This is a genomic window from Actinoallomurus sp. CA-150999 (assembly GCF_050942425.1).
Lineage (GTDB): Bacteria > Actinomycetota > Actinomycetes > Streptosporangiales > Streptosporangiaceae > Actinoallomurus.
In genome coordinates, this window is the sequence record NZ_CP192063.1 from 11,800,930 (window position 1) to 11,854,869 (window position 53,940).

A 53,940-nucleotide genomic window follows, 5' to 3' on the forward strand; every position below is an offset into this window, starting at 1 on the left:
CGGTGCGAGATCACGCCTCGATGATACAAGCCGCAGATAGTCGGCAAGTGTAGATCATTGAAAGTCTTCAACGATCTGCTACCCTCCATGCTCCATATGTTCCAATCATCGGGAGCCCCGCAATGTTCGTCGCCTATGCCATCGTCGGCCTGCTGCTGACGGTCGCGCTGCTGTTCTCCGCGTTCGCCAAGCTGACCCGCCAAAAGATGATCGTCGAGGGCATGACCGCCGTCGGCGTGCCGCTCGGCATGTTCCCGTTCCTGGCCGCCTGCGAGATCGCCGGCGCGGCGGGCCTGGTCATCGGCCTGTGGTACGGCCCGCTGGGGCTCGCCGCCGCGATCGGCGTCGTCCTCTACTTCATCGGCGCGGTGGGCGCCCACCTGCGCAAGAGCGACTTCAAGGGCCTGCCCAACGCGCTGGTGATGTTGATCATCGCCGCCGTCGTCCTCACCCTGCGGGCGCTGTCTCTTTGACGCGGCGTTCGGTGCACCACGCGAGGAGGGCCAGGACGGGCAGGGCGGCGCCGAAGACGGCGAGGGCGGTCCAGCCGCCCTCGTGGTAGGCGACCGACCCGAACTGTGACCCGACCGCGCCGCCCAGGAACAGGGTCGCGATGTACGCGCTGTTCAGCCTCGCGCGGGCGGTGGGGTCCAGGGCGTAGACGGTGTGCTGGCCGAGGACGAGGGTGGTCTGTACGGCCATGTCGATGAGGATCGCCGCGACGGCGAGCAGGATCACGCTGTGCCGACCCACCCCGGCGACGCCGAAGGAGAGGGCGGCGACGACGAAGGCGACGGCCGTCATCGGGCGGGTCAGTCCCCGGTCGGCCCAGCGTCCCGCCCAGGGGGCGATCAGCGCGCCACCCGCGCCGACCAGCGCGAACAGTCCGACGCCGAGCTGGGAGTAGTGGAACGGCGGGCCGGTGAGGACGAAGGAGATCGTCGTCCAGAAGGCGCTGAACATCCCGAACATCGCGGCCTGGTAGAGCGCCCGCCGCCGCAGCGGCGCGTGCACGCGCACGAGGTGGACGGTCGTGCGCAGCAGCCGACCGTACGAGAGACCGGTGCTGGGGGCGCGGGCCGGCAGCGTCGAGCGGAGCACGAGCGCCAGCACCGCCATGAGAACGGCCGACGTGAAGTAGATGACACGCCAGCCCGCGAGGTCGGCCAGCAGGCTGCTCAGCGTGCGGGAGAGCAGGATGCCGGTGAGCAGGCCGCTCACCACCCGGCCGACGATGCGGCCGCGGGTGTGGTCCGGGGCGAGGTCGGCGGCGAACGGGACGAGGATCTGCACGACGACGGAGGTCGCTCCGCTGACGAGCGAGGCGGCCAGGAGCACGGGGAACACCGGCGCGGTCGCGGAGACGAGCAGCGCCGCGCAGGTCAGCAGGAGCAGGGTGGAGACGAGGCGCCGGTTCTCGATGCGGTCGCCGAGGGGGACGAGGAACACCATGCCCGCCGCGTATCCGACCTGCGTCACGGTGATCAGGCCGCCCGCGGCGAGGCCGCTGATGCCGAAGGAACGGGTGAGCTCGGCCAGGAGCGGCTGCGCGTAGTACAGGTTCGCGACGGTCAGGCCGCAGGAGACCGCGAGCAGCAGCACCAGCCAGCCCGGCGGCCCGGATTCGGGAATGGATCGGGCGGATTGCGATGCCTCGGTGGGGGGAGAGGGTCGGGGGGACACGGCACCTCACAAACAGAACCTGTTTAACTGGTTCTCCAGACGGTACCAGTTAAACCGGTTCCGGAGTTAAGGTGGGGCATGGCCACGACGAGCGACACCGTGCGGTTCCGGGAGGGAGCAGGCCGACTGTGCCTGGACTTCATCCGCACCCTGCGGTACCGGGGGATGCCCTCAGAGGCGGAGGAGCTGCCCGACGGCGCCGCACTGGCCGCCTGGATCCGACAGTGCGGCTCGTACCGGCTCGACGAGACCGTCGCGCCGGGCCCGGACCAGGTCACCCGCGCCCGTGAGCTCCGGGAGGCGGTCCACGCCCTAGTCATCGCGGCCCTCCGTACCGGAGAGCCGGCGTCCTGCGGCGACGCCGCCCGAGATCACCTCAACCGGGCCGCCGCCGCCCCCGTACCGGTGCCGAGCCTCGACGCGTCCGGGCAGGTCCGGTGGCGGGCGGACGACCCCGTCACGGCGACGCTCGCCCTGATCGCGCGGGACGCCCTCGACCTCGTCACCTCGGCCGCCATCGCCCGCGTCCGCGAATGCGCGGGCCCGCGGTGCGGGGCCCTCTTCCTCGACGGTTCACGGCCGGGCACCCGGCGCTGGTGCTCGATGGGGACCTGCGGCAACCGCGCCAAGAAGACCACCCTCCGCGACAAGGCGAGAGCCGTCTCACCCGAGGTTTGATCTTCGTCCTGTGGGAGATCTCTTGGGCGTCTCGGGGGACGCGGATCTACCTCAGGAGGCAACGATGTTCGTCTTGCTCGCGGCGGTCTGCTTCGCCATCGCCCTGCTCGCGGACTGGCTCGGCAAGGGCTCGGACTTCTTCAACTATCCGACCCTCGACACGCTCGGACTGCTGTTCATCGCGCTGCACCTCGCCGGGTTCGGCACCCGATACGACTGGCGGGCGCGTGGCCGGGCCTGGCGGACGAGGCGCCGATGAGGTCGCACCCGCATTAAACTGCATGGCGTGATCTTCAAGGCAGTAGGCGAGGGCCGCCCTTACCCGGAGCACAAACTCAGCTCCCGGGACTGGGCGAGCGTTCCCCCACGCCAGGTCCGCCTCGACCAGTTGATCACGACGAAGGCCGGGCTGGACCTCAACTCCCTGCTGGCCGAGGACTCCACCTTCTACGGCGACCTGTTCCCGCACGTCGTTCAGTGGCGCGGCCAGTTGTACCTGGAGGACGGCCTGCACCGGGCACTCCGGGCGGCCCTCCACCAGCGCCTCGTGCTCCACGCCCGCGTCCTCGACCTGGACGAAGGCGCGCGCTAGTCAGCACTTAAGACCGGGACCCGGCGGGCAGGGAGTGGCGCTCCACAGCCGTGGCGTCGCCCACTCGAACATCTTGGGGAACGCCTCCCGCCACGCACCGTAGTTGTGCTGGCCACCCTTGATGATCAGGAACGGTACGTCCGGCTGGAACCGCTTCACCAGGTCGACGAACGCCTGCGCCTGTACCAGGTCGACCTGGACGCCGCTGCCGGTCATCACCCAGAACTTCGGCATCCGGCCGTTCAGGCGCGGCTGCGCCAGCACCTTCAGCGGGGAGTTCGCGTCGCGCAGCGCCTTGTTGCGCGCGAACGGGTCGACCGGCTGCGGCAGCCGGTTGTGCCGCAACGGCTCGTAGTAGCCGCTCAGTGAGGCCGCGATCCCGTACCGGTCCGGGTGCCGCAGCGCCAGGTTGGCCGCGCAGTAGCCGCCCTCGGAGAACCCGGCGATCTCCCACGCGGGACCGGGCGGCTCCACGCGCAGCCGCGAGGCGACGAGGTCCGGCACGTCATAGGCCACGTACGTCTCGTCCTGCTCGCCGCCGACCGTGTTCAGGCACTGCGTGGTCCGGTCCGGTCCGCCGCCGACGTCCGGGATGACGAGCACCGCCGGCTTGGCCTTGTGCGCGGCGATCAGCTTGCGGAACATCCCGGAGATCTTCAGCCGGCCCTCGTAGTCGCCCGGGTTCCCCGGCGCGCCGTGGATGAGCTCGATGACGGGGAGCCGCTGCGCCGCGTACGGGCGCTGGAAGTACTGGGGCGGCAGGTAGATCATGCCCTGACGGGTGATGTTGCTCTTCACCCCGGTCAGCACGGTCTCGAGGGCGAACCCGTTCTTACGCGCATTCCGTTTCTTCACCGCCTCGTTCAGCACCTGGTCGAGGCGGTCTCCGAGGTCGGGCACGCGCGCGACGCTCGCCGGTGCCTGGTTGGTCAGGTCGCGCCAGGCGTCGTCCCAGCTCTGGTAGTAGCCGTAGAACTTGTTCACCAGCGCGACGCCGAACAGCATCGCCGGGGCGAAGGCGACCACCCCGGCGACCATCTTCAGCGCCAGCATTCGCGTTCTGACCAGCCAGTACAGCGCGCTCATGAAACCGATCACGAGCACGGTGAAGGTAAAGAAGCCCTGTGGACCGAACACGACCCTCCCTACCCCGCCTGGCGCTCGGCCGGACGACTCCGGTCAGTAAGCATGACGTCCGTGGCGACGTGTTAGTTCGCGATGCGGCCGACGAGAGCGCCAAGTTTCCTTTACCTTCCGGACAGGTGGTCAGCACCGCCAGTCGACCGCGAACGCCCGCGCCGGGTTCGCCACGAAGATCTTTTCGGCGACGTCCTCGCCCAGATCACGAACGATCCGCGGCCGCATCACCCGCAGCAGGTACGGCATGCCGGGACCGCCGCCGGTCGACGCCCGGGCGGCCGCCGTCGTCGTGTCACCGCCCAGCAGCAGCCGGTCCGCGTGCCCCGCCTCGACGAGCGCGGCGAGCAGGTCGAACAGCCGCCAGTCGGTCGCGTGGTTGGCCCTCGACGGGCCGTCGAACGCCAGGAACGCACCGGCCTCGCCCGCCTCCGCGTGCACACGCGGGTCCGGGAAGCGGTTCAGGTGCCCGAGGATCACCCGCTCCGGAGGCACGCCGTGCCGGCCGCACAGCAGATCGAGGACGTCGAGCGACGCGGTCCCGAGCTCATGGTGCACGCCGATGAGCGTGCCGGTCGCCTGATGGGCCCGTGCCGCCGCGCCCAGCACGGACCGGGCATGCCCGTCCAGCCCGTGAAAGCCGCCCGCCACCTTGATCATCCCGGCCCGGCCACCCCCGTGCATGCCCTCGGTCAGCTCCGTGACGAACAACGCGTCCAGCCGGCCACGAACCTCCCGGAGGACCTCCGGCTCGTAGTGCGCCGCCTGGTGCAGCCCGGTCGCGGCGATCACGTGCACGTCCCCGGCCCGCGAGACCTCCGCGAGCGCGTCCGCGCGCCGGCCCAGCCCGTACGGCGTCCACTGCACGACCGTACGGCCGCCCAGCGCGTGAAACGCCCGCGCCTCATCGATCGCCGCGGGGACGTCGTCGAGCTCCTGCCCCGGCAGCCGCGCACTCCGGAAGAACAGATGGTCGTGAGCGTCGCAGATCCCGAGGTCCTCCGCCGGAACGTCGCCGAGAACGGTACGAGCGGCCCTCACTCCTCGTCCTCCAGCACGGCCGCGGCGACCCTCAGCCCGGCCAGTGCCTTCGGCACCCCGATGTAGGGCGCCAGGTGAACGAAGACCTCCACGATCTCCTCCGCAGTGAGCCCCACCCGCAGACTCGTGCGGACGTGGCCGGTCAACTGCGGGTCCACCCCGCCGAGCGTGGTGAGGGCCGCGAGGTTCACCAGCTGCCGGTCGCGGAGCGACAGGCCGTCGCGCTGGTACGTGCCGCCGAAGAGCGCGGTCACGATCCAGTCGGGGAATCCGGGCGCGAGCTCCTCCAACCATGGAAGCGTGCCCTGCCGGGTCCGCTCGTCCTGGAGGATCTCGAGCAGGCGGTGCCCGGCCTCCCGATCCAGCCGTGCCTCTCGCAGATCGTGGTTCACCACTGCCGCCCTCTCGGAAGATCGTCCAGGCCCGGCGCGGAAAGGTGCAGCACCTCGTAGCGGTCGCCGTCCGCCGCGGCGGGCGAGTCCGCCCAGAGCGTGAAGTGCACGAGCTCCCACCGCCCGGGGTCGACGGCCAGCGCCGTCGTGTGCACGCCGTCCGTACGGGCGTGGCGCCCCAGCTCCTCCAGTGCCGACTCGACCACGCCCGCCGGGTCCACTCCCGCCCCGATCGGCTCCGTACGGCGGGTCGCCGTACGCGGCGTCGCACCGTACGCCGGCCCGCGCTCGAACCCGGCACCCGTCCAGTGCCGCACCCCCGGCCGCCCGAAGTCGTCCACGATCCCGCGGAACCCGCCGCCGCCCCACAGGAAGCGGTTCATGCCGTCCACGGAGTCCCAGAGGTAGAAGGGCGCGTACTGGTTCACCGGCGATCCGCCGACCCCGCGCTCCCGCATCAGGAACGCCTTCAACCCCAGTCCCCCGAAGTCGTCCATGGCCCGCCCCCGCGTCGCCACCCGCTCCCGGATGATCTTCATGTCGTAGTCGGCGGGGAGCGTGATCTCGTACTGCATCGCGTACACGCGTGTGCTCCCCCTCGTCAGACGGCGGTGGTCGTCTGGGCGGCGAGCAGGCCCAACACACCCTTGATCGCGTGCTCGAACGGCTCGACCGACTGAGCGGCCCGGGCCAGCACGTAGCCGCCCTGCAGCGTCGCCACGATCGTCGCCGCCGTGGCGACCGGGTCGAGACCGCCCGGCAACTCTCCGCGCTCCTGCCCCTCCACCAGAACCTCCGCCAGGCGTCCCCGCAGCCAGTCGAACGTCTCCTCCAGGGGCCGCCGGAGCGCCGCGTCCGCGATGACATCCGGATCCTGGGTCAGCCGCCCGACCGGGCATCCGCGCAGGATCTCCCGCTCGCGGAGCAGGTACGTCTCGATGCGCTGGTACGCCGTGCCCGGCCCGGAGAGCTCACGCTCGGCCTTGGCCCGCATCTCCTCGGCACTGCGCCGCACCGCTGCCAACGCGAGATCCGGCTTGCCGGTGAAGTGGTGGTACATGCTGCCCTGACCGGCACCGGCCCGCTGCTGAATCGCCTTGGGACTCGTCCCCACGTACCCCCGCTCCCACAGCAACTCCCGCGTGCTCTCGATCAGCCGCTCCCTGGTATCCATGGAAACGAGCGTACATACCAGTAGGTACAGAAGCAATCGCAAGCCGGTCGAACCCGGGCCGCAGCGACGGTCACGCGCTACGGCGCGTAGACCTGCTGCAGGGAGGTGATCCGCCCGTCCGCGCCGACCCGGACCTCGAAGCCGATGTTCGGGAGAAGCCTCCGATTCTTGGCCAGCGCCCCGACGAAGGCGGCCGCGGTGACCCGGTGCGGGTTGGGTTCCATCCCGTACAGCGGCACCATGAGCACGATCCGAACGTCGGGACTCAACTCGAGCGTCGCGCGCGGACCGGCGACGATGACCTTGTTGTACTCGGTGTACTTGTCCACAACGTGCTTGATCGTGGCCGGCCGGTACGTCACCTCCGTACGCCCGCCCGCACTGTGCGCGCTCACCATGACCGCACTGAGACGACGCGGGGTCGCAGAGGCCCGTACCGTGGGCGAGGTGCCGGCGGCAGACGGCCTCACCGAGGAGTGGTGGCCGGGCGGATCGTTCTTACAGCCGCCGCACAGGGCGGCGGCGAGCGCGGCAAGCGCCGCGAACCGCAGACGGACGGTAGCCACCGGTCCTCCTTGAGTCTTTCACTGACCGATGGTTGAGATCACGTGACGGACGACCCGGTTCACAACAGCTGGTCACGACCTGATCACATCGCGCGCGCCGGCCCCTCCCCAGCGGCCCGCGACGACCATGAATCACTGCACCTCATCGAGGCGTCCGCCACGGGGGCGGCGCACCAGGGCGTCATCTGGCCGTCGGTTGACCTAGAGCCGACTCTAGGCTGAATACTCCCGCCGAACGCCCGACATGGACGGGCCGCAGGAGAGGGATTTGGCGTGAAATACCGCACGATTGGCAGCGGTCCGAAGACTCGCCGTGAAGTCAGCGTGCTGAGCCTTGGCGCGATGCTGTTCGGCACCGCCACGGACGAGGCGACGTCGTACGCCATCCTCGACCGATTCGTCGAGGCCGGCGGCACCTTCATCGACACCGCCAATAACTACGCCTACTGGGTCAACGGCACTCAAGGAGGGGAAAGCGAAGCGCTGCTCGGCCGCTGGCGACGCAGCCGCAACGTCACCGATGAGATCGTCATCGCCACCAAGCTCGGAGGGCGGCCCAACGCTCCGGCGACCGGCCTCACCCACGATCTTGAGGGCCTGTCCGCCCATGTGATCAAGGAATCCTCGGAACGGAGCAGGGAACGGCTCGGGGTGGACAAGCTGGACCTGCTGTACGCACACGCGTATCTCGAGGGTTCCACAGTGCCGCTGGAGGAGACCGTCGAGGCTTTCGCGGGCTTGGTCGAGGATGGCACCGTGGGTCTCCTCGGCGCGAGCAACCACTGGGCGTGGCGACTCGAGCGGGCCAGGAACCTGGCGGCCGCGGCCGGGCTCCCCGGCTATGAGGTATTGCAGTATCACCACTCCTACCTGCGACCGCGCACCGATCTACCGACGCTGCGGTCCAAGGACGGCAACCTCGGCGTGGTCGACGGAAACCTGCTGAGCTACCTGCGAGCCGAGCCCGAGCTCACGCTGGTCGCCTACTCGCCCTTGCTGGGCGGCGGCTACGTACGTGACGACAAGCCGCTCGACGCCGCGTTCGACCACCCGGGCACCCCTCGCCGCCACACGGCGCTCCAGGAAGTGGCCAAGGAGACAGGAGCGACCGTCAACCAGGTGGTACTCGCCTGGCTGCTGGGCGGCGATATCCCGATGATCCCGCTGATCGGCGCCTCCTCCGTCGAACAGCTAGACGAGAGTCTGGCCGCAGTCGACCTGGAACTCACAACGGACCAGCAAGCAACACTCAACGCCGCGTACTAACCCCCACCCGACGCAACCACATCCCAGAACACCTCCGGAAAAGCCAAAGGAGCGCACCGGGGTCGCCCCCGGGCGGAGTCCGGGAAGTCGGGGAAGGCGCCCCCGAAAGAGCACCGAACACGCGGAGGCACGACGCAGCCGCACGGGAGGTCCCGAAGGGTCGCCCCCGGATGGAATCCGGCAGAGGCGAAGGTGCCCGAAGGGCACCGAGCACGGGGGGCGGAGGCGCGGCGCAGCCGCGCACCGGGGGGTCCGGGGGGTCGTCCCCCCGGAAGGAAGCGGAAAAACGGGAAGGTGCCCCCCGAAGGGGGGCACCGAACACGGCGGTGGAGGTGGGATTTGAACCCACGGATGAGTTGCCCCATCACACGCTTTCGAGGCGTGCGCCCTCGGCCACTAGGCGACTCCACCAAGAGGGGAGCCTACCGGAAGTCGGACGGTCCTCGGTCCCGTCGGCCGGCGAAGAATTCGGTGAGCAGGGCGGCGCACTCGTCGGCGAGGACGCCGGCGATGACTTCGGGGCGGTGGTTGAGCCGGCGGTCGCGTACGACGTCCCAGAGGGAGCCGACGGCCCCGGCCTTGGGGTCGAAGGCGCCGAAGACGATGCGGTCGAGCCGGGCGAGGACGGCGGCTCCGGCGCACATGGTGCAGGGCTCGAGGGTGACGACGAGGGTGCAGCCGGTCAGTCGCCATTCGCCGTGGTAGGCGGCGGCCTGGCGGATGGCGAGGATCTCGGCGTGCGCGGTCGGGTCGCCGGTGCGTTCGCGTTCGTTGTGGCCCGCGCCGATGACCTGGCCGGTGGGGGCGAGCACGATCGCGCCGACGGGCACGTCGGCGGCGGCTCGCCGCGCCTCCTTGAGGGCGAGCCGCATCGCCTCGTCGGTCGTCGGCGCTCCGGTGTCCATCACGGCCCCGGCTATCGGAGCCGGTCGTACTCCTCGGCGAACCCGGCTCCTTCGGCGACGACCGAGAGTGCGTCGCCGGGGAGGGTTCGCTCGCCGAGGGCGGTCAGGGCGTCCGGGGTGGTTCCGAGGTCGCCGAGGAGCTCGGCGTCGCCGACCGGGTCGTCGGTGGACGCGTCTTCGGTGTCGAGTTGCGCGCTGAGCATGTCGGCCAGTTCGCTGCCGACGGGGGCTCGGCCGTCGGAGAGGAAGACGCGGGGGTCTTCGCCGTCGTCCAGGCGGACGACGGCGAACCATTCGTCCTCCTGTTCGACGAGGAGCACGACGGTGTCGGCCGCCGTCTCGACGGCGGCCTCTCGCATGATGTCTGCGATGTCGTCGAGACCGGTGACCTCGCTGAAGTCGGGCTCGGTCCCGATCCATCCGGCGTCGCCATGTGCGAACACCGCGGAGAAGTACGGCACGGTTCTATTCTCTCCCGAACCCGGGGTCACTCGATCGCACGCTCGAAGGCGGCGCCGAATCCGAGTCGTTTGGCGATGCTCGCCAGCATCTCGTCGGGGTAGAGGTCGAGGTCGCCGGACAGCGCACCGAGCTCCATCTCGTCGAGGCCGAGGTCGGCGAAGATCGACATGTCTCCGGCGGGAAGCACCTGATCGAGCTCCTCGTCGTCGGGGATGTCGAGTTCGAGGTACTCCACGATCTGCCGGGCCAGCACCCAGTCGACGGACGCGGTGACGTCCGAGAGGAAGACCAGGACTTCGTCGGCCAGCATCCGGAGGGCCACGAAGAAGTCGTCGCCGACCGCGACCAACCCGATCGTGCCCCCGATGCTGGGCTGCTGCCGTAGGGCGTGGACCAGCCCTTCGAGGTCTTCTGTCAGTGCGATGGGAAGCTGCTCTACTTCCCACGCGTTGTCTTCGCGATAGACGACGACAGCGAAGTCCGCCGTGTCCAGTTCAGTCATCTTCACCCCAGCCGCGCGCGTCCTGCTCGGGCATCTTGGCAGATGCCGAGCCCAAAGATTCGCGGCACGGGAAAACCCGGGTTCGGTCAGTTGGCTCGGAAGGTGCGCATGCGGACTGCCTCACGGACCCGTTCTCGGCGTGATCGCCGGGGGGACACGCGTTTCCGGAGCTCCCGCGCCTCGGCCAACTCCCGGAGGAAGACCGCTCTGCGACGCAGTCGCTCGCGGACCTCCTCGGGGCTCATCCCTTCGCTCATGGCCGGTACGTTCCCCATGCTCAGGCATCCATTCGGATACCGTTCGGGATATGAAGACCCTCGTCGTCGACCACCCCCTCGTCGCGCACAAGCTCACGACGCTCCGCGACGCGACCACCGACTCGCCCACGTTCCGCCGCCTCGCCGACGAGCTGGTGACCCTGCTCGCGTACGAGGCGACCCGTGACGTTCGTGTCGCTCCTGTGACGGTCGACACACCCGTCGCGGCGGCCGAAGGCGTACGGCTGACGCGGCCGCAACCCCTGGTGGTGCCGATCCTGCGCGCGGGGCTCGGGATGCTCGACGGGATGACCCGGCTGCTGCCGACGGCCGAGGTCGGCTTCCTCGGCATGGTCCGGGACGAGGGCACCCTGAAGGCGACGACGTACGCGACGCGGCTGCCGGACGACCTGTCGGGTCGCCAGTGCTACGTCCTGGACCCGATGCTGGCCACGGGCGGCACGCTCGCCGCGGCGATCCAGCTGCTCATGGACCGGGGCGCCGACGACGTCACCGCCATCTGCCTGCTCGCCGCGCCCGAGGGCCTCGCCCACATGGAGGAGAAGCTCGCGGACTGCCCGGTGCCGGTCCGGATCGTCACCGCCGCGGTCGACTCGCACCTGAATGAGAACGGCTTCATCGTCCCCGGCCTCGGCGACGCGGGCGACCGCCTGTACGGCGTCGTCTAGCGCGGGCGCCCGTACCCGGACGCGAACCGGTGCGGTCGGCGCATCCGTTCGCGCGGCTCTTTGCGGCTGGATCGCCGCCTGGTGTACAAATTAAATGGGTCAGTGGGTCGGCCTTCGGGAGGCGGGGTTTCCTTGAAGAAGTACCTCACTCGGGCGGACGGGGCCTTGACGCCCGTGTCGTTGGGGAAGTCCCCCGGCACGAGACCCATCGCCCGTCACGCGTCCGACGGCCTGGCTCCGGCGAGCGATTCGCCCTCTGAATTCGTGACCGCGCTATGAGGCTGGTCACGCCCGGCGATTCGGCGCCGGCATCGATCCACCGATACCTCCTGCCGCACGAGCACCAGGTGATCACCGTCCGGCGTCATCCGGCGGTGCTCATGACCCCGATCGGCTTCGTGCTCGGCGGCCTCATCGTCGCCGGGGTGCTGAGCAACCTGCTGGCCAAGCAGGGCGGATCGGTCGTCAGCTGGATCTGGTGGGCCTGGCTGATCCTGCTCGCGTGGTTCGTATGGAAGGTCGCGGAGTGGTCCGTTGACTACTTCGTCATAACGAACCAGCGCATGCTCCTGACCACGGGCCTGCTGACCCGTAAGGTGGCGATGATGCCGCTGTCGAAGGTCACGGACATGAGCTTCCAGCGGTCCATCACCGGGCGGATGCTCGGCTACGGAGAGTTCGTTCTCGAGTCCGCAGGTCAGGACCAGGCGTTCCGCGTCGTCAGCTTCCTCCCCTACCCCGAACAGCTCTACCTCGAGGTCTGCAGCATGATCTTTCCGAGCAAGGACGACGCTGACGACTGATTCGACCCACGTCTTGACCAAAACTTCTCCACGTTGTCCGTGTCGTTTGGGTTACTCTCCATGTGTGAGGTAGTGCACCCTACGAACAAGACGTAACCCATTCCGGGTGAAACCCTTCGGTAAGTGAGTCGAGATGCCGGGTCAAGGAAGCGTCGGTGAGCGAGTCCGTAACCTACGTCTGAGTAAACATCTGTCTCAGGCGCAGCTGGCGGGGACGGAGCTGTCCGACAGTTACATCTCATTGATCGAGTCGGGGAAGCGAACCCCGACGCCCGCAGTTGTCCGGCTACTCGCGAGCCGACTGGGCTGCCTGCCGGAGTACCTGTCCGAAGGCATCGAGCCGGAAGAGCGCCTGCATCTCCAGGTTCGCGTCCGCCACGCGGAGCTCGCTCTGCTGGCCGGCGACGCCGATCAGGCGCTCAGGATGTTCGGCGACATCCTCTCCGCGGTCGACAACGACCCCGAGCTGGCCAAGCGGGCTCGGTGGGGGCAGGCCCGCGCGCTGGAGGCCCGCGGCGACGGCGAAGAGGCCATCAGGGCGCTCGAGGAGCTCCGTGAGGAGGCCGGGAGGGACCGCGGCCGGGCGGGATGGCTGCCCGTCATCGTCGTCCTCGCCCGCTGTTACCGCGCCGCCGGCGACCTCGGCCGTACGATCGCGCTCGGCGAGTCCGCGCTGGAGCGCCTGGCCGAGCTCGGTCTGCTCGGCGGCGAGGAGGCCGCGGAGGTCGGACGTACCCTCATCAGCACCTACCTCGACCGTGGCGACGCCGCGCAGGCACGGACGCTCTCCGAGCGCCTCCTCGCCGCGTCCGAGCTGGACCCGGCCGTCATGATCACGGCCTACCGGAAGGCCAGCCGGCGGGCGCTCGAGGAAGGCGCGGGCGGGGAGTCCCTCTACCTCGCCGACCAGGCGCTCGCGCTGCACGCGGGTGACACGCTGACGACCGCGCAGGCACGCCTCCGCGTCGCGTCGGCGCGCAGCCTGCTGCCCGGCGACGCGTCGGCGGAGGCCGCGAACAAGGCCCTGGAGCTCCTGCACGCGGCGGAGCAGGCGCTGAGCGGCGCCGACGCGGCCGAGTGCCTCATCGAGACGGCGCGTTCGAAGATGGTGCTCGGGGAGCCCGATGCCGCGGTGACGATCGCCCAGCGGGTCTTGACCGAGCTCGCCTCCCACCCCGGCGGCTCGGTCACCGTCATCCGGGCCCGGCTCATGCTCGCCCAGGCGCTCGTGGCCACCAGTAAGCACGAGGAGGCGCTGACGGCGCTCCGCGCGACCGGCGACGAACTCGACGCGCTCCCCCCGTCGCGGGCGACCGCGCGGGTCTGGCGGGAGCTGGGCGACCTGTTCGGCGCCGCGGGAGACAGCGAGGCGATGATGGAGGCCTACCGGAAGGCCCTGGAGTCCGCCGGCCTCCGGTCGACCCCCCAGCACTCGAGCGCCGTCGCCAACCTCAGCAGCCACTGACCCGTACCCGTCGGGCCGGTCCCGATGGTCGTACGCCGAAGACGGTCGGGCCGACGCTCATCCGCGTCGCCCGGCCGTCTCGTTCGGTCATGGGGTCAACGGCGGCGTACGCTCCGGCCCGCCTCGGTGATCACCGGCCGGCGCATCGGGAAGCGCCTCGGCCGTTGGCCGGCCGCGGAGGTCCGGCGGAGGCCGCGCTCACCCGCCCCGACCGGCCGGCTCAGCCGGTCGTGACGAGGCTGACGCCGACGACCGCGATGGCGAGGCCGAGGCGCTGGACCGGCCGCAGCCGTTCGCCGTACACCAGGCGGGCCAGCAGCACGGTGCTGGCCGGGTAGAGCGAGCTGAGCACCCCGGCGATGCTCAGCGCACCCGCCCGCGCGGCGAAGACGTACAGCGCGTTGCCGAGCATGTCGAGGACGCCGGCGAGCAGGGCGATGCCGAGGGTGCCGCGGTTCCTGAGCAGGGGGAGGGGCCCACGGCGCGCCACGACGGCCACGACGATCACCACCCCGAGACCGGCCGCCTTGGACGCCGCCAGCGGCCACAGGGTGCCGTCGTCGCCCAGGTGAACGATCACGAAGAACAGGCCGAAACACGAGCCCGCGACCGCCGCCAGGACGGGACCGCCCGTCAGCCGGACCGGCCCGCCGCCCCGCTCGATGCTGACGAAGCAGACGGCCAGGAGGCACAGGACGATCCCGGCGATCGCCGTCAGGCTCAGCCGGTCACCGCGCGCGATGCCGACGACCGCGGGCACGACGGCCGCCAGCAGGCCGGACACCGGGGCGACCACGCTCATCGGGCCCATGGCGAGGGCCCGGTAGAAGACGAGCAGCCCGGCTCCCCCGGCGAGTCCGGAGAGGGCTCCCCAGCCGAGCGCGGCCGCGTGCCACGGACCGCCGAACACCGCCACCCCGAGCAGCAGGAGCAGCCCGGCGGGGAGGCTGACCAGCAGAACGCGAAGGTCGTCGATCCGCCGCGAGGCCGCGCCGCCGCAGAAGTCACCGGCGCCGAAGGCGATCGCGGAGGCCAGGGCGAGTGCGATGATCACGGTTCGATCAGGCGCGTACGGACGACGGCGCCCGGGGCGATCTCAGCGAGCAGACCGCTCAGCGCTTCGCCCGCGGCGGCCAGCAGGTCCATCGGGTACGGCTCCAGCCGCTCCAGGATGAACAGGGCGTTCTTGGTGTCCTCGGTGATGCGGGTGCGGGTGCACTGGCGCCAGTTCCAGCGGCGGCAGGTCACACCCGTGTCGTCGCGCCAGACCACCTCGCCGGCATCCGGGTGCTCGACGACCGCCTCGCCGTTCTTGACCGTGTCGAAGGGCTCGTCTCCGGTGGCGCGGACCAACCGGGCCGGACCGGCGTACGCGTCGAGGTCCTCGCCGCCGATCGGCAGCTCGAACCGGACGCTGATCGTGTTGTAGGCGTCCACGACCCGGTTGATCTCCGGCAGGTCGCCACGGCGCAGGAGGGCGTCCACCGACGGCCGGGCGCGCTTGGGGTTGACGCCGAACCCGCGGTACGCCTCCCGCCAGGCCTCGACGTGGCCGCCGTCGGCACCTTCGGCCCCGGCGGTGTCGACGGCGCGGCCGTCCGACGGGCCGTTCGCCAGCCCTTCCGCGGTCATGAGCAGCACCGCGAAATCGGGACGCAAGGTGCGAATCGCATCATCGATGACGATCTGCTCGAGCATGGACTCATCCTCTCGAATCATCGGTCGGTTCAGCATACCGTGCGGTTCAATGGAATGACCATCTAGGGTGTCCTGCGTGACGGACAAGGTCGGCGACGCGGTCGCCCGCACCGTACGCTCCCTGCGCGCGGCGCACGGTTGGAGCCTCGACCAGCTCGCCGCGCGAGCAGGGGTCAGCAAGGGCGTCCTGGTCGCGCTCGAACAGGCCCGGGGCAACCCCAACCTCGGCACCCTCATCCGCGTGTCGGAGGCCCTCGGAGTGCCCCTCACGCGGCTCGTGCAGGTCGAGGAGGAGCCGCCGATCCAGTTCTTCCCCGCCGAGCGTCACGTCGTCCTGTGGCAAGGGACGTCCGGCGGCACCGGCACGCTCCTGGCCGGCAGCGATCCCCGCCCGTCCATCGAGCTGTGGCGATGGGTCCTGCACCCGGGCGAGTGCCGCGACAGCGAGGCGCACACACCCGGCACCCGGGAGGTCGTCACCGTGGACTCCGGATGCCTGAGCCTCACCGTCGACGGCAGCCGCACCGAGATCGGCGCCGGGGACGCGGCCGTCTTCCACGGCGACCGACCACACTCGTACGCGAACGAAGGGGACGAGGACGTCCGTTTCGTCCTCGCCGTCATGGACCTGTGACGAGGCAGCGTGCCGCGCGCACCGACCGAACTCTGATTACCTCCCACGTAATCGATCTTCTGCTCGCGCTTCGGCATCTTTGAGGCATCGGATCTCAAGGAGGAACGCCATGAGCGACATCAACGAGCTGGTCGGCCGCTACATCGACACCTGGAACGAGAAGGACCCCGCCGCCCGCCGCGCCGCGGTCGAGGCGCTGTGGACCGAGGACGGCACGTACCTGGACCCGCTGGCCGACGTCGCCGGGCACGACGCCATCGACGCGGTCATCGGCGCCGTACAGGCCCAGTTCCCCGACTTCGTCTTCCGGCCCGGCCCGGCGGTCGACGCCCACCACAACCTGGCCCGCTTCACCTGGGAGCTCGGCCCGGCCGACGCCGAGGCGGTCATCATCGGGTTCGACGTGGCGGTCCTTGCCGAAGACGGCCGGATCCAGAACGTCCACGGCTTCCTCGACAAGGTGCCCGCCGCCTGACCGGGGAACCGACACCGTGCCCCGGCGACCCGCGCCACGGCTCGATATCGAGCCGTGGCGTGGCGCATCGATGTGGGAACTGTGTATCCACATTCGCGGTCGGCCGATGCCGGGGCGGCGTGTGGATCGCCTACGCTTGCGGAACATGCGCATCCTCGTGACCGGCGGCGCCGGCTTCATCGGCTCTCATCTGACGGACGTCTTCCTCGACAACGGCGACGAGGTCACGGTGCTCGACGACCTGTCCCGTGGCCGGCCGGGGCGCCTCGACCCCTCCGTCGTCGTCCACAAGGCGAGCATCACGGACGCGGCCGCGCTGCGCTCGATCGTCGAGCGCGTACGGCCGGAGCTGATCTGCCATCTGGCCGCGCAGATCGACGTACGGGTGTCGGTGGACGCCCCCGCCGACGACGCGGTCGTCAACGTCGTCGGCACGGTCAACGTGCTGGAGGCCGCCCGCGCGGTCGGTGCCCGGGTGCTGTTCGCCAGCACCGGAGGCGCGATCTACGGAGTGGACGCGCCGATCCCGACGCCCGAGGACGTGCTGCCCGGGCCGGAGGCGCCGTACGGCACGGCGAAGTACTGCGCCGAGCAGTACCTCGGCCTGTACAACCGGCTGTACGGCACGCGGCACGCGGCGCTCCGGCTCGCCAACGTCTACGGCCCGCGCCAGGATCCCGCCGGTGAGGCGGGCGTGGTCGGCATCTTCTGCGGGCGCGCCGTCCGGGGGGAGCGGCCGACGGTGTTCGGCGACGGCCACCAGACCCGCGACTACGTGTACGTCAAGGACGTCGCGAGGGCCTTCCTCGCCGCCTCCCGGACCGACCAGCCGGGCATGTGGAACATCGGGACCGGCCGCGAGACGAGCGTCCGGGAGCTGATCGACCTGCTCGGCCGGGCGGCCGGTCGTGACCTGGACCCGGAGTTCGCACCGGCCCGCGCGGGTGAGCTGCAGCGCAGCGCCCTGGCCGTCGACGCCGCCGCGCGGGACCTCGGCTGGACGCCCCGTACGACGGTCGCCGAGGGCATCGAGGAGGTCTACCGCTGGGTCGAGTCGGGCTCGCCCGACCGCGCCGGCCGCTGACCCGGGGTCGCTCCTATCTCAAGGTCGCGCAGGTCAGGGGGCGATCCGGTAGTGGTAGGCGTACGACGGGGTGAAGCCGACGTTCTGGTAGAGCCGCCAGGCGGCGTCGTTGTCCGCTTCGACCTGGAGGTAGAGCCGGTCCGCGCGCTGGCGGGCGGCCCACCGTGCGCCGGCGCCAAGGACGGCGGTGCCGACGCCCTGCCGCCGAACGTCCGGGCGGGTGGCCATGCAGAAGGCGCCCGCCCACCCCGCGTCGGCCACGAACAGCCCCATACCGACGGCCTTGCCGTTCCGCGTCACGCTCGCGAACCCGGCAGGCGGTGCGATCCGGGAGATCACCTTCTCCCCGACCGCGGTCGTGTCGGCGTGGTCGTCCAACTCGGCGAAGACCCGCAGCGGGCGTTCCAGGTCCTCGTCGAGGTCGACGGACGGCGTCTCCGCGCCCGCCGTGGCCGCGACGACCTCCTCGGTGAAGGCGGTCAGTACCGTCGTCGGCGCCTCCCGACGATAGCCTCGGCGGTCCAGCAGGGCGTCGAGGTCGCCGAGGGCGTCGGGGATCTGGACGATGACCGGCCGGTCGCGGTCCCGGTAGAACTGCTCGATATCGCCGATCGTCGCCTCGCCGCCCGACGGAGGCGGCACCGCGGAGTTCGAGCGACGGCGTCCGACGTCCGGGGTGTGCCGTAGCAGCCAGCCCCCGCGCTCCTCGGTGAACTCCGCCGGCCAGGCGGCGCGGGCCCGGAGTTCGACCACCGCGGCGACCGACGAGCGGCAGGCGTCCGCGATGGGACGGATCAGGCCGGCGAGGAGGTCCTGATCCTCGGGCCGCGCGGGCTCGTACTCGGTGATGCCGAGCCCGGCCACCTCGAACCGCCGTGCGAGGGCGGTCACCATCGCGAGCAGCCGGTCCGGGGTCAGCCCCTGTGGGGTGGGCACGCCGACGGAACGGAACACCTCCGGGTCGAGGACGTCGAGGTCGATGTGGACGTACACGGCGGACGCGTCGCCGACCGCCTCGACGAGGGCGTCCGGGTCGCCGACGGTCGGGATGCCGGCGGCGGCCGCGTAGTCGCGCTCGGCCGGGTCGAGGTCCCGTACGCCGGCGAGCACGACCTGGCGGGGTTTCAGGGGCCGGTCGGGCACCAGGTCCGCGGGCCCCTCGCCGAGCAGCGTGCGCAGCACCATGCCGTGGAACGCGCCGGACGGCGAGGACTCCGGTGTGTTGAGGTCGCCGTGCGCGTCGAACCACACGACGGCGAGCCGGTCGCCGTGGCGGCGCGCCGCGGCGGCGATCGGCTCGAGTTCGACACCGCAGTCGCCGCCGAGCGTGACGGTGAACCGGCCATCGGCGCGTTCCAATGCGGCGCGTGTCCGCCGGGCGTTGGCGGCCAGCGCCCGGCGGCCGTCGTCGTTCGCGACATCGACGCACACCCGGTCGGCGGCGGGGACGAGGTCGCCGAGGAGGCGGGCTCCGGCGCGTAGCCGATGTGCGGTCACCGAGGACGATCCCTGCCACTGCGGCACCTCGACGACCGTCACGTCAGGCCGAATCGGCTCGTTTCCCATCGGGGCTCCCCCGGAACGTCGTCGGGCACCTCCCGCGAGCGCAGCAGGTCCTCGGTCATCCTACGAAGCCGGTCGATCCACCGGTCGACCAGCCTTCCCCGACCCGGCCGGCTCCAGGCCATTGGCCCAATCAGTATGTAGCACATTGGTCCTTACGCCCGGCCATTCTGCTTCCTAGTCTGACCGCGTGATCAGTGCTGACATGTGGTTCGACCCCAAATGCCCGTGGGCGTGGATCGCCTCCCGCTGGCTCCTCGAGGTGGAGAAGGTGCGCGACGTCCAGGTGCGCTTCCACGTCATGAGCCTGGCGATGCTGAACGACGGCCGTGAGGGTCTGGAGGACTGGTACGTCGAGTGGCTGCGGGACGCGTGGGGACCCGTGCGCGTCGCCATCGCGGCCGAGCGGAAGTACGGAAACGAGGTGCTGCGCGACCTCTACACGGCGCTCGGCACCCGGATCCATCACGACAAGGCGCCCATCGGGCGGGCCCTCTACCTGGACGCGCTGGCCGAGGTGGGGCTGCCGGCGGAACTCGCCGACGCGGCCGACGTGAGCGACCACGACGAGGCCCTCCGGGAGAGCCAGCACGCGGGTCTGGACCCGGTCGGGGAGGATCTGGGCACGCCGGCGATCCACGTCCCAGGGCCGGACGGCGAGCGGATCGCGTTCTTCGGCCCGGTCGCCAGTCCCATTCCCCGTGGCGAGGCGGCCGGCCGACTCTGGGACGGCGTGCTGCTGGTGGCGGGCACGGACGGCTTCTTCGAGCTCAAACGCGCCCGGACCCGCCGACCGATCACCCAGTGACCGCGTGCGTCCTCGCCCGGATCGGTCCACGCGGGGTCACGGTCGGCGTGGTGGGGTTCGCTCGACGCGGCGGTGGCCGGCGAACTCCGTCAGGAACACCCCTTCCCCGCGTGTCTGTCCCGGCAGGCGCCGCCCGAACTCGTGTACCCGCCCGAGCGGGATCACGCCCGTCACGTACGCGGTGTCGTGCCGTACGGCCAGGTCGTCGGGGGTTCCGCCGACCTCGGTGAGCGTGCCCAGCACCCCGCTGACCAGGTCGGCCGGCACCTCCAGTTCGAAGCGGCCCACCGGCTCGCACACGTGGGTCCCGGCCTGGCGCAGCGCCCGCTCCAGTAGCCGGGGCGTCAGCGTCCGGAAGTCGCCGGCGGTGGTGACCGGGCTCGCGTAGCCCGAGTGCGTCAGGGTGACCGCGCAGTCCGTGACCTCCCAGCCGTACGGCCCGCGGCGGAGGGCGGCGCGCACGCTGTCCTCGATGGCCGCGTGGAACGCGGCGGGCAGCGACCCGGCCTCGACCTCCAGCCCGTACCGCAGGCCCGTCCCCGCCTCGGCGGGCTCGATCCGGAAGCCGGCGGTCGCGCACACCTCGTGGTCGCCGTGCCGGTCGATCTCGTGGAACGCCGCGCCGACGCGGGCGGGCCGCTCGATGTGGACGGTCCGCGTGGCGTCGAACGTGACGGCGATCCCCGCCTCGTCCTCCAGCCGTGCCTGGAGCACCTCTTTCTGCACCTCGCCGTACAGCAGCACGGAGATCTCGTCGCCGACGCGGACGTTGATCAGCGGGTCCTGCTCGGCCAGCCGCAGGAGCGCGCCGTGGAGCAGCGGAGCGTCGGCCGGGCGCACGCTCCGTACGACGGTCTCCAGGGTCGGGGGCGCGAAGTGTGGTTCGTCCGGCCCGTCGGCGGGCGCGCCGATCCGGTCGCCGATCCGGACGTCCTTCAGTCCCCAGAGCTTCACGATGTCGCCCGCCCCCGCCCGGCGAGCGGGTGCCGCGCCGCCTCGTTCGAACACCTCGAGACCGGTGATCTTCTCGCGGTGCTCCCGCCACGCGGTGGGCCCGCCACCGGCGCGCCGGTAGAGGGCGGGATGCTCCCGTACGGCGACGGTCCCGGAGTGCAGTCGCGCGTACGCGGCCTTCCGGCCGGAGGCGTCGCGCTCGATCGTGAACACCGTGCCGGAGAGGTCGTCGTCCCGGCTTCCGCCGGCCGGCGGAAGGAGTTCGCGGACGCCGTGGACGAGGTCGGCCACGCCCACGCCGGTCACGGCCGAACCGAAGAACACCGGGTGCGCCGCCGCCCGGCCGGTCTGCTCGACGAGCCTGCGCCGGCAGTCCTTCGCGTCGACCAGGCCGTCGGCGCGCACGTAGGCCGCCAAGAAGGACTCGTCGCCCTCGGCCAGCACCTCCGTCACCTGGTCGAGGTGCCGCGGATCGTCGAGGGCGTACGGCCGGGTCGCCGCGTCCCGCGTGCCGAGGCCGGTGACCGTGCCCATCGCCACCGCGCCGGGGGCGAGCCTGCGGGTGATGTCCCGCAGCAGGTCGTCGTGGCGCGCGCCCATCCGGTCGATCTTGTTGATGAAGATCAGCGTGGGGATGCGCAGCCTGGCCAGCACGCGCATGAGGACCCTCGTCTGGACCTGGACGCCCTCCACCGCCGAGACGACCAGCACCGCGCCGTCCAGGACCCGTACCGCGCGTTCGACCTCGGAGACGAAGTCGGAGTGGCCGGGCGTGTCGATCAGGTTGACCTTCAGGTCGTCGATGGTGAACGAGACCACCGCCGACCGGATGGTGATCCCGCGCCGCCGCTCCAGCTCCAGGGAGTCGGTCTGTGTCGTGCCCCGGTCTACGCTGCCGGGCTCGTCGATGACGCCCGCGTGGAACAGCAGCCGCTCGGTGAGCGTCGTCTTGCCCGCGTCAACATGCGCGAGCACCCCGATGTTCAGGGAATTCATGAAGTGTCGTCCTCGATGCCGCCGAGTGATCCTCTGTCGTGATGACCTGAGACCACTGGCGCATCGCGAGCCCCCACTTCCTCGTACGGACGACGACGGCGTCCACGGGACGCCGATGCGGCCGGAGCTTAACAAGAGGCTCGCGAGGGGGCAGCTCATTTATTCGCGGCTTTCCCGAGCCGCGTCCCGGAGGATCTGCGGCTCCTCCGGGACACGTGAACCTCACTCCGGGGGCCGGGTGTAGGACAGGTCGACGTCGTCGAGGTCGAACCATTGCCCGGACGCCGGTTGCTCGGCCATCGGGTCGGTCCAGCGCAGGCGGACGCGGTCGGGGCGCACCTCCAGCAGGCGGGCCCGGCGCCAGGAGGTCTCGTCCACGGGCCGGGCCCACCAGGGCTCGGCCAGGCACGACAGGCCCGTGGTCAGCAACGTTTCCCGGGCCTCCTCGCGGGCGGTGACCTCGCCGAGCGGGGCGCCGAAGACGGTCACGGCCTGCCAGCCTCCCGCCGCGGGCACCAACCGGCCGAGCGGCTCGCCGTCCTCCCGGACGACCTGCTCGGGTGCGGGCAGGCCGGGCCAGCGTTCGCGCATCGCCGCGATGATCTTTTCGTTGGTGGCGCGGAGCCAGGTGATGCCGTCGCGCTCGGCCCGGCTGCCCGGATAGGCGTCGGGCTCGACGCGGCGCCCGGCGACCCACGTGGCGCGCACCTCCTGCGTGGCGTCGACGCGTTCGGTGGGGTCGCCGTCCACCAGGACGAGGTCGGCACGGCGGCCGACCGCCACCCGGCCGCGGTCGGCCAGGCCGAACACCTCGGCGGGCACGGCGGTGGCGGCGGCCAGCGCCTCGGCCGGACGCAGTCCGGCGGCGACCAGGTGCCGCAGCTCGCGATGCAGGCTCGCGCCGAATACCAGCCCCGGGTTGGGCGCGTCGGTGCCCGCCAGCACCGGCACCCCCGCCCGCAGCAGGGCCAGGGTGTTGCGCCGTGCCGCGGCGCCGTTGGGCGGCTGTGGCGGCATCCACCGCCGGGCCTGGCGGTCCAGAACCCTCCGCCACCGCGCGGGCAGCCGCCCGGCCGGCCCCGGCTCGGCCAGCAGCGGCAGGACGCCGTCCGGGCCGGGGAAGCCGTCGACGACGGCCAGCGTCGCGATCACCGCGCAGCCCGCAGCGGCCACGGCGTCCACCTCGTCGTCGCTCATGGCGTCGAACGGCGCGTGCGCCAGCACGTCCACTCCGCACCGGGCCACCGTGACCGCCCCGGCGGCCGTCGAGGCGTGCGCGACCACCGGCAGCCCGAGCCGGTGTGCCTCCCGCACCAGGGCCTCGATCGTCGCGGCGTCGAGCGTCGGGATGTCCAGCAGGGCGCCCGCCCCGTTGTCGTAGATGACCTTCAGGTGGGTGGCGCCCTCGCCCACGCGCGCGTTGACGAACGCCGCCGCGTCCGCCGCCTTGCTGACGTAGGGCAGCGGCGCGTACGCCATCGTGGGGTGGCCGCCGGGAGCGGTCGCCCCGATGCCGGAGGTACGCAGGTCGGCCCGTACGGGGCCGACTCCCCGCGCGGACGCGCGCACGGCCGCCGTCTCCGGTTCGATGACCTCCGGCTTGCTGAACTGATCGATCACGGTCGTGACGCCGAACACCGCCGCGAGCTGCGTGCAGCCGGGCAGCAGATGGACGTGTGCGTCGATGAGCCCCGGCAGCAGCGTCCCGCCGCGCCCGTCGACCAGGACGTCGCCCTCGGCCGCGACCGTGGCGTCACCGAGGGCGTCGATCCGCCCGTCGACGACTCGCACGCAGGTGACGTCGAGGTCGTCACGGCCGTCGAAGACCCGGACGCCGGTGACGGTGAAGGGATGGTGTGTGCTCACCTCCGCGACCCTAGAAGTTGACGTTACGAGAAGGTCCAGCGATTAACCTGCGGTCATGCGGTACTCCATCAGCCGGGTCGCCCGAATGGCCGGTATCTCGTCCCGGACGCTGCGCCACTATCACGACATCGGCCTCCTGCTGCCGGCGCACGTGTCGGCCAATGGGTACCGCTGGTACGGGCGCGGGGAGCTGTTGCGCCTGCAGCGCATCATGCTGCTGCGCGAACTGGGCCTGCCGCTGAGCGACATCGCGGCGGCCCTGGACGGCGATACCGACGAGCTCACCGCGCTACGGAAACACCGTGAACAGCTGGCCGCCGAGAGAGACCGCATCACCAGGGTGCTGGACACCGTCGACCGCACCATCGCCGGCCTGTCCGGAGAACGCCTCCTGCACGATGAGGAGTTCTTCACCGGACTGGCCGAGGCCAAGGACCGGCTGCGCCAGGATCTGCGTGTGCGGTACGGCACGGCGGCCGAGAGCCACATCGCCGACGCCGAGCACGCCACCCGCCATTGGACCCGTGCCGACTACGAGAACGCCGCCGAGCAGGGGAAACGCCTGTACACCCGGATGTCCCGGGCACGCCGTCGCGGGGCACCGCCGGACGCGCCCGAGGCGCTCGACCTGGCCGCCGAGCACTATCAGAGTGTGCGCGCCCTCTGGCCCGCCGACGCCGCCGCCTACCACGCTCTGGCCGATCTGATCACGGACAATCCCGAGCAGCGCGCCATCGTCGCCGCCGTCGACCCCGACCTGCCGCCCTGGCTCGCCGAGGCCGTACGCGCCTACGCCGTGCAGCGCCTCGGACTACGGATGAACTGATCGGAACACCACTCCCGCCGAAGGCCTCATGCGGCCTTCGGCGCTTGAGCGTCAGGCCGGGGAGAACTCCCAGATCGGGCTGGCCGCCACCCGGGAGATCCGCCACCCACCGGCGGTGCGGGCGGCCTCGAGCCGGTATCGCTCGCCGAGGATCCGCTGTCCCGTAGGTGCCGCGAAGACGACGAGCAGGTTGGCGTCGATGGTGGCACGGTCGCCGTCCACCTCGATGCGGGGGTTGGTGATGAAGTGCTGGGTCGCCACGTCGGCCGGGTGCGAACGGCGAGCCTGGGCGGCGAGGGCGTCGACGCCACGCACCGAGCCGCCCGCGGTGTCGGCGGCCGCGTCCTCGGTGAAGATCGTGCGGGCCTCGTCGAAACGCTTCTCGTCCAGCCAGATCCCGAGACGGGTGACAAGCGCGACGAGCTCGGCAGAGTCGGTCCGTTCCATGACATACCTCAATTCATTGGCCTTGCCAACATTGGTACAGCCAACGATATCACCATACGTTGGAACGGCCAACGGTTAGACTGCGCCCCATGACGGCCGACGAAACGACGCCCACGCGCCTGCGGCAGGCGCCCAGCTGGCTGCTCGGGCAGGCGTCGATCCACAGCGGCCGGCTGGTGAACGAGCACTTCGCCGCCGCCGGCGCCCGCGGCTACCACTACCGGTTGCTCGCCGCCCTGCAGGAGTTCGGCCCGGCGAGCCAGGCCGAGCTCGGCCGCCGCACGGGCATCGACCGCAGCGACGTCGTCGCGGCACTGAACGAGCTCGCCGAGAAGAAGTTGATCGAACGCTCACCGGACCCGGCCGACCGGCGGCGGAACACCATCACGATCACCGCTGCCGGCAGCGACCGTCTCGAGCACCTCACCACCGTCCTGACCGAGATCCAGGACGCCCTCCTCGCCCCTCTCTCGGCCCCCGAACGCGAGCAGCTCACGGCCCTGCTGCGCCGGATCGTCGACCACCACACGGCCCGCCGCTGACCTCCCCGTTCACTCCGCCTGAGCGGCGGGACACGGAAGCGTGACGGACAGCGACGTCCCTTCTCCGACCGGGCTGTCGACCCGCAGGGTCCCGCCGAGCACCTCGACCCGCTTCTTCAGCGCGGCGAGCCCGGACTCATCGTGCAGAGGATGGGCGCCGCCGACACCGTCATCGCTGATCGACAGCCGGATGCCCTCGCCCTCCTTGGTGAGGTCGATGCGGACCGCGGAGGCGTACGCGTGCCTGATCGCGTTCAGCAGCCCCTCGGCCACGAGGTGATACACCATCATCTCGACCCGGTCGGTCAGCTCCTGACCGGTCGGAACGTTGAGGTCGACGGGCACCGGGCAGCGACGGGCGAGAGCCTTGAGGGTGGCCGTCAAGCCGCCTTTCGCCGGGACCACGGAGAGCAGGTCCGCGGATACCTGCCGAAGCCGGTCGTCGATCTCCGACGCCTCCTCGGCGAACCGCGACAGGCGTCGCCGGAGCCCCTCATCCGCGACCCCGGCCTGCGCCTCCCGGAGCTGCAGGGTGAGCGCCTCCAGACACTGCCGTGGTCCGTCGCTCAAATCCGCCGCGACGCTTCGGCGTACGGCGTCGGCGGCCGTGACCATGTGGGCGTGGCAGGCGATGAGCTCCGCGCGGGCGTCGGCCTGCGCGACCGCGCAGTTCAGCAGTTGCACGAACTCGGCCATCGTCTGTTCGGCGTCATCGGGTGGCGGGTTGGTCTCCCGGTACAGCGTGGTGATCACCCCCCACAGCCGGTCCTCGACCGTGATGGGACCGGAGACGCCGACTCCCAGGCCATGTGCCCTGGCCCAGGGACCAAAATCACTCTCGATGGAGGCCACCGTCCGACGCGCCGGCCATCCCGTCTCCAACACGATCCCCGCCGGCGTGTCAGGTGCGACGACCCAGCGGCCTCCGAAGGGAGCGTCGACTTCCGGGAAGTCCGGATTGCTCCACTTGGCGACCAGGGTGAGCGTCCGGTCGTCCCGGTAACGCGTGATCGACGTGTAGTCCGCTCCGAGCAGCCCGCCCATCTCACCGGCCGCCGCGGTGAAGACCGCCGACGGTGAGGCGCCTTCGGCCACCAGGGTCGCGACGCGCCGAAAGGCTCCCTCGCGCTCCATGATCCGCGGGAGCTCTTCATGGCCTGACCCTGGGGCGTACAGCCGATCCCAGATCATCCCCAGCTGACGAAGCAGTCTCCTCGGCACGGCCATCATCTCTGGCGTGCAGCTGCCATGGTCCCCTCCCAAGCCGGTGTGACCTGCGAATCCGGGCTGACAACCCAGCGTATAACCACGTCGATGGCCGACCTCGTACCAGCCTCTGCGCGTGATCGGGAAGATGCCGCCGAATCTCTCGTCAGGGCATGGAGAGGGCGGCGATCGCCTGGCCGATGGCGGTCTGGTCGTCGTCCGGCAGCCATCTGGCCGCGTGGACCATGTGCAGGGCCATCGTCAGGCGGACGCGGTCGGTGTCGGTGCCCAGGTCGCCCAGGTAGGCGGGCAGGATCAGGCCGAGTGCCTTGAGGTCGGCGCGGGCGCAGAGCCGGGTCAGCAGGTCCGGCAGGAGGTCGTCGACGGGGCCGTGCTCCAGGCCGCCGGTCGAGCGCAGGCCCTCGGCGATCGCGAATCGGTTCCAGTCGCCGTACTGGCCCTGGGGCGCGTCGTCGACGCACGTGGCGGCGAGGAGGAAGTGTTCGCGCGCCTTGGTGAGGTCGCCGAGGTCGCGGTACGCCGTTCCCAGGTTGATGTGCAGGGACGGGTAGAAGCCGCGGACGCGGTCGTCGCCGACGTTGTCCGCGCGGGCGAGGCATTCCCGGTTCCAGTGGAGCGTGTCCTCGGGGGTCGGCTGGTGCCGGGCGAGGTAGTGCGCGGCGACGCAGGCCTCGTAGTCGTCGGTGGCCGTCTCCCATGCCTTCTCGAAGAGGTCGCGGGCGTCGGCGGCTCTGCCGTCGGCCTCCGCGCGCATGCCTTCCGCGCACAGCCGTACGACCGGATTGTCCGGGTTCATGGTTCTCCCTTTCGCGCGAAGGCTCAGGCGCCTTCGTGGACCGGCATGACGATGGTGGTGAAGCCGCCCTGGTCGGCGGAGCGGACGACGACCGGGTGCGCCGCCGAGGAGATCTCCAGCAGCAGGTCGGGGCCCACACTGGCGTCGACCGCCGGAAGGAGCACCTTCGGGTCGAAGGCGATCCGCACCGGCGGCCCCGTACGGATGGCGCGGAGCGGAGTCTCGTCCGGTCCGCGGCGTACGACCAGGCCCTGCCCATCGTCCGCCTGGAAGGTGACCGGTCCGTCCGCGTCACGCGCGAGCACCGTACGGAGGGCGTCGCGCTCGATGATCAACCGGTGCCGGGCGGCCGGGAGCTCGTCGAGGATGACCCGATAGGAGGGGAACGTCCCGTCCGTCACCGGGATCACCCGATGGTCCCCGTCGCCGTACACCCGGGCGCCCCTGCCGTCGATCTCGATGCCGACCTTCGGCAGCCGTACGGCCCAGGACGCGATCTCCGTCAGGGCGGCGGTGTCGACCAGCGCCTGTCGCGGGCCGCCGGTGACGACGCTCGGGCGCAGCGCGCGGACCGCCAGCCGATATCGGTCGGTGGCCACCAGACGCACCTCCTGCCCGGTGATCTCGACCAGCACGCAGCCGAGCACCGGGAACTCCTGCCGGGCCTCGCCGCGGGCCGCCGACGGAACGACCTGCCGGACCGCGCCGGCCAGTTCCGGGCCGCCGAGGCGGGCCTCCGCGCCGCCCGGGGGACCGGAGAGGTCGCGGAGGACGGCGTCGATCGCCGCCTGGGCCGCCGCGGCCGTCTCGCGGGTCCGGCGCGCGTGCACGGCCAGGACGGCTCGGGCCTCGTCGGGGTCGCCGTCGAGCACGGCCGAGGCGTCGACCAGCGGCAGCCCGGCCTCGCGGAGCCGCCGTACCAGGACGGCCCGGGACTCCTGGTCCGGGGCGTAGTACCGGTATCCCGTCGCACCGTCCACGTGGGCGGGCGGCAGGAGGCCGCAGTCGTCGTAGAACCGCAGGGCGCTCGGGCTCAGCCCCACCCGGCGGGCGAAGGCCCCGATGCTCACCAGCGTTCCGGTGTCGTCCATGGCGGCAATCGTGGGCCTTCGACCCGCTTGAAGGTCAATCGCCGGAGGCGCCGGCCTCGTACGTCTCGATCGTCCGGACGAACAGCGCGCGCTCTTCGGGGGACAGCGGCTCGAACGCGGCGCGCCAGGCCGTGGCCCCGCCGGCGAGCCAGCTCTCGATCGCCGCGCGGGTCTCGGGGTCCTCGGTGAGGTCCACGATCGTGCGCCGGGCGTCGCCGGGGTCGGAGCGGCGCTGCAGGACCCCCTGCTTGGTCAGGTCGCTGACCATGAGGCTGACGGTGGTCGGGGCGACCTGCAGCCGGGTGGCGAGCTCACCGACCACCATCGGCCCGTCGAACAGCAGGTACGACAGGAGCGACAGGTGCCGTGGCGCGAGGTTGAAGGACCGTAGGCGTTCGGGGATCGGCGTGCGCTTCAGCCGCGCGGCCAGACGTGGCATCAGCAACAGCATGGCCCGGACCGCCTCGTCCGCGCGCAGGCCGGGTTCCGGCTCCGTTGACATCCCCGCGATCACCCGTATACGTTTGCGATCAAATCATATTTGCTTTCAAAGCAAAGTATTCCACAGCAGCCACACCGTACCGGACACCCGTCCGGTGGAGGTCTCCATGAACGCGACGTCCGCAGCGAGCTTCAACGAACGGATCATCGAGGAGTTCCGCGCGAACAACGGCAAGGTCGGCGGGATGTTCGATGGTGTACCCCTCGTGCTGATCACCACGGCGGGCCGGAAGACCGGACGGCCCCGCACCACCCCGGTCGTCCACCTGCGCGACGGAGACCGTCACCTCGTCTTCGGCTCCAACGCCGGCGGGCCGGAACACCCGCAGTGGTACCACAACATCGTGGCGAACCCGCAGGTCACGCTCGAGATCGGCACCACGGACGGCGTCCGTGCGCTCGCGACCCGGGCGGTGGTCCTCGAAGGTGAGGAGCGGGATCACTGGTACGAGCGCCAGTGCGCACTCGAGCCCGGCTTCCGCGCGTACCAGGAGAAGACCACCCGTACGATCCCCGTGGTCGCCCTGTACCCCCTCGACCTGTCCGCCGACCCCGCGCGCAACCGGGTGATCGGCGAGCAGCTGATCCGGCACCACGAGGACCTGCGTGCCGAGCTGCGCGACGTACGGGCGCGGATCGACGACCTGCTCGCCGGAGGGCCGCAGGCCGCAGAGCCCGACCGTCCGGCGGACCTGGCCGCCCAGCTGCGCCGGCACTGCCTGACCTTCTGTTACGGCCTGCACCTGCACCACACCCGGGAGAACGGCGCGTTCTCGGCGTTCGAGGAGGAGTTCCCCCACCTCGTACCCGTCATCGAACGGCTGCGGGCCGAGCACCGGGTCATGGAGAAGGCCCTGACCGAGCTCGAGACGCTCCTCGGCGACGAGTCGGCGGATGACCTGGAACACCTCCGAGACGAGCTCGACCGCTTGGTCGCCGGACTGGAGGACCACTTCGCCGCCGAAGAGGCGAGCCTCCTCCCCGCGGTGGGCGTGACACCCCCGCACCGGGGCGGACGCTGATACGTTTTCAGGTGACCGGCGCCGGCGAGCCGAGCGGAGGCAGCGCGATGGGACGCGTGAGCGTTCGGATTTCCACTCCCGACGGGCAGAGCGACGGCACCCTCCACGTCCCCGACGGGGACGGCACGGGACCGGGCGTGCTGGTCTTTCCCGACGCCGGCGGAGCGCGAGAGACGATGCGGCGGCTCGCCGACCACCTCGCGAGCATGGGCTACGTCGCGCTGGTCCCGGACATCTACTACCGCGCGGGCGAGTGGCGACCGTTCGACGTGGCCACCCTCTTCACCGACAAGGACGAGCGGGCGCGGCTGGGGAGCCTCACGAGTGCGCTCACCAATGACCGGGTCATCGCCGATGCCGGCGCCTACGCCGATTTCCTGCTAGCACGTCCGGAAGTGACGGGATCCGCGATCGGCACCACCGGCTACTGCCTGGGCGGCCGCCTGTCGCTCATCACCGCGGGCGGGCTCGGGCGCAAGGTCGCCGCGGCCGCGTCGTTCCACGGTGGCCGCCTCGCCGTCGCCGACGATTCGTCGAGCCCGCATCTCGCGGCGGACCGGATCACCGCCACGGTCTATGTGGCCGCCGCAAAGGACGACAGATCGTTCACCGCCGAGCAGGCCGACCTGCTGGAAGGCGCGCTGACGAGCGCCGGAGTCGAGCACACCGTGGAGTTCTACGACGCTCATCACGGATTCGCGGTGCCGGACAATCCGACCTACGACGCGGAAGCGGAAGCCCGGCACTGGGAGGCGCTCCAGGAGCTCTACCGCGCCCATCTTCATTAGGCGTTGAGGACGACCACCATCTTGCCTTTGGCCTCATTGGCCTCCATCACGCGGTGTGCCTCGCGTACCTCCTCGAAGCGGAATACGCGTGACGGTTCGGCCCTGAGCCGGCCCGCCGCCACCTGCGCGGCGATCGCCTGCAGGGGAACGTCGGAGAGCGGGAAGCCGGGAGTTCCGAAGACGAAACTCCCGAAGAAGGTCAGGTAGACGCCGCTCGCCATTTGCAGCAGCGGATTGAAGTCGGGAATCGGGTCGAGGCCGCCCAGCCAGCCGGCCAGGCAGGCGCGGCCGCCGCGCCGGAGCATCGCCAGGGAGTCGAGGATGGTGCGGTTGCCCACCAGGTCGAGCACCGCGTCGAGTCGCTTGGCCTCGGCGATTCGCTGAGAGAGTTCGGGCCCTTCCAGTTCGGCGCGCTGTGCGCCGAGTTCCTCCAGCATGGCGAAGCGCTCGGGGTTGCGGGTGGTGGCGATGACTCGTGCGCCGGCGTTGCGGGCGAGGCTGAGTGCGGCCTGCCCGAAGGCGGAGGTCGCGCCGCGGATGAGCAGTTTCTGCCCTTGGACGATCTCCAGGTTGCGGAACAGGCAGGTCCAGGCCGTCGCATAGGTCTCCGGAATGGCCGCGAGCACCTCCCAGGGCAGATCGGACTCGATGAGTGCCACGTTCGACGCCGGGGCTCGGGTGTATTCGGCGTAGCTGCCGTTGATGGTGCGGCCCAGGCCGCCCATCAGCGCCGCGACCTTGGCACCGACGGGGAACTCACCGCCGGGGCAGGCCTTCACCAGACCGACGCACTCGATACCGATCACCTTCGCGGCCTCGGCCCATTCGCCCCTGCGCATGTGCATCTCGGCGTGGTTGATGCCGAACGCCTTGATGTCGATGACGACCTGACCGGCGACGGGCTCGGGGTCGGGCAGTTCGGTGTAGACGAGGCAGTCCGGTCCGCCGAATTTCTCGATGACGATGGCACGCATCACAGTCCTCCGGACGGTCGGCTCGTTGTCACGCTCCCGGCTTGACGTTGGCGAGGAAGTCCCGGATCAACGCGGCCACCTCCTCGACGGCGCTTTCCAGCAGGAAGTGACCGCCGTCGAGCAGATGGATCTCGGCGTCGGGAAGATCCTCAGCGAACGCGCGGGCCCCGTCCGGGCCGAAGATCGGGTCGCCACGGCCCCACACGGCCAGCAGCGGCACCTGACCGGCGCGAAGGTACTCGTGCAGGTGGGGGTAGAGCGGCGGGTTGGTCGCGTAGTCGAGGAACAGCTTCAGCTGGATCTGATCGTTGCCCGGGCGCGAGAGCAGCGCGAAGTCGTGATGCCACGTGTCGGGACTGACCAGCGTCTCGTCGGGAACCCCGATGACGTACTGCCACCTGGTGACATCGAGGGTGAACGCCTGCCGGATGGCGCTCTCGGTCTCCGGCGTCTGCTCGCGCTGGTAGTCCCAGATCGTCTTCCAGAAGCTCTCGACGAACCCGGCGTCATAGCCGTTGCCGTTCTGGGTGACGATGGCGGTGATCGCCTCCGGGCGCCGCAGCGCCAGCCGCCACCCGATCGGTGCGCCGTAGTCCTGGACGTAGATGGCGTACCGGACGACGCCGAGGTCGGCGAGCAGGTCTTCGGTGAGATCGGTCAGGGCGTCGAACGTGTAGTCGAACTCCTCGACCCCCGGCATATCGGAAAGACCGAACCCAAGATGATCCGGAGCGATGACGCGGTAACGGTCGGACAGCAACGGGATGAGGTCGCGGAACATGAACGAGCTGGCCGGGAAGCCGTGCAGCAACACGATCGCAGGAGCATCCGCAGGGCCGGCCTCCCGGTAGAAGAGCCGCCGACCACGGACCGTGCCGTACCGGTGATGAACGGCCGCCATCGCTCCCCCCGATCGAGCCGTTGACGGACCATCGTCACCCTTACCCCGGATGACGAGCCCAATCACCTGAGTCAGTTATCCGACTAACGATGGACAGCCGCCGCTCGAGTGGCTATGGTCTTCTTAGTCAGCCAACTGACTTACTTTTAAGGAGACAGACATGATCGTGGTAACGGGAGCGACCGGCAACGTCGGTGGACGGCTCGTCCAGCTACTCGCTACGGCGGGCGAGCAGGTGACGGCGGTCTCCCGGCGCGCCTCGGCCGCCGGCCTGCCGGAAGGCGTCCGGCACGTGCCGGCCGACCTGGACGATCCGGCGAGCCTCAAGCCCGCGCTCGAGGAGGCCGACGCGCTCTTCCTCCTCGTCGCCGGAGGCGACCCACAGGGCATCGTCGACGTCGCGAAGGGCGCCGGCCTGCGCCGGATCGTCCTGCTGTCCTCCCAGGGCGCAGGCACCCGGCCGGAGGCCTACCGCCACCCCCGCGCCTTCGAGGACGCCGTACGGGAGTCGGGCCTGGCCTGGACGATCCTCCGGCCCGGCGGATTCGACTCGAACGCCTACGCCTGGGCCGAGACGGTGCGCTCGGAGCGGATGGCCGCCGCGCCGTTCGGCGACGTCGGCCTGCCGACCGTCGACCCGGACGACATCGCCGAGGTCGCGGCCGGGGTCCTGATCGAGGACGGGCACGCCGGCCGGACGTACGAGCTCACCGGACCGGCCCCGACCACCCCCCGCGAGCGCGCCCAGGCGATCGCGGACGCGCTCGGGAGCCCCGTGCGGTTCGTCGAGCAGACCCGGGCGGAGGCCCGGGCGCAGATGCTGCAGTTCATGCCCGAACCCGTGGTGGAGGGCACGCTGGCCATCCTCGGCGAGCCGCTGCCCGCCGAGCAGCGCGTGAGCCCCGACATCGCGCACGTCCTCGGCCGCCCGCCCCGCTCGTTCGCCGACTGGGCGGCCCGCAACGTCGCCGCATTCCGCTGAGACCGGTTCTTCGGCCGGAGCCGGACCCGGCTCCGGCCCGTCAGGAAGGAACCTCCATGACCGCTCGCGGGACCCGGCGCCGCAGCACCGCGTCGCTGCCGTTGCCCTCCTCCGCCGAGGCATTCCTCGCCGAGCCGCACGTGGGCGCGCTGACGACCGTACGCCCCGACGGCACGCCGCACGTGGCACCCGTACGGTTCACCTGGGACGGCGCGACCGTACGGGTCATGACGGTCGCGTCGCGCCGCAAGGCCGCGAACGTCATCGCCGACCCCACCGGCCGTGCCGCGATCTGTCAGGTGGCGGGCCCCCGCTGGATCACGCTCGAGGGCTCGGCGACCGTGTCCGACGATCCGCGGCGGCTGGCCGACGGCATACGCCGATACGCCGACCGCTACGGGGCGCCGCCGCCCGCCCCCTCCGGCCTGGTCGTGATCGAGATCATGGTGGACCGGTTCATGGGCCTGTACTGAGATAGGCCAGGACGGCGAGGACGCGGCGGTGGCCGCTGCCGTCGGGGTGCAGACCGAGCTTGTCGAAGATGTTGCCGATGTGCTTGTTCACCGAGCCGTGGCTGATGGAGAGGTGCTCGGCGATCTCCGCGTTGGCGTGTCCTTCGGCCATGAGAGACAGCACCTCGCGTTCGCGTGGGGTGAGGGTGCGCAGTGGGTCGTCGGCCTTGCGGCGGACCAGCAGTTGGGCGATCACCTCGGGGTCCATGACGGTGCCGCCGTCGGCGACCCGGCGTAGCGCGTCGACGAACTCGGCCACCTTGCCGACCCGTTCCTTGAGGAGGTAGCCGACGCCGGCGCCGCCGTCGGACAGGAGGTCGACGGCATGGCTGTCCTCGACATACGCGGACAGCACGAGCACCGGAAGGCCCGGATGGATCCGGCGCGCTTCCACCGCGGCGCGCAGCCCTTCGTCGCGATGGGTCGGCGGCAGGCGTACGTCCATGACGAGCGCGTCGGGGCGGTCATCGGCGATGGCGGCCAGCAGGTCGTCGGCGTTGTCGGCGGCGACGGCCACGTCGATGCCCTCGGTCCGCAGCAGCAGGACCAGGCCTTCGCGCAGCAGTGCGTCGTCCTCGGTGATCACGACCCGCATGGCAGCTCCACTCGTAGTGCGGTCGGCCCGCCGGGCGGGCTGAGGAGTTCGGTACGGCCCTCGAGAGCGGCGACCCGTCGGCGGATGCCGGCGAGCCCGCTGCCGCCGTGCTCGTCGGCGCCGCCGCGGCCGTCGTCGGTCACCTCGATGACCAGTGTTCGGTCGCGTCCGGTCAGCCGTACGACGGCCTGCCCGGCGCCGCTGTGCTTGGCGACGTTGGTCAGCGCCTCGGCGATCGAAAAGTATGCCGCCGCCTCCACGGCCGCCGGGGCACGTGGAACGTCGGCGGTCTCCAGGACGCACGGGATCGGGCAGTGTGCGGCCAGCGCCGCGACGGCGCCGTCCAGGCCACGTTCGTCGAGGATGGGCGGGTAGATGGCACGGACGACCTGGCGCATGTGCGTCAGCGCGTCCGTGGCGGCGTTCTGGGCCCGTGACGCGAGCGCGCGCTGGTTCTCCGGCGCGGACTCCAGGGCCCGCTCGAGGATGCCGAGCTGCATCACGACGGCCACCAGGCGGTTCTGTGTTCCATCGTGCAGGTCGCGCTCGAGACGGCGGAGTTCGGCGGCGTGCGCCTCCAGCGCCGCCGCCCGCATGGCGGTGAGTTCGGTGACCCGTTCGCTCAGCCGCATCCGGTCGGTGGGCCGCAGCAGGGCCCGGCTCACCCGCGCGTCGAGGCGCGCGAGCCGCGGCAGGACGAGCAGGCCGAGGGCGGCATAGCCGACGGCGACGAACGGCGTGGTCAGCGCCGCGGGCCACGAGTCGACCGGCAGCCCGATCACGGACGGCGGACTGCCCGGCACCGCCCACCACCACAGCGGCATGGTCGCGGCGTTGAGCGCGGCGAGTGGCAGGCCCAGCGCGAGGTAGCCGCCGACCGTCCCGGTAAGGCCGTGGGTCGCGAGCCAGGCCAGGTCGCGGCCGGTCGCGGGATCGCCCAGCACGCTTCGCAGACGCGCCGCGAAGCCTCCCTCCACGCTCCGGTAGTGGCCGGGGACGGGCGTGTCCAGGAACGCGGAGGCACGACGCCGTTCGGTCCCGGCCAGGCGCCGCACTCCGCCCACGGCCGCGGGCAGCGCCGGCAGGCCGACGCCGATCAGCGACAACGCCCCGACCAGCAGGAGCCCGATCAGGGCGAACAGCGCCAGCAGGCCGGTCCCGAAGCCGACGAACAGGTACCGCATCGTGGATCGGATGGACGCCGGCCACCATGAGGTCGGCCGACGCCCGTCCTCGGTACTGATCACTCCTTCATTCTCGCCGCCGCGCCCAGGGCGGTGCCGACTCCACAATCGGAGCCCCCACGCGCCGCACCCCGAGGACACCCGTCCACGGGCTGTCCGGGCCCATCGGCCGGACCGTACGTTCACGCAGGTGAGCGAAGTTCCAATGGGAGACGCGTCGGCCATGCCGACGCGCGAGGACGCCATGGCCGCCGTACGGATGCGGGACGTTCGAAAGATCTATGGCCGCGGAGACGGAGCCGTCACCGCTCTGGCGGGCGTCACGTACGCCGTCGCGCGCGGCGACTTCATCGCGATCATGGGGCCGTCGGGATCGGGCAAGAGCACGTTCCTCAACTGCGCCGCGGGCCTCGACCGTCCCACCACCGGTGAGGTGCTGCTGGGCGAGACCGACCTGTCGGACCTGGACGAGACCGGACTGACCGCGTTGCGCCGGGAACGGATCGGCTTCATCTTCCAGGCCTACAACCTGATCGAGGCGCTCGACGTCGCCGACAACATCACGCTTCCGCTGCGGCTCGCGGACCGGCCCTCCGACCGGCGGTGGCTGGCGGAGATCCTCGAGCGGGTCGGGCTGACCGACCGGCGACGCCACCGTCCCGCAGAGCTGTCCGGCGGCCAACGGCAGCGCGTCGCGATCGCCCGGGCGCTGATCACCAGGCCGGACGTGGTCTTCGCCGACGAGCCCACCGGCGCACTGGACACCCGGTCCGGGCGCCAGGTCCTCACACTCCTGCGGCACCTTGTGGACGCGCTCGGCCAGACCGTGGTCATGGTGACCCACGATCCGGTCGCCGCGTCCTATGCCCGGCGTGTCGTGTTCCTGGCCGACGGACGGCTGGCCGGGCACCTGGACGCGCCGACTCCCGAACGCGTGGCGACCGCGATGACCCGCCTCGGGGAGTGGTGACCGTGCTGGACCTGGCCTGGAAGATGATCCGGGCGCACCGCAGCGGGCTCGTGGGCACGTTCGTCGCCCTGCTCGGCGCGTCGGCCCTGATCACCGCCTGCGGGATCATCCTGCAGTCGGGTCTGAGCGCCGGTGTCGCACCTCAGCGGTACGCGGGCGCGGCGGTCGTCGTCGGTGGACCGGCGAACGTCGCGGTGACGCGGAACGGCAAGACGAAGCACAAGCCGCTGACCGAACGGGCCACGCTGCCCGCCGCTCTCGTGGACCGGGTGGCGCGTGTCCGAGGCGTACGCGCGGCGATCGGGGACGTGAGCTTTCCCGCCGAGGTGATCGACCGGCACGGTGAACCCGTCACCGCCGGGGACGGGTCCCTGGGCCACGGGTGGGCCGCCGCGGCCCTGACTCCCGTCACGCTGGCCTCCGGGCGCCCGCCCACCACCGTCGGCGAGGTCGTGCTCGACGCGGTTCTCGCCCGCCGGGCGCGCGTGACCTCCGGCGACCGGACCCAGGTCATGGCCGGCAGCGCACCGGCGACCTACCAGGTGAGCGGCGTCGCCAGGTCACGTGGCGCGGACCGGCGCCCGGCCGTGTTCTTCGCCGACCCGGAGGCCGCACGGATCGCCGCCCGACCCGGAACCGTCGACGCCATCGGCGTGCTGGCCGCACCGCGTACCGACACCGGCGCCCTCACGGAACGCGTCGGCAAGGCCCTGCGCGGCACCCGCGCCACGGTCGCCACCGGCGCGGCACGCAGCCGCGTCGAGTTCCACGACGTACGACAGGCCCGCAGCGACCTTCAGGAGATGGCCGGAGCGCTCACCGGCGTGATCATCTTGGTCACGGTGCTGGTCGTCGCGAGCACGCTCACCCTCACCTTCCACCGGCGGCGACGCGAGATCGCGTTGCTGCGCGCCGTCGCGGCCACCCCACGGCAGATCAGCAAGATGATCGCCGCTGAAGTTCTCGTCGTGTCGCTCCTCGCGGCGGCGCTCGGCTGGGTCCCCGGTATCGCCGTGGCGTTCCTGCTGAAGGGCGCGCTGGGAGCCGTCGGGATGATCCCCGCCGACTTCGCGTTCTCAGTCGGCCCGCTGCCCGTCCTCGTCGCGCTGGTGACCTGCGTCGGCGTCGCCGAACTGGCCGCGTGGACCGTGATCCGCCGGGCCGTGCGCGTCCGCCCCATCGAGGCGCTCGGTGAGGCTGCGCTGGAACAGCGCGCCATCGGTGGTGCCCGTGCCGTGGCCGGTCTCGGGCTCCTGCTGGTCGGCGGCGCCGCCTCCCTGCTCCCGCTGTTCTTCGGAAGCGTGTTCGCGGTCGCGGGGGCCGGCTCGGGCGGGCTGATCATGGTCATCGCCGTGGCCCTGCTCGGCCCGCACGTCGTCAGGGCCACGACACGGGTGCTGGCCGGACCGCTGCAGCGCTCGTTCGGCACACCCGGCCACCTCGCGGTGGCCGGTGCGCGGGCCTCGTCGCGACGGCTGGCGGCGGCGATCTCGCCGCTGATCCTCATCGTCGGCTTCGCCCTCATCCAGCTCGGCCTGCCCACGACCATGGCCGCCGCCGCCCACCGGGACGCGATCCACGGGCTCCTCGCCGACCGGACTCTCGCGCGTAACGGAGGAGTGCCCGGAGACGCCGTCGAGGCGGCCCGGAACACCCCCGGCGTGCTGGCGGCCACCCCGGTCGTACGCTCCACCGTCTACGCGGCGATCACCATGCTGGGCGACCCGGAGGTCTTCGAATACCCGGCGCAGGGCATCGACACGCGGGGACTCGACCGCACGCTCGACCTCGGCGTTCAGTCCGGGAGGCTCGCTGACCTCACCAGCGGAACGGTCGCGATCAGCCGAGCCGCCGCGGGCACCCTCGGCGCTCGCGTCGGCTCCACCGTCCGGCTCTACCTCGGCGACGGCACACCCGTAACCCCGCGCGTCATCGCCGTCTACCACCGCGGAGCGGGCTTCGGCGACGTCACCCTGCCCCACCAGGATCTACTGCCCCACACCACCGGCCGGACCGACGAGGCCATCCTGGTCCGCACCCGCGCCGGCGCCTCGCTCGGCGACCTCGAACGACGCTACCCCGGCCTCACGGTCCAGGACCGCGATGACATCGCGGCCGCGCAGCGATCACAGCAGGACGGCACCATCCTCACCAGCGCACTGCCCCTGCTGATGGTCTTCGGCTACATCGCCGTGGCCGTCACCAACGCCCTCGCCCTCGCCGTCACCGGCCGAACCCGCGAATTCGCGCTGCTCCGCCTCATCGGCACCACCCGCCGCCAGGTCATGCGGATGATGCGCGCCGAAGCCGTACTGGTCGCCGTGATCGCCATCGTCATCGGGACCGCCGTGCCGCTGCTGCCCCTGGCCACGATCAGCTACGGCCTCACCGGCAACCCCGTGCCGTACGTCCCGCCGTCGCTGTACGCGGCGATCGCGGGCGGCGCGGCCGTGCTCGGAACCCTCTCCATCCTCATCCCGGCCCGAATCGCCCTGCGATCCCATCCGAAGGAGTCACTGTGAACGAAGAGAAGAACACGAACGGCCGCTCCGACCGCACCGAGTGGGCACCGCCGAAGGAACGCCCGATATGGCCGTGGATCCTGCTGGCCGTCGTCATCGTCGGGGTGCTCATCAACATCGCCCTCACCGCCGGATGACGACGTGATCGCACAGGCGCACCGCCGCCCCTACTCGTCGACGCCGTCGGCTTGGGCGTTGTTGATCTCGTTGGCGCGGTCGATCTCGGCCATGTGCTCCTCGGCCCAGGTCCGGACAGTGGCGAGCGCGACCTCGAGCGACAAGCCCAGGTCGGTGAGCCGGTAGTGCACCCGCGGCGGAACGGTCGGCTCCACTCGACGAGCGACCAGGCCGTCGCGAGTCAGGCTCTGCAAGGTCGCCGAAAGCATCTTCTGCGAGACGCCGGGCATCCGCCGCCGAAGCTCGGCGAACCGCACTTCGTGCGGGGCGGCCTCCGCGAGGACCTTGACGGCCATGGACGTCCATTTCGTGCCGATGCGATCGAGCAATCGACGGGTCGGGCACTCGGGATCGAAAAGGTCACCCCGCGTCCCCTTCCCCGTACGGGCTGGAGGGGAGGTCACCCGCAGCTCACCACCTGTCGCGAAAGTGCGGTCTTGGCCATGAAGAGGAGGTTACCTAACCTCTGCTTGTCACCATTGGTAACCGCGATTGAGGGAGACATCATGCCCGGCACAGCCCCGACGCCCACCCCCGGCCACTCCACGGCCGAGGTCTCCCTACACCGGGTCGCAGCCAACGGCATCGAGATCAACGTGGCGATCGCCGGGAACGGACCCGCCGTCCTGCTGCTCCATGGCTTCCCGCACACCTGGCGACTGTGGACCGAGGTCATCGCCGACCTCGCCCGGCACCACCGCGTTATCGCCCCGGACCTGCGAGGACTCGGCGCCACCACGAAAACCGTGGACGGCTACGACGCCGGCACCCTCGCGACCGACGCCGAAGAACTCCTCACCGCTCTGGGAGAACCATCGGCGGCGGTGGTCGGTATCGACGCAGGCACCCCTCCCGCATTCCTGTTCGCCATGCGGCACCCCGCCCGCGTACGGCGGCTCGTCCTCATGGAGTCGTTGCTGGGCCGATTGCCCGGCGCCGAGGACTTCCTTGTCAACGGTCCGCCGTGGTGGTTCGGCTTCCACTCGACTCCCGACCTTGCCGAGACGGTCTTGACCGGACACGAGGCGGACTACATCGACTGGTTCCTCACCATCGGCACCCACGGCCGCGGTGTGCCACGCGGGATCCGAGACGCCTTCGTCAGCGCCTACACCGGGCGTGACGCCCTGCGCTGCGCCTTCTCCTACTACCGAGCCGCACCCACCAGCGCACGACAGATCCAAGACGCCGTCGGCTCTGACCGCCTCACCGTGCCCACGATGGCCATCGGCGCGCACCCCGTGGGAAACGCACTCGAACAGCAGCTACGACCCATCACCGACGACCTCACCGGCCGGCTCATCGAGGACTGCGGCCACATCATCCCGCTGGACCGCCCGCACGCCCTGCTGCCACTGCTGACGTCCTTCTTCGCCGCGGACCAGCACTCCGGGAACCTGTAAGCACTCGCAAGCCGTCCACCTGGTGGTCCAGGCTCGTGATGTCGGTTAGAACCGGTGGGTGTCCGGCTGCGTCTATGCGGTCGGCGGTCGCGACTTCGTGAGCGGGGCATGGTGATGGCTGAGCCTTTGGCCTTAGGTGATCCTCGGCAGCTTGGTTCGTACTGGCTGGCAGGGCGGCTCGGCTCGGGCGGCCAGGGTGTCGTTTACGAGGGGTATGACGGCGCTGGCGGCCGGGTCGCGGTCAAGGCGTTGCGCGGTGATCTGGTCAGTAATGCCTTCCGTGATCAGTTGGGCCGGGAGGCGGAGGCGCTCGGGCGGGTGGCGTCGTACTGCACGGCGCGGATCATCGAGGTCGATCTCGACGATGTGCGGCCGTATCTGGTCAGCGAGTACGTGCCGGGTCCGGACCTGCACACCTGGGTGGAGCAGAACGGGCCGTACGGTCCCGGTGAGCTGGTCCGGCTGGCGATCGGCATCGCGACCGCGTTGTCGTCGATCCATCGCGCGGGGGTGACGCATCGCGATCTAAAACCGGCGAATGTGCTGTTGGGGCCCGATGGCCCGCGTGTCATCGATTTCGGTATCGCGCGGACCGAGGAGATGACGCGGAGCGCGACGGGGTTGAAGGGCACTCCGCGGTGGATGGCTCCGGAGCTGTTCCAGGGGGAGCGCGCCTCACCCGCCGTTGACGTGTGGGCGTGGGGTGCGATCGCGTTGTTCGCGGCGACGGGCCGGCCGCCGTTCGACGCGGAGGCGGGGAACATTCCGGCGCTGACCCACCAGATCCTTCACCATGAGCCCGATCTTGCCGTGCTGCCGGAGCCGCTGCGGTCCCTGGTCGGACGGGCGCTGTCCCGGAGCCCACAGCGGCGCCCCAGCGCCATGGAGCTGCTGGAGGGCCTGATCGGTGGCGAGGCCGGGGACTCTTCGCTGGAGGCGGGCGAGCGGGCCGCGGGGGCTCTTCCGGCGACCTCCGTCCCTCCGTCCCTGGCGGAGGTGGCCGAGGAGGCGTACGCCCGGCTTGGTCCGGATGCGCAGGCCGTGGTGCCGCGTGTGCTGCTGCGGATGATCAACGCGGTCTCGGACGCCGACCGCCTGCTCCGCAGGGTCGCCGTCGAGGAGTTCCTCGACGGTGAGACCGGTGAGCAGACCGTACGGCAGGTCCTCGACGCGTTGTGTGAGGCCGGGCTGCTGGTACGCGACGATGAGGTCTTCTCGCTCGCCACACCCGCGCTGGTGCGCGCCTGGCCGCCTCTGCGCGGGTGGGTGGAGGACGAACGCGACGCCCTGGACGTTCATCACCGGCTCGCCGACGGTGCGCGGCGCTGGCACGACCACGGCCGAAGAAGCGGAGATCTGCTGCTGGGCACGCCGCTGGATGAGGCCCTCAGCCATGCGGTGGCCGGCCGCCGGCACCTCACGCTCAACCTGCTCGAACGCTCCTTCCTCGACCACTCCGTACGAGCCGCCCGGCGCAGGAGCCGTAACCGTACCGTGGCGAGCGTGGCATTGGCGGTCCTGCTGGTCGTCGCCGGGACGACGGCCACCGTCGCGATCGCCCGGGGCCGTACCGTCGCCCGACAGCGCGACCAGGCCGTCGGCGCCCGGGTCGCGGGCCTCGCCGCCGCGATGCGCGGTACCGATCCGATCACCGCCAAGCGACTTGCGGTGGCCGCGGCGAGCCTGTGGCCCGACGGCTACGAGGCCCGGAACGCGCTGCTGACCGTGTACGACCAGCCGGAGCAGTACACCTACCGGCCCCCGGGGATCGACCGGACCTGGTACTCGACCGGGGACGCGACCGGGCATCTGCGGGCCTACATCCGCGGCAACGAGGTGAAGCTCGCCGACGTCGACGCGCGCACGGTGCGGACGTCGTTCCGGTTCTCGGGCAAGCCTCTGGACACCAGGTTCTCCTCCTCCGTCGCGTCGCTCAGCTCGGACGGCAGTGTCCTGTCGCTGGTCCGGCAGGACAACACGATCGCGACCTTCGACGCGGTGACCGGACGGCAGCTCCCGACGACGGTCCGTGCCTCCGGCTCTCTCCCGGAGCTCGACAGGCATGGCAGGCGACTGCTGGTCGGCGAGTCCGACGGCACGAGCGTGTGGGACACCGCGTCCGGAAAGCGGCTGTTGAAGATCCCCTACCCCGTCGGGGACGCGGACACCACGCCCGACGAGAAGTACCTGGTCACCACCCACGGGACCGCGGTGGACCAGTGGGACCTCGACACCGGACGAAAGGCGCATGCTCTGCGGCTGATCCCCGGCAAGAAGGAGATCTCGAACATGACGCTCAGCCCCGACGGCAGGCTCATCGCCCTGCGCCAGGGCGACCGGCTGTGGGTCGGGCCCTTCGACCGGCCCACCCCGTCGGCGATGGGGTTCCAGACCGTGGATTCCGATGGACGACCGGCCTTCAGCCCGGACAGCCGGTACGTGGCGGTCCAGGGCACGGTCTGGGACGCCTGGGCCTACCCGAGCTGGGCCCCCGGCCCGGAGGAACCGATCTTCAAGTACACCAGCCCCGGGTGCCGCTCCTCAGCGTTCGGGCCGGGGGGCCGAACGCTGCGCTGCGTCAACTACGAGAACGTCGTGACCGTGCTGTCCCTCGGCGCGATTCGCGACCCGGTCGACCTCTTCGATCCGGGCAACGATCCGAAACTGAGCCGGGACGGTTCGACCGTCGCAACGAACGATGGCGTCTCGCCCACAGTGGAGATCTGGGATCCGCTCAAACGGGTGCGGCGGAAAGCGCTGCCGTCCAGGGACCACGTCCTCGCGGATGAGCTGTCCACGGCCGGCCGGCTCTTGGCGGTGGCCCATCCGAACGGGGACATCGAGATCTGGGACGTCCCCTCCGCGACCAGGAAGGCCACCCTGGCGACACATCAGAACCTGGAGAACGAAGCCTCCGACGATGTCGTTCAGATCGCGTTCTCCCCCGATGACCGGACGCTGGCCTTTCTCACCCTCGGCGACGGGAAGGCGAGCCGGCTCGAACTGTGGGACATCGCATCGAGAACCCGGCGCGTCGCATCCACCGGGCAACCACCCGCAGGAGGTCAGGACGGTCTTCAGGCGGGTTTCCAGACCTTCGGCGTCCGGATCCTGTTCAGCGGCGACGGCCGGACGGTGGTGTCCGCCCCGGACCAGGGGGTCGTCGACGTCGCCACCGGCAGGCGGCTGACCGCCCCCGACTTCGCGGTCGGCACACCCGAGGCCGTGAGCAAGAACGGAATCGTCGCGGCGGCGAACGACGCCGACCATAAGATCTCGCTCTGGGACGGCAGGTCGCTACGGCGGGTGGACGACACCACCCTCAGCGGCTCTCCGGAGGCCCCGTCGGCCTTCTCCCCCGATGGGCGCGTCCTGGCCGTGGCGGATCAGACGACGAACCAGATCCGGCTGTGGGACCTCACCCGAAAACAGGCGCTCGGTGGCCCGCTCAACGGATTCTTCATCCCCGAGAAGTACAACGGCACCGGCATGATCACACGAGTGGCCTTCACCCCGGACGGATCGGCCGTCCTCGCCGTCGACACCGCTGGCCGCCTCCGCACCCACCTGGTCGCCCCCGGCAAGATCAAGGCCGCCCTCTGCGCCCAGTTCGGCCCGCTGCCCAGGACAGTCTGGAAGACCCACATCCCCGAAATCCCCTACCGAAACACCTGCTGACTCATCCCGATCACCGAGACGGCTATTGGTTCATGATCCGGTTTTCCCAGCACCAAGCGGCGATTTCTACCCGGTTGCGGACGCCGAGTTTGTGCTGGATGCGGGTGATATGGGTCTTCACTGTGCTGAGCGAGATGAACAGTTCGGCGGCGATTTCCTGATTGGTGCGTCCCTTGGCGATGTTGCGGGCGATGTCGAGTTCTCGTTCCGAGAGCCGGCTCCCGGCTCCGGCGTCCGGGTGCCGGGTGGACGCGAGCTGACGGAGGAGGCGGACGGTGATCGACGGGGAGATCAGGGCGTCGCCGCCGGCGGCGGCTCGGACGGCCTCGATGAGGAGGGCGGGTCCGGCGTCCTTGAGCAGGAAGCCCACCGCGCCGGCGTGCAGCGCACCGTAGACGTATTCGTCGGTGTCGAAGGTGGTGACGATCACGACGCGGAGCGGGTCGGCGACGCCCGGACCGGCCAGCGTACGGGTGACCTCGATGCCGTCCAGGCCCGGCATGCGGATGTCGACGAGGCATACGTCCGGGCGGAGTTCCCGGGCGAGGGCCACGGTCTGGATGCCGTCCGCGGCCTCTGCTGTCACGGTGATGCCGGGCTGGCTTTCGAGGATGAGCCGAAAACCACTGCGGACCATGGCTTGATCATCGGCCAGCAGGACACGTAGGGTCACGGCCGGCCTTGCGCGGGGACGGGCAGGCTGGCCTGGACCGCCCAGCCCGCTTCAGGCAGCGGCCCCGCGCGGAGCCTGCCGCCGAGTGCCTCGACGCGCTCTCGCATCCCGACCAGCCCGTAGCCGCCGGTGGGCCGGGAGTGTCGGGAGGCGGTGGCGGGGGCGTTGTCGATCACCTCGACTCTGACCTGTTGGGGGTCGTGGGTGACGGTGACGGTGACCGAGCGGGCGCCGGGGGCGTGGCGGGTGATGTTGGTCAGCGCCTCCTGCACGACCCGGTACACGGTGCTGGCCACCTCAGGCGGCCAGGCGGGGGCTGGCGGGAGCCGCAGATCGACCACCGGGCCGTGTTCGGCGAATCGCTCCACGAGCCGGCTGATCGGCTCAGGCGTCGGCGGGACACCGCCCGTGTCGTCCGGATCGCGCAGCAGCCCGACGAGCTGCCGGATCGCGGCCAGTGTCTCAGCGCCGGCGGTCTCGACGCTGCCCAGCGCCGACCGCAACGTCTCAGCGTGGTCCTTTCCGGCGAACCGGGCGGCCTGGGCCTGGACGACCATGCCGGTGACGTGGTGGGCGACCACGTCGTGCAGTTCTCTGGCCAGCTCAAGCCGCTCCTCGCGCCGTACCGTCGCCAGCGTCTCGCGGTGGAGGAAGTCGAGATAGCGGAGATAGAGGCCGACCGCGAGCGCGGCAGACCACAGGGTGGCCCCGGCCAGCGCCCAATAGACCCGGTTGTCGAACAGGCCGTGGGGCCCGGCGGTCTCACTTACCCCGATCACGAGCGTGCCGCCGACGCCGATGACGGCGGCGAGGCGCGGCGGCAGCGTCCGCACCGCCGCGGCGCCGAGTACGAGCAGGCCGACGAGCCCGCCGCCGAACAGCGGCCCCGGAGGGACGGCCCCCAGCGCGACCGCGAGTCCGGCTGCGGCGAACAGGACCAGGCCGGTCATCGCCGCCCATGCCCGGTTCCGTCCGCGTAGCAGGGCGGTCGCGCAGATCACGATGCCGACGCCGAGACCGAACGGCCAGCCCCTGCCGGCCTTGGCGATCACCAGCGCGTTGAGGGCGATCACTATCGCCATCGCCGCGCCCAGCACCGCCTCGGCCCCCGTCCCGGCCTGCCGGGCCAGGCGCTTGAGCACGTCCATGCCGCCAGGTTACGGCTGCGCCGCATCCGGCCATGTCCGCCGAAAGTACGAATCCGGGCAGCGCGGCAAGCCGACTTCCGGCCGATACCGCGACAAGGTCCCGCTCGGCGAGCGTGGGCACATGATCCCAGTCCACGGCCGTTCAGCCGCGCTGATGCGCGTATGCCGTGCCCGCCACGTGCCAGAGAGGAACCGATGAGACAGCAGAGCGTGCCCGCCACCGACCTGGAGTTGATCCGGTTGGACGGTGTGACCAAGCAGTACGACAATGCCGCGGCACCCGCGGTCGTGGACGTCGACTTGGCAGTGCGTGCCGGCGAGGCGGTCGCGATCATGGGGCCGTCCGGCAGCGGCAAGTCGACGCTGCTCAACCTGATCGCGGGAATGGACCGGCCGACCAGCGGCACGGTGCAGGTCGGCCAGGACCGCGTGGACAAGATGAACGAGACCGCCGCCGCCAAGTACCGGCGGCGCCAGGTCGGCATGATCTTCCAGTTCTTCAACCTGCTCGACGACATGACCGTCATGGACAACATCCTGCTGCCCGCCCAGCTCGCCGGGGGCCGGTCGGACGGCGCGCGGCAGCGGGCCGACCAGCTACTGGACAGGCTCCGGCTGAACCACCGCCGCGACGCCTACCCGGCGCGGCTGTCCGGCGGTGAGCGGCAGCGGGTGGCGATCGCCCGGGCCCTGATCAACCGGCCCGCGCTGCTGCTCGCCGACGAGCCGACCGGTGCGGTGGACACCAGGGCCGGCGAGGAGATCGGCGCACTGCTGCTGGATCTGAACTCGACCGGGCAGACGCTGATCCTGGTCACGCACAACCCGGAGCTGGCCGCCAGGTACGCGAGCCGGGTGATCTCCGTCGCCGACGGCCGGATCAGGTCGGACTCGGCAGGTCCCGTGGGCGCGCCCGACACGGGGGGCCGGCGATGACCGCGGTCCTCCGCACGGCCCTCAGCGGCCTGCGCGGGCGCCGCCTGCAGGCACTGATCATCGGTGTCGTCATGCTGTCGGCCACCGCGACCTCGACGGTCGCGCTGGGGTTGCTCGCCAACGCCCACGGCGCGTTCGACCGCGCGTTCGCCGAGCAGAACGGCGCCCACATCACCGTCACCGTGAACGCCTCGGTCGCCGACGTCGGCCGGCTTGCCGCGACGTCCCGGCTCTCGGGTGTGACGGCTGCGTCCGGCCCGTTCGGCGAGGTCGAGGTGAACGCGCGGGTCACGGTTCCCGGAGTACCCGGCTCGTCGACGACGCCGCTCCGGATCGTCGGCCGGTCCGCCCCGAGCGGCCCGGTGGATCACATCACGCTGCTCGACGGCCACTGGCCGGCCGGCGACGGGCAGATCGTCGTCGACCGAGGCAACGGGGTGTTCACCGGGTCGACTCTCACCGTCGGCTCGCAGACGCTGACCGTGGTCGGCACCGCGAACTCGATCACCCACACCGCCGCTGGCTGGGTGACGCCGTCCCAGATCGCCTCGCTCCGGAGCGTGGGGGGAACCGGGGAGGCTCAGATGCTCTACCGGTTCACCCACGCGGAGTCGCAGTCCGCGGTCGCCGCCGACATCACCGCGGTACGGTCGGCGCTGCCGGGCGGCGCGGTGCTCGGCAGCGCGTCCTATCTGGACGTTCGGCAGGCGGAACAGGCCGGGATCCAGCCGTGGGTGCCGTTCATCATCGCGTTCGGCGTGATCGCGCTGGTGATCTCGGTGCTGATCGTGGTGAACGTGGTGGCCGGTGCGGTGATCGCCGGAACCACGCGCATCGGTGTGCTCAAGTCGATCGGCTTCAGCCCGGTGCAGGTGGTCGCCTCGTACGCGCTGCTGGTGCTGGTTCCGGCGGTGGTCGGCTGCGCCATCGGCGTCGTGGCCGGGAACCTGCTGGCGGTACCCATGCTCGAGGTGAACGCGCACGTCTACCAGGTGGGGACGCTGAGCGTCCCGCTGTGGGTCGACGTCCTGGTTCCGCTGGCGGCACTCTCGCTGACGGCGGTCGGCGGGGTCCTTCCCGCGCTGCGGGCGGGCCGGATGAGCGCCATCCAGGCGATCGCCACCGGCCGTGCTCCCCGGCCGGTCCACGGCTTCTTCGCGCACCGGGCCGCGGCGCGCCTGCGGTCACTCCCTCGGTCGGTCACGCTCGGCCTGGCCGCGCCGGCCGCCCGGCCCGCGCGGACGGTGACGACCTGGGTGGTCATCGTGTTCGGCACCGCGGCCGTGACGTTCGGCATCGGGCTGGGGTCGACGCTGATCCGGGTCGGCGACGACTCGCCGTACTCGCGCATGCCGGTGCAGGTGTCGGGCCGCGCGGGCGGCCAGGCCCCCTCCCTGAGCGACGCGCAGCGGCACGCCGTCGAGACGGCGCTGAAAGCCCAGGCCGGAACGCGGTACTACATGACCGAGACCGACGAGAAGTTCAGCCTGCCCGGCGTGGCGCAGAAGGCGGCCGCCGTCGCCTACGGCGACACCCCGTCCTTGAGCGGGATTCCGCTGATCTCCGGCCGCTGGTACTCCACCTCCTCGGGAGCCGCGGAGGTGGACGTGAACACACTGTTCCTCACCGACACCGGCACCTCGGTCGGGTCGACGTACACACTGATCTCCGGCCGGCACCGGCTGACGGTCCGGATCGTGGGCGAGGTGTTCAAGACCGGCAGTCAGCCCGCCCTGTACCTGAGCCCGGCCACCCTCTCCCGCTTCGACCCTGGTGCGCAGCCGCAGTACTTCGACGTGGCCCTCCAGCCCGGCACCAGCGCGCAGGCGTACGCCAACAACGTGTCGGCGGCGCTCGGCCGCTCCTACCGCGCCACCTCTTCCCAGGCGTCGACCACGCAGTTCCTCGCCGTGCTCACCTTGATCACGATGCTCACGATCCTGATCACGGTGGTCGCCGGCCTCGGCGTGCTGAACACCGTGGCGCTGCAGGTCCGCGAGCGAGCTCACGACATCGGCGTGTACAAGGCGATCGGCATGACGCCGCGGCAGACCCTCTTCATGGTGGTGTGCTCGGTCGCCAGCGTCGGGCTGGTCGCCGGAATCGTCGGAGTCCCCGCCGGAGTCTTCCTGCACCATGCCGTGGTGCCGGTGATGGCGCACGCCGCGAACTCCGGGTACCCGCTGTCCCTGCTGTCGGTGTACTCCCCGTGGGAGCTGATCCTGCTGGGACTCGCCGGGTTGGTCATCGCGATCGTCGGCGCACTCGGCCCAGCCGGCTGGGCGGCGAAGGCCGGAACGGCATCCGCCCTGCGCGCCGAGTAGTAGTTGTAGGGTCCGCGATTCGATGAGCACTGGTTCCTGCTAGGACGCCGGAATCCGGGGCGGCTGAGCACCATGTCTGTCGGCTCTTCGTGCGCAATAGGAGCCCGCCCCTGCTCGTCCATGTCACAGACAGTTAAGACCAATGAGGCGCGTGACCGCTGTTGACCCTGATCACCGGGGCTGATGGCACGGCCGGAGCTGCGCAGCGGCCATGGCGGCTTTGCTCATTGCATCCCTCGCGGGGTCCAGGGGCGGCGGAGCCCCCGGCAGCGCGCTCAATCAGTCGTCATCTAAAGACCTTGAAAGGCCGAGGTTCCTGGCCTCATGCTCCGTGATCACGCGGTCGTCAGGGGGCTGGGTGTTCAGGCTTTGATGTACCGCTTGCGTGGAAACAGACTGGCGAGTCTTGGCAGGTGTTGTTGGATCTCGGCGAGGCTGTCGAGGTCCCATCGTGGGCCGAGAGCTTGAGGAGTGCTGAGGCTGTGGTGGTCGCGTGCTGCGAGTGCGTCCTCAATGCTGTCCTCCTGGCCGGTGATCTGATCGTGGACCCGGCTGGCCACGTAGGCGAGTTCTTCCCATTGAGGCCACTCGGTGTCCGTCCACTCACTGGTGCTGCGGCCCGCCAGAGCGCATACAGCGGGAATGTCGGCGAGATTGTTAGGGTCCTTGGCTGCGTGCTGCCACCAGTGTCGGCCTTGGCCGATCAACCACGGCTGGAAGTACCAGAAACCGTCGCCGCTGCACAGGCCGTCCATGATCTGGTAGGCGGCACCCCACATGGCGTAGGTGTCAATCGGGCGGCGTGCGGCATCCAGGTGCATCTGGAAGTCCACGACATGGGTTAGCGAGATACGGCTGAGCCGGTCCTGCAACCAGCGGGTGCGTTGGTCGCGATCAGTGGTCTCCCGGGCTGAGCGCTCAAGGAACTGCCAGAAGTCCTCAATGTCCATGCGGGCGACGGTAACGGCTGCTGGTGACAACGCTCCGAGGTGAAGGGCTGGAGAGAGTCCGCGGTGGTTCTTCGTCCGGTGGTGCCGCTCGACCGGCGCGGCGGCGGGTCATGAGGCCGATTCTCTGCACTTATCGAGTCGCCTGGTCAATCCAGTGGATCATTCCCTGTTCACCGTGGCATGCTCGCGGCGTGGACGGCAAGCTCATCGAACGACCGGCGGACACGGCCGCATGAGTGCGCCGAACCATCCGGTCGGCAGCGACCGGCCCTGGCCCACCGACAAGCTGAACGCGTTGCGCCTCGGCCAGCGGTTGGTCACCGAGGTCCCAGCATCCCAGCCCGGTCGGCGAGCGTTCATCGACATCACCCCGCTCACCACCTCCGACGACACCCAAGCCCGCAGACAAGGCTGGAAACCAGCCGATCACGCCCGCACGTTCCGCCTGCAGCACTGGGACTACGATGCCGAGCACATCGACGGCTTTGACTACGACACCGGAGCCGTCCTGATCCGCGCCACCACAGCCGCCGACGAGGCCGAGCTGGCCACGACACTCAAAGCGTGGCAGCTACACCCCGAACAGTTCCTCTATCCCTGGCAGACCGACGATCCGAGATAGCCGCACCGGAGCGAGAGTCAGAACAACTCATCCACAGGTCTTAACTACTGCTCACGGTCGCACGTTGCAGGCCCAGATCCACCCGGTTACCACGGTTATCGACTCCCTCACCTAGCGCCGCATCAAGCAACGTTCGCCCTGCCGTCGACAGAGTCAACGTCTCTTGAGACTGGCTCTACCATGAGCGTTATGCCCGAAGAACCCCCGCGATTCCCGCCGCACCCCATACGCGACGTGGAAGCCCGGTATGTCAAGCAGACCGTGTGCGGCGTGTTCGCCATCGTCACGGTCGACTTCGAGCCAGGACACGGAGCCGGCAGCAGCATCGAACTCGCCATACCAACCGATGTGTGTTTCGTCTACGGACCCAACCGCGGCGACCACGACTACAGGGTCGTCTTTGCGTATCTCGACGCGTTCGCCAAGGGCATGCGCGAGGAACTAGCCGCCAACCAGCCGATCATCATGGACGCCAAAGTGATCCTACGGCGCATGGTCATCCATGAAATCGACTCGAACGAGCACTCCTTCCACACTGCAGGGAAGATGGCCGCGCGCACAGCCATGGAACGTGCTCTGGACGGTTGTCCCGCCGAGACCTCCCAATAAAACAGGCCGAGAAGCGAGACACGCTCATCCCTCAGGCAGCGCCCTAGATAGAAGGAGCGAACGTTGCTTGATGTGGCACCAGCGGGCACGGTCAGCCCGACTATGGAAAGCGATGATCTCGGCTCGCCTCACCTTGACCTACCGCGCCGATATTGCAGTGCGGACCTGGTCGGGGGATGGCAGGGTCGCTGTCGTGAACTTGATGGACGTACTCGTGAGCTTCGCCCAATCCGGCCGGATCGGGCCGCTGCAGTGTGGCATGTCCCTGGCCAAAGCTGAACAGCTCCTCGGGCCTGGGCGCCCGCACCCGGCCATCCTCATGAAGGGGCCCGACATCGACGGATACCCCTACTCCTGGGGCGATTTGAAGCTGGTCATCACCCAACGGGCCGTCAGCGGCATCTGGATCAACCTCTGGCCGGGCTCGACGGCGAAACTCCCGCCTCTCGTCCTGCCCGACTCCGAGTCATTCGAGGCCACCGTCCTCCGCGAGGACCTGATCAGGGTTCTTGACGACGCAGGCTGTCAGCACGAAGCCAACAGCACCCTCACCTTCGGCGACCAATCCAGCATTTTCACCAGGCCCGCCGACGTGTGCGCGGTCTTCAGCCTTCCGGGACGTGACCACCACGTGCCACATCGCGACCGGCATTACCTCGACGTCATGCACAAGCACGCGGCTTGAGGCCAGATAACAACCGCAGCGCCTCGCGCACAGTGCTGCCTGCCTGGTCATCCCGTTCGCCGTCGCCGGGGAGCGGGCCAGGCCCCAGGGGTGAAGGTGGAGCACCCCACTGACTGAATGATTCGGCGAGCGAAAACTGGCTCCAGATGCGGGGGGAGCTTGAGTTGGATCCACTTAGTGATCTTGGGTGGGTGTGCGGTGAACGAGAAGTGGCCCCACCTCTGCGAGGGGATCGTGTCTTCAAGCGAGGTGATCAAGAAATCGGTTGGCCGCTGGCCTTGGCTTCATCGATGATGGGCGGGTGATCGACAGAGACCGCGCCGTGCGTTTGGTCGAAGAGCTACTCCGCGCCCAGGAGCGGGAGTCCGCGGAGCGCAGCCAGCCGGTCACTCTCGCGATCAGTGAGGTCACCGAGCACCGCCTCGGCTGGATTATCAGCTCGCAGTCCGAGGCATACCTTCGCAGCGGCAACGTCAGCGACATGCTCGTCGGCGGTGGTCCCTATCTGGTCGACCGCCACGATGGAAGCATCCACCACATTCCGGTCACCGACTACGTCCGCGGGCTCTGGGAAGAGGACTACGAGCAGCGCATCAAGCCAACGGGCGCCGCTGATGCCGACCCTCACCCCGGCATCCCGTTCGCGACCGAAGTCCGTGAAGCGCTGGAGCAGGAGGGCCGGGTCACGGCCATCCGGCTCCTCAGGCGATGTGCGCCCAGCGTGAATATGGCCCAAGCCAACGACTACGTCGCCGCGATCGCGGCCGGAGAGCGACCACCAGCCGGACTGATCGAACTGGTCAGACCGCCCGATCAGTTCTCGCGCCGACTGGGGATTAAGACCATCGCTGGCCCCCTGCTGTCGCCTGCTGACTCCCCTGAGCCCCCGTTCGACCAGGCGGCACCCCACTCAGGCGACTCCAGCACCGAAGATGCAAAGTAAGCGCCGATCGGTAGGTGGTGCGGCTCGGCCTGATCGCCTTACTGCCACAGGTAGTCGTAGCGTGTCGGGGCCGGGCTGATGAAGACATCGCCGTCGCGGATCTGCCATTCAAGATGGCCTTCGGTTTCATGGAAAACGAGGAAGAGTCCAGTTGCACGGTCGTTGTCGTCATCGACGGCGGGCAGGGCAGCGATCTCGCGGATTGGTTCGAGTACGTCACTC

Annotated in this window: 59 protein-coding genes and 1 tRNA gene (2 of these 60 cut by a window edge); 29 read left to right on the forward strand and 31 right to left on the reverse strand. The window is 70.5% G+C overall.

Features of this window, described 5'->3' with window-relative positions; genetic code table 11:
* Nucleotides 1-14, reverse strand: the beginning of a protein-coding gene (locus ACQP2O_RS54670; protein WP_433178656.1) for a MarR family winged helix-turn-helix transcriptional regulator. It extends 427 nt beyond the left edge of the window; the window shows 14 of its 441 coding nt (coding positions 1-14); the start codon lies at nucleotides 12-14; its stop codon lies off the left edge, out of view.
* Between the two features lie 108 nt (nucleotides 15-122).
* On the opposite strand from ACQP2O_RS54670, the gene ACQP2O_RS54675 reads away from it, so the two are divergent.
* Nucleotides 123-473: a DoxX family protein gene (locus ACQP2O_RS54675; RefSeq protein WP_433178658.1), complete on the forward strand. Its 351-nt coding sequence runs from the start codon at nucleotides 123-125 to the stop codon at nucleotides 471-473.
* Here the strand turns inward: ACQP2O_RS54675 and ACQP2O_RS54680 are convergent.
* The gene (locus ACQP2O_RS54680) at nucleotides 448-1,683 is read right to left on the reverse strand and encodes an MFS transporter (protein WP_433178660.1); all 1,236 of its coding nucleotides are present in this window, start codon (nucleotides 1,681-1,683) and stop codon (nucleotides 448-450) included. The two genes, ACQP2O_RS54675 and ACQP2O_RS54680, sit on opposite strands and share 26 nt — an antisense overlap.
* Nucleotides 1,684-1,761: 78 nt before the next feature.
* On the opposite strand from ACQP2O_RS54680, the gene ACQP2O_RS54685 reads away from it, so the two are divergent.
* The 3 genes from ACQP2O_RS54685 (at nucleotide 1,762) to ACQP2O_RS54695 (ending at nucleotide 2,953) form a co-directional block, all read left to right on the forward strand.
* Nucleotides 1,762-2,361, forward strand: coding sequence for a CGNR zinc finger domain-containing protein (locus ACQP2O_RS54685; RefSeq protein ID WP_433178662.1), 600 nt, complete (start codon nucleotides 1,762-1,764; stop codon nucleotides 2,359-2,361).
* Nucleotides 2,362-2,425: 64 nt separating this feature from the next.
* On the forward strand, nucleotides 2,426-2,620 hold the full coding sequence (locus ACQP2O_RS54690) for a hypothetical protein (RefSeq protein WP_433178664.1): 195 nt from the start codon (nucleotides 2,426-2,428) through the stop codon (nucleotides 2,618-2,620).
* A 27-nt stretch (nucleotides 2,621-2,647) separates the two neighbouring features.
* On the forward strand, nucleotides 2,648-2,953 hold the full coding sequence (locus ACQP2O_RS54695) for a type II toxin-antitoxin system VapB family antitoxin (protein WP_433178666.1): 306 nt from the start codon (nucleotides 2,648-2,650) through the stop codon (nucleotides 2,951-2,953).
* Here ACQP2O_RS54695 and ACQP2O_RS54700 read toward each other — a convergent pair whose 3' ends face one another.
* The 6 genes from ACQP2O_RS54700 to ACQP2O_RS54725 all read right to left on the reverse strand — a co-directional run bounded on the left by ACQP2O_RS54700 (nucleotide 2,954) and on the right by ACQP2O_RS54725 (nucleotide 7,263).
* Nucleotides 2,954-4,090, reverse strand: a complete 1,137-nt coding sequence (locus ACQP2O_RS54700) for an alpha/beta hydrolase (RefSeq protein ID WP_433178668.1) — start codon at nucleotides 4,088-4,090, stop codon at nucleotides 2,954-2,956.
* 129 nt (nucleotides 4,091-4,219) lie between these two features.
* The gene (locus tag ACQP2O_RS54705) at nucleotides 4,220-5,131 is read right to left on the reverse strand and encodes a phosphotriesterase family protein (RefSeq protein ID WP_433178670.1); all 912 of its coding nucleotides are present in this window, start codon (nucleotides 5,129-5,131) and stop codon (nucleotides 4,220-4,222) included.
* Nucleotides 5,128-5,523: a carboxymuconolactone decarboxylase family protein gene (locus ACQP2O_RS54710; RefSeq protein ID WP_433178673.1), complete on the reverse strand. Its 396-nt coding sequence runs from the start codon at nucleotides 5,521-5,523 to the stop codon at nucleotides 5,128-5,130. The genes ACQP2O_RS54705 and ACQP2O_RS54710 overlap by 4 nt, the downstream gene beginning before the upstream one ends.
* Nucleotides 5,520-6,098, reverse strand: a complete 579-nt coding sequence (locus tag ACQP2O_RS54715; protein ID WP_433191533.1) for a DUF4865 family protein — start codon at nucleotides 6,096-6,098, stop codon at nucleotides 5,520-5,522. Before ACQP2O_RS54715 ends, ACQP2O_RS54710 begins: the two co-directional genes overlap by 4 nt.
* 26 nt (nucleotides 6,099-6,124) lie before the next feature.
* On the reverse strand, nucleotides 6,125-6,697 hold the full coding sequence (locus ACQP2O_RS54720; protein ID WP_433178674.1) for a TetR/AcrR family transcriptional regulator: 573 nt from the start codon (nucleotides 6,695-6,697) through the stop codon (nucleotides 6,125-6,127).
* Between the two features lie 77 nt (nucleotides 6,698-6,774).
* Nucleotides 6,775-7,263: a hypothetical protein gene (locus ACQP2O_RS54725; RefSeq protein WP_433178676.1), complete on the reverse strand. Its 489-nt coding sequence runs from the start codon at nucleotides 7,261-7,263 to the stop codon at nucleotides 6,775-6,777.
* A gap of 273 nt (nucleotides 7,264-7,536) precedes the next feature.
* Here ACQP2O_RS54725 and ACQP2O_RS54730 point away from each other — a divergent pair, with 273 nt between their 5' ends.
* Nucleotides 7,537-8,529 carry an aldo/keto reductase gene (locus ACQP2O_RS54730; protein WP_433178678.1) on the forward strand — a complete coding sequence of 331 codons (993 nt, stop codon included), beginning with the start codon at nucleotides 7,537-7,539 and terminating at the stop codon, nucleotides 8,527-8,529.
* 324 nt (nucleotides 8,530-8,853) lie between these two features.
* Here the strand turns inward: ACQP2O_RS54730 and ACQP2O_RS54735 are convergent.
* The 4 genes from ACQP2O_RS54735 to ACQP2O_RS54750 all read right to left on the reverse strand — a co-directional run bounded on the left by ACQP2O_RS54735 (nucleotide 8,854) and on the right by ACQP2O_RS54750 (nucleotide 10,398).
* Nucleotides 8,854-8,940 (reverse strand) — tRNA-Ser (locus ACQP2O_RS54735).
* An 11-nt stretch (nucleotides 8,941-8,951) separates the two neighbouring features.
* Nucleotides 8,952-9,434, reverse strand: coding sequence for a tRNA adenosine(34) deaminase TadA (tadA, locus tag ACQP2O_RS54740; RefSeq protein WP_433178680.1), 483 nt, complete (start codon nucleotides 9,432-9,434; stop codon nucleotides 8,952-8,954).
* Between the two features lie 11 nt (nucleotides 9,435-9,445).
* Nucleotides 9,446-9,895, reverse strand: coding sequence for a tRNA adenosine deaminase-associated protein (locus ACQP2O_RS54745; protein WP_433178682.1), 450 nt, complete (start codon nucleotides 9,893-9,895; stop codon nucleotides 9,446-9,448).
* Nucleotides 9,896-9,921: 26 nt separating this feature from the next.
* The gene (locus tag ACQP2O_RS54750) at nucleotides 9,922-10,398 is read right to left on the reverse strand and encodes a tRNA adenosine deaminase-associated protein (protein WP_433178684.1); all 477 of its coding nucleotides are present in this window, start codon (nucleotides 10,396-10,398) and stop codon (nucleotides 9,922-9,924) included.
* Between the two features lie 307 nt (nucleotides 10,399-10,705).
* Between ACQP2O_RS54750 and upp the strand changes: the two genes are divergently transcribed.
* From upp to ACQP2O_RS54765, 3 genes are all read left to right on the forward strand, one after another.
* Complete coding sequence (gene upp / locus ACQP2O_RS54755; protein ID WP_433178685.1) at nucleotides 10,706-11,344, forward strand: uracil phosphoribosyltransferase; 639 nt, start codon at nucleotides 10,706-10,708, stop codon at nucleotides 11,342-11,344.
* A 275-nt stretch (nucleotides 11,345-11,619) separates the two neighbouring features.
* Complete coding sequence (locus tag ACQP2O_RS54760; RefSeq protein ID WP_360882293.1) at nucleotides 11,620-12,147, forward strand: PH domain-containing protein; 528 nt, start codon at nucleotides 11,620-11,622, stop codon at nucleotides 12,145-12,147.
* A gap of 133 nt (nucleotides 12,148-12,280) precedes the next feature.
* Complete coding sequence (locus ACQP2O_RS54765) at nucleotides 12,281-13,612, forward strand: helix-turn-helix domain-containing protein (RefSeq protein ID WP_433178688.1); 1,332 nt, start codon at nucleotides 12,281-12,283, stop codon at nucleotides 13,610-13,612.
* A 220-nt stretch (nucleotides 13,613-13,832) separates the two neighbouring features.
* Here the strand turns inward: ACQP2O_RS54765 and ACQP2O_RS54770 are convergent, their stop codons facing one another.
* The gene (locus ACQP2O_RS54770) at nucleotides 13,833-14,666 is read right to left on the reverse strand and encodes an EamA family transporter (protein WP_433178690.1); all 834 of its coding nucleotides are present in this window, start codon (nucleotides 14,664-14,666) and stop codon (nucleotides 13,833-13,835) included.
* Complete coding sequence (locus tag ACQP2O_RS54775; protein WP_433178692.1) at nucleotides 14,663-15,310, reverse strand: B3/B4 domain-containing protein; 648 nt, start codon at nucleotides 15,308-15,310, stop codon at nucleotides 14,663-14,665. Before ACQP2O_RS54775 ends, ACQP2O_RS54770 begins: the two co-directional genes overlap by 4 nt.
* Nucleotides 15,311-15,386: 76 nt before the next feature.
* Here ACQP2O_RS54775 and ACQP2O_RS54780 point away from each other — a divergent pair, with 76 nt between their 5' ends.
* The 3 genes from ACQP2O_RS54780 (at nucleotide 15,387) to ACQP2O_RS54790 (ending at nucleotide 17,503) form a co-directional block, all read left to right on the forward strand.
* Complete coding sequence (locus tag ACQP2O_RS54780) at nucleotides 15,387-15,944, forward strand: helix-turn-helix domain-containing protein (RefSeq protein ID WP_433178694.1); 558 nt, start codon at nucleotides 15,387-15,389, stop codon at nucleotides 15,942-15,944.
* Between the two features lie 109 nt (nucleotides 15,945-16,053).
* On the forward strand, nucleotides 16,054-16,419 hold the full coding sequence (locus ACQP2O_RS54785) for a nuclear transport factor 2 family protein (protein ID WP_433178696.1): 366 nt from the start codon (nucleotides 16,054-16,056) through the stop codon (nucleotides 16,417-16,419).
* A gap of 145 nt (nucleotides 16,420-16,564) precedes the next feature.
* Nucleotides 16,565-17,503, forward strand: coding sequence for an NAD-dependent epimerase/dehydratase family protein (locus tag ACQP2O_RS54790; protein ID WP_433178698.1), 939 nt, complete (start codon nucleotides 16,565-16,567; stop codon nucleotides 17,501-17,503).
* Between the two features lie 33 nt (nucleotides 17,504-17,536).
* Here the strand turns inward: ACQP2O_RS54790 and ACQP2O_RS54795 are convergent, their stop codons facing one another.
* Nucleotides 17,537-19,069, reverse strand: a complete 1,533-nt coding sequence (locus ACQP2O_RS54795) for a GNAT family N-acetyltransferase (RefSeq protein ID WP_433178701.1) — start codon at nucleotides 19,067-19,069, stop codon at nucleotides 17,537-17,539.
* A 202-nt stretch (nucleotides 19,070-19,271) separates the two neighbouring features.
* Here ACQP2O_RS54795 and ACQP2O_RS54800 point away from each other — a divergent pair, with 202 nt between their 5' ends.
* Nucleotides 19,272-19,874 carry a mycothiol-dependent nitroreductase Rv2466c family protein gene (locus ACQP2O_RS54800; RefSeq protein WP_433191536.1) on the forward strand — a complete coding sequence of 201 codons (603 nt, stop codon included), beginning with the start codon at nucleotides 19,272-19,274 and terminating at the stop codon, nucleotides 19,872-19,874.
* 36 nt (nucleotides 19,875-19,910) lie between these two features.
* On the opposite strand, the gene ACQP2O_RS54805 is transcribed toward ACQP2O_RS54800, so the two are convergent.
* Nucleotides 19,911-21,824 (reverse strand): GTP-binding protein, encoded by a 1,914-nt coding sequence (locus ACQP2O_RS54805; protein WP_433178703.1) that lies wholly within the window; start codon nucleotides 21,822-21,824, stop codon nucleotides 19,911-19,913.
* Between the two features lie 222 nt (nucleotides 21,825-22,046).
* Nucleotides 22,047-23,690, reverse strand: a complete 1,644-nt coding sequence (locus tag ACQP2O_RS54810; protein WP_433178705.1) for an amidohydrolase family protein — start codon at nucleotides 23,688-23,690, stop codon at nucleotides 22,047-22,049.
* A 55-nt stretch (nucleotides 23,691-23,745) separates the two neighbouring features.
* Between ACQP2O_RS54810 and ACQP2O_RS54815 the strand changes: the two genes are divergently transcribed.
* Nucleotides 23,746-24,516 carry a MerR family transcriptional regulator gene (locus ACQP2O_RS54815; RefSeq protein ID WP_433178707.1) on the forward strand — a complete coding sequence of 257 codons (771 nt, stop codon included), beginning with the start codon at nucleotides 23,746-23,748 and terminating at the stop codon, nucleotides 24,514-24,516.
* Nucleotides 24,517-24,567: 51 nt separating this feature from the next.
* Here ACQP2O_RS54815 and ACQP2O_RS54820 read toward each other — a convergent pair whose 3' ends face one another.
* On the reverse strand, nucleotides 24,568-24,963 hold the full coding sequence (locus tag ACQP2O_RS54820; RefSeq protein ID WP_433178709.1) for a nuclear transport factor 2 family protein: 396 nt from the start codon (nucleotides 24,961-24,963) through the stop codon (nucleotides 24,568-24,570).
* Between the two features lie 89 nt (nucleotides 24,964-25,052).
* Here ACQP2O_RS54820 and ACQP2O_RS54825 point away from each other — a divergent pair, with 89 nt between their 5' ends.
* The gene (locus ACQP2O_RS54825; RefSeq protein WP_433178711.1) at nucleotides 25,053-25,505 is read left to right on the forward strand and encodes a MarR family winged helix-turn-helix transcriptional regulator; all 453 of its coding nucleotides are present in this window, start codon (nucleotides 25,053-25,055) and stop codon (nucleotides 25,503-25,505) included.
* Nucleotides 25,506-25,514: 9 nt separating this feature from the next.
* Here ACQP2O_RS54825 and ACQP2O_RS54830 read toward each other — a convergent pair whose 3' ends face one another.
* The 4 genes from ACQP2O_RS54830 to ACQP2O_RS54845 form a co-directional block, all read right to left on the reverse strand.
* A complete protein-coding gene (locus ACQP2O_RS54830) occupies nucleotides 25,515-26,639 on the reverse strand; it encodes a GAF domain-containing sensor histidine kinase (protein WP_433178713.1) in 1,125 nt (374 codons plus the stop codon).
* A gap of 238 nt (nucleotides 26,640-26,877) precedes the next feature.
* A complete protein-coding gene (locus ACQP2O_RS54835) occupies nucleotides 26,878-27,528 on the reverse strand; it encodes a hypothetical protein (RefSeq protein WP_433178715.1) in 651 nt (216 codons plus the stop codon).
* A 23-nt stretch (nucleotides 27,529-27,551) separates the two neighbouring features.
* On the reverse strand, nucleotides 27,552-28,619 hold the full coding sequence (locus ACQP2O_RS54840; RefSeq protein ID WP_433178717.1) for a MerR family transcriptional regulator: 1,068 nt from the start codon (nucleotides 28,617-28,619) through the stop codon (nucleotides 27,552-27,554).
* Nucleotides 28,620-28,653: 34 nt separating this feature from the next.
* Nucleotides 28,654-29,121 (reverse strand): MarR family winged helix-turn-helix transcriptional regulator, encoded by a 468-nt coding sequence (locus ACQP2O_RS54845; RefSeq protein WP_433178719.1) that lies wholly within the window; start codon nucleotides 29,119-29,121, stop codon nucleotides 28,654-28,656.
* A gap of 106 nt (nucleotides 29,122-29,227) precedes the next feature.
* Between ACQP2O_RS54845 and ACQP2O_RS54850 the strand changes: the two genes are divergently transcribed.
* Entirely contained in the window at nucleotides 29,228-30,142 is a 915-nt protein-coding gene (locus tag ACQP2O_RS54850; RefSeq protein ID WP_433178722.1) for a nitroreductase/quinone reductase family protein, read from the forward strand.
* A 56-nt stretch (nucleotides 30,143-30,198) separates the two neighbouring features.
* Complete coding sequence (locus tag ACQP2O_RS54855; RefSeq protein WP_433178725.1) at nucleotides 30,199-30,930, forward strand: dienelactone hydrolase family protein; 732 nt, start codon at nucleotides 30,199-30,201, stop codon at nucleotides 30,928-30,930.
* Here ACQP2O_RS54855 and ACQP2O_RS54860 read toward each other — a convergent pair.
* Together ACQP2O_RS54860 and ACQP2O_RS54865 are read right to left on the reverse strand one after the other, a co-directional pair.
* A complete protein-coding gene (locus ACQP2O_RS54860; protein WP_433178727.1) occupies nucleotides 30,927-31,904 on the reverse strand; it encodes a zinc-binding alcohol dehydrogenase family protein in 978 nt (325 codons plus the stop codon). The two genes, ACQP2O_RS54855 and ACQP2O_RS54860, sit on opposite strands and share 4 nt — an antisense overlap.
* Before the next feature lie 28 nt (nucleotides 31,905-31,932).
* On the reverse strand, nucleotides 31,933-32,805 hold the full coding sequence (locus tag ACQP2O_RS54865; protein WP_433178729.1) for an alpha/beta fold hydrolase: 873 nt from the start codon (nucleotides 32,803-32,805) through the stop codon (nucleotides 31,933-31,935).
* Between the two features lie 160 nt (nucleotides 32,806-32,965).
* Here ACQP2O_RS54865 and ACQP2O_RS54870 point away from each other — a divergent pair, with 160 nt between their 5' ends.
* On the forward strand, nucleotides 32,966-33,787 hold the full coding sequence (locus ACQP2O_RS54870; RefSeq protein WP_433178731.1) for an NAD(P)H-binding protein: 822 nt from the start codon (nucleotides 32,966-32,968) through the stop codon (nucleotides 33,785-33,787).
* A 56-nt stretch (nucleotides 33,788-33,843) separates the two neighbouring features.
* Nucleotides 33,844-34,260: a TIGR03618 family F420-dependent PPOX class oxidoreductase gene (locus ACQP2O_RS54875; RefSeq protein ID WP_433178733.1), complete on the forward strand. Its 417-nt coding sequence runs from the start codon at nucleotides 33,844-33,846 to the stop codon at nucleotides 34,258-34,260.
* On the opposite strand, the gene ACQP2O_RS54880 is transcribed toward ACQP2O_RS54875, so the two are convergent.
* The gene (locus tag ACQP2O_RS54880) at nucleotides 34,244-34,894 is read right to left on the reverse strand and encodes a LuxR C-terminal-related transcriptional regulator (protein ID WP_433178735.1); all 651 of its coding nucleotides are present in this window, start codon (nucleotides 34,892-34,894) and stop codon (nucleotides 34,244-34,246) included. The two genes, ACQP2O_RS54875 and ACQP2O_RS54880, sit on opposite strands and share 17 nt — an antisense overlap.
* Nucleotides 34,882-36,141 (reverse strand): sensor histidine kinase, encoded by a 1,260-nt coding sequence (locus tag ACQP2O_RS54885; RefSeq protein WP_433178736.1) that lies wholly within the window; start codon nucleotides 36,139-36,141, stop codon nucleotides 34,882-34,884. Before ACQP2O_RS54885 ends, ACQP2O_RS54880 begins: the two co-directional genes overlap by 13 nt.
* Nucleotides 36,142-36,268: 127 nt before the next feature.
* On the opposite strand from ACQP2O_RS54885, the gene ACQP2O_RS54890 reads away from it, so the two are divergent.
* The 3 genes from ACQP2O_RS54890 to ACQP2O_RS54900 are packed head-to-tail and all read left to right on the forward strand — an operon-like array spanning nucleotide 36,269 to nucleotide 39,707.
* Nucleotides 36,269-37,048, forward strand: coding sequence for an ABC transporter ATP-binding protein (locus ACQP2O_RS54890; protein ID WP_433178739.1), 780 nt, complete (start codon nucleotides 36,269-36,271; stop codon nucleotides 37,046-37,048).
* Complete coding sequence (locus ACQP2O_RS54895) at nucleotides 37,045-39,570, forward strand: FtsX-like permease family protein (RefSeq protein ID WP_433178741.1); 2,526 nt, start codon at nucleotides 37,045-37,047, stop codon at nucleotides 39,568-39,570. Before ACQP2O_RS54890 ends, ACQP2O_RS54895 begins: the two co-directional genes overlap by 4 nt.
* On the forward strand, nucleotides 39,567-39,707 hold the full coding sequence (locus ACQP2O_RS54900) for a hypothetical protein (protein ID WP_433178743.1): 141 nt from the start codon (nucleotides 39,567-39,569) through the stop codon (nucleotides 39,705-39,707). The genes ACQP2O_RS54895 and ACQP2O_RS54900 overlap by 4 nt, the downstream gene beginning before the upstream one ends.
* 30 nt (nucleotides 39,708-39,737) lie before the next feature.
* Here ACQP2O_RS54900 and ACQP2O_RS54905 read toward each other — a convergent pair whose 3' ends face one another.
* The gene (locus tag ACQP2O_RS54905) at nucleotides 39,738-40,151 is read right to left on the reverse strand and encodes a winged helix-turn-helix transcriptional regulator (protein ID WP_433178745.1); all 414 of its coding nucleotides are present in this window, start codon (nucleotides 40,149-40,151) and stop codon (nucleotides 39,738-39,740) included.
* A gap of 102 nt (nucleotides 40,152-40,253) precedes the next feature.
* On the opposite strand from ACQP2O_RS54905, the gene ACQP2O_RS54910 reads away from it, so the two are divergent.
* Together ACQP2O_RS54910 and ACQP2O_RS54915 are read left to right on the forward strand one after the other, a co-directional pair.
* The gene (locus ACQP2O_RS54910; RefSeq protein ID WP_433178747.1) at nucleotides 40,254-41,150 is read left to right on the forward strand and encodes an alpha/beta fold hydrolase; all 897 of its coding nucleotides are present in this window, start codon (nucleotides 40,254-40,256) and stop codon (nucleotides 41,148-41,150) included.
* Nucleotides 41,151-41,264: 114 nt separating this feature from the next.
* Nucleotides 41,265-44,828, forward strand: a complete 3,564-nt coding sequence (locus ACQP2O_RS54915; RefSeq protein ID WP_433178749.1) for a protein kinase domain-containing protein — start codon at nucleotides 41,265-41,267, stop codon at nucleotides 44,826-44,828.
* A 22-nt stretch (nucleotides 44,829-44,850) separates the two neighbouring features.
* Here the strand turns inward: ACQP2O_RS54915 and ACQP2O_RS54920 are convergent, their stop codons facing one another.
* Together ACQP2O_RS54920 and ACQP2O_RS54925 are read right to left on the reverse strand one after the other, a co-directional pair.
* Nucleotides 44,851-45,501: a response regulator gene (locus ACQP2O_RS54920; RefSeq protein ID WP_433178751.1), complete on the reverse strand. Its 651-nt coding sequence runs from the start codon at nucleotides 45,499-45,501 to the stop codon at nucleotides 44,851-44,853.
* The gene (locus tag ACQP2O_RS54925; RefSeq protein ID WP_433178753.1) at nucleotides 45,498-46,649 is read right to left on the reverse strand and encodes a sensor histidine kinase; all 1,152 of its coding nucleotides are present in this window, start codon (nucleotides 46,647-46,649) and stop codon (nucleotides 45,498-45,500) included. Before ACQP2O_RS54925 ends, ACQP2O_RS54920 begins: the two co-directional genes overlap by 4 nt.
* 195 nt (nucleotides 46,650-46,844) lie before the next feature.
* On the opposite strand from ACQP2O_RS54925, the gene ACQP2O_RS54930 reads away from it, so the two are divergent.
* Together ACQP2O_RS54930 and ACQP2O_RS54935 are read left to right on the forward strand one after the other, a co-directional pair.
* Nucleotides 46,845-47,585, forward strand: a complete 741-nt coding sequence (locus ACQP2O_RS54930) for an ABC transporter ATP-binding protein (RefSeq protein WP_433178755.1) — start codon at nucleotides 46,845-46,847, stop codon at nucleotides 47,583-47,585.
* Nucleotides 47,582-49,909, forward strand: coding sequence for an ABC transporter permease (locus ACQP2O_RS54935; RefSeq protein ID WP_433178757.1), 2,328 nt, complete (start codon nucleotides 47,582-47,584; stop codon nucleotides 49,907-49,909). Before ACQP2O_RS54930 ends, ACQP2O_RS54935 begins: the two co-directional genes overlap by 4 nt.
* Nucleotides 49,910-50,271: 362 nt before the next feature.
* Here the strand turns inward: ACQP2O_RS54935 and ACQP2O_RS54940 are convergent, their stop codons facing one another.
* A complete protein-coding gene (locus ACQP2O_RS54940) occupies nucleotides 50,272-50,859 on the reverse strand; it encodes a DUF4240 domain-containing protein (protein WP_433178759.1) in 588 nt (195 codons plus the stop codon).
* Between the two features lie 154 nt (nucleotides 50,860-51,013).
* Here ACQP2O_RS54940 and ACQP2O_RS54945 point away from each other — a divergent pair, with 154 nt between their 5' ends.
* The 4 genes from ACQP2O_RS54945 (at nucleotide 51,014) to ACQP2O_RS54960 (ending at nucleotide 53,718) form a co-directional block, all read left to right on the forward strand.
* On the forward strand, nucleotides 51,014-51,481 hold the full coding sequence (locus ACQP2O_RS54945; RefSeq protein WP_433178761.1) for a hypothetical protein: 468 nt from the start codon (nucleotides 51,014-51,016) through the stop codon (nucleotides 51,479-51,481).
* Between the two features lie 189 nt (nucleotides 51,482-51,670).
* A complete protein-coding gene (locus tag ACQP2O_RS54950; protein ID WP_433178764.1) occupies nucleotides 51,671-52,090 on the forward strand; it encodes a hypothetical protein in 420 nt (139 codons plus the stop codon).
* 112 nt (nucleotides 52,091-52,202) lie between these two features.
* The gene (locus ACQP2O_RS54955; RefSeq protein WP_433178765.1) at nucleotides 52,203-52,775 is read left to right on the forward strand and encodes a hypothetical protein; all 573 of its coding nucleotides are present in this window, start codon (nucleotides 52,203-52,205) and stop codon (nucleotides 52,773-52,775) included.
* Between the two features lie 301 nt (nucleotides 52,776-53,076).
* Nucleotides 53,077-53,718, forward strand: coding sequence for a YrhB domain-containing protein (locus tag ACQP2O_RS54960; RefSeq protein ID WP_433178767.1), 642 nt, complete (start codon nucleotides 53,077-53,079; stop codon nucleotides 53,716-53,718).
* A gap of 38 nt (nucleotides 53,719-53,756) precedes the next feature.
* On the opposite strand, the gene ACQP2O_RS54965 is transcribed toward ACQP2O_RS54960, so the two are convergent.
* Nucleotides 53,757-53,940, reverse strand: the 3' portion of a protein-coding gene (locus ACQP2O_RS54965) for a hypothetical protein (RefSeq protein WP_433178769.1). It continues 158 nt past the right edge of the window; only the last 184 of its 342 coding nucleotides appear in the window; its start codon lies off the right edge, out of view — the gene reads right to left on this strand; it ends in the stop codon at nucleotides 53,757-53,759.

Bases quoted from the DNA above. Each gene is read 5' to 3' on its own strand.
- ACQP2O_RS54675 (WP_433178658.1), top strand. From the start codon at position 123: ATGTTCGTCGCCTATGCCATCGTCGGCCTGCTGCTGACGGTCGCGCTG.
- ACQP2O_RS54685 (WP_433178662.1), top strand. From the start codon at position 1,762: ATGGCCACGACGAGCGACACCGTGCGGTTCCGGGAGGGAGCAGGCCGA.
- ACQP2O_RS54690 (WP_433178664.1), top strand. From the start codon at position 2,426: ATGTTCGTCTTGCTCGCGGCGGTCTGCTTCGCCATCGCCCTGCTCGCG.
- ACQP2O_RS54715 (WP_433191533.1), bottom strand. From the start codon at position 6,098: ATGCAGTACGAGATCACGCTCCCCGCCGACTACGACATGAAGATCATC.
- ACQP2O_RS54720 (WP_433178674.1), bottom strand. From the start codon at position 6,697: ATGGATACCAGGGAGCGGCTGATCGAGAGCACGCGGGAGTTGCTGTGG.
- tadA (WP_433178680.1), bottom strand. From the start codon at position 9,434: ATGGACACCGGAGCGCCGACGACCGACGAGGCGATGCGGCTCGCCCTC.
- ACQP2O_RS54750 (WP_433178684.1), bottom strand. From the start codon at position 10,398: ATGACTGAACTGGACACGGCGGACTTCGCTGTCGTCGTCTATCGCGAA.
- upp (WP_433178685.1), top strand. From the start codon at position 10,706: ATGAAGACCCTCGTCGTCGACCACCCCCTCGTCGCGCACAAGCTCACG.
- ACQP2O_RS54760 (WP_360882293.1), top strand. From the start codon at position 11,620: ATGAGGCTGGTCACGCCCGGCGATTCGGCGCCGGCATCGATCCACCGA.
- ACQP2O_RS54765 (WP_433178688.1), top strand. From the start codon at position 12,281: ATGCCGGGTCAAGGAAGCGTCGGTGAGCGAGTCCGTAACCTACGTCTG.
- ACQP2O_RS54775 (WP_433178692.1), bottom strand. From the start codon at position 15,310: ATGCTCGAGCAGATCGTCATCGATGATGCGATTCGCACCTTGCGTCCC.
- ACQP2O_RS54785 (WP_433178696.1), top strand. From the start codon at position 16,054: ATGAGCGACATCAACGAGCTGGTCGGCCGCTACATCGACACCTGGAAC.
- ACQP2O_RS54790 (WP_433178698.1), top strand. From the start codon at position 16,565: ATGCGCATCCTCGTGACCGGCGGCGCCGGCTTCATCGGCTCTCATCTG.
- ACQP2O_RS54795 (WP_433178701.1), bottom strand. From the start codon at position 19,069: ATGGGAAACGAGCCGATTCGGCCTGACGTGACGGTCGTCGAGGTGCCG.
- ACQP2O_RS54800 (WP_433191536.1), top strand. From the start codon at position 19,272: ATGTGGTTCGACCCCAAATGCCCGTGGGCGTGGATCGCCTCCCGCTGG.
- ACQP2O_RS54805 (WP_433178703.1), bottom strand. From the start codon at position 21,824: ATGAATTCCCTGAACATCGGGGTGCTCGCGCATGTTGACGCGGGCAAG.
- ACQP2O_RS54815 (WP_433178707.1), top strand. From the start codon at position 23,746: ATGCGGTACTCCATCAGCCGGGTCGCCCGAATGGCCGGTATCTCGTCC.
- ACQP2O_RS54820 (WP_433178709.1), bottom strand. From the start codon at position 24,963: ATGGAACGGACCGACTCTGCCGAGCTCGTCGCGCTTGTCACCCGTCTC.
- ACQP2O_RS54825 (WP_433178711.1), top strand. From the start codon at position 25,053: ATGACGGCCGACGAAACGACGCCCACGCGCCTGCGGCAGGCGCCCAGC.
- ACQP2O_RS54830 (WP_433178713.1), bottom strand. From the start codon at position 26,639: ATGGAGCGCGAGGGAGCCTTTCGGCGCGTCGCGACCCTGGTGGCCGAA.
- ACQP2O_RS54835 (WP_433178715.1), bottom strand. From the start codon at position 27,528: ATGAACCCGGACAATCCGGTCGTACGGCTGTGCGCGGAAGGCATGCGC.
- ACQP2O_RS54840 (WP_433178717.1), bottom strand. From the start codon at position 28,619: ATGGACGACACCGGAACGCTGGTGAGCATCGGGGCCTTCGCCCGCCGG.
- ACQP2O_RS54845 (WP_433178719.1), bottom strand. From the start codon at position 29,121: ATGTCAACGGAGCCGGAACCCGGCCTGCGCGCGGACGAGGCGGTCCGG.
- ACQP2O_RS54850 (WP_433178722.1), top strand. From the start codon at position 29,228: ATGAACGCGACGTCCGCAGCGAGCTTCAACGAACGGATCATCGAGGAG.
- ACQP2O_RS54860 (WP_433178727.1), bottom strand. From the start codon at position 31,904: ATGCGTGCCATCGTCATCGAGAAATTCGGCGGACCGGACTGCCTCGTC.
- ACQP2O_RS54865 (WP_433178729.1), bottom strand. From the start codon at position 32,805: ATGGCGGCCGTTCATCACCGGTACGGCACGGTCCGTGGTCGGCGGCTC.
- ACQP2O_RS54870 (WP_433178731.1), top strand. From the start codon at position 32,966: ATGATCGTGGTAACGGGAGCGACCGGCAACGTCGGTGGACGGCTCGTC.
- ACQP2O_RS54875 (WP_433178733.1), top strand. From the start codon at position 33,844: ATGACCGCTCGCGGGACCCGGCGCCGCAGCACCGCGTCGCTGCCGTTG.
- ACQP2O_RS54880 (WP_433178735.1), bottom strand. From the start codon at position 34,894: ATGCGGGTCGTGATCACCGAGGACGACGCACTGCTGCGCGAAGGCCTG.
- ACQP2O_RS54910 (WP_433178747.1), top strand. From the start codon at position 40,254: ATGCCCGGCACAGCCCCGACGCCCACCCCCGGCCACTCCACGGCCGAG.
- ACQP2O_RS54915 (WP_433178749.1), top strand. From the start codon at position 41,265: ATGGCTGAGCCTTTGGCCTTAGGTGATCCTCGGCAGCTTGGTTCGTAC.
- ACQP2O_RS54925 (WP_433178753.1), bottom strand. From the start codon at position 46,649: ATGGACGTGCTCAAGCGCCTGGCCCGGCAGGCCGGGACGGGGGCCGAG.
- ACQP2O_RS54930 (WP_433178755.1), top strand. From the start codon at position 46,845: ATGAGACAGCAGAGCGTGCCCGCCACCGACCTGGAGTTGATCCGGTTG.
- ACQP2O_RS54935 (WP_433178757.1), top strand. From the start codon at position 47,582: ATGACCGCGGTCCTCCGCACGGCCCTCAGCGGCCTGCGCGGGCGCCGC.
- ACQP2O_RS54940 (WP_433178759.1), bottom strand. From the start codon at position 50,859: ATGGACATTGAGGACTTCTGGCAGTTCCTTGAGCGCTCAGCCCGGGAG.
- ACQP2O_RS54950 (WP_433178764.1), top strand. From the start codon at position 51,671: ATGCCCGAAGAACCCCCGCGATTCCCGCCGCACCCCATACGCGACGTG.
- ACQP2O_RS54955 (WP_433178765.1), top strand. From the start codon at position 52,203: ATGATCTCGGCTCGCCTCACCTTGACCTACCGCGCCGATATTGCAGTG.